The 57,671-nt window shown below is 58.6% G+C and carries 46 protein-coding genes and 1 tRNA gene; 12 read left to right on the top strand and 35 right to left on the bottom strand.

Features of this window, described 5'->3' with window-relative positions:
• Nucleotides 1-141: 141 nt before the first annotated feature.
• The 4 genes from GT003_RS27045 to GT003_RS27030 form a co-directional block, all read right to left on the bottom strand.
• Complete coding sequence (locus tag GT003_RS27045) at nucleotides 142-906, bottom strand: SDR family NAD(P)-dependent oxidoreductase (RefSeq protein WP_161703869.1); 765 nt, start codon at nucleotides 904-906, stop codon at nucleotides 142-144.
• Nucleotides 907-1,057: 151 nt separating this feature from the next.
• Nucleotides 1,058-1,417: a MerR family transcriptional regulator gene (locus tag GT003_RS27040; RefSeq protein WP_161703867.1), complete on the bottom strand. Its 360-nt coding sequence runs from the start codon at nucleotides 1,415-1,417 to the stop codon at nucleotides 1,058-1,060.
• Nucleotides 1,418-1,683: 266 nt separating this feature from the next.
• Nucleotides 1,684-1,758: transfer RNA gene (locus GT003_RS27035), tRNA-Thr, on the bottom strand.
• Nucleotides 1,759-1,852: 94 nt separating this feature from the next.
• Complete coding sequence (locus GT003_RS27030; RefSeq protein ID WP_161703865.1) at nucleotides 1,853-3,460, bottom strand: sensor histidine kinase; 1,608 nt, start codon at nucleotides 3,458-3,460, stop codon at nucleotides 1,853-1,855.
• A gap of 240 nt (nucleotides 3,461-3,700) precedes the next feature.
• On the opposite strand from GT003_RS27030, the gene GT003_RS27025 reads away from it, so the two are divergent.
• Complete coding sequence (locus GT003_RS27025; RefSeq protein WP_161703863.1) at nucleotides 3,701-3,919, top strand: hypothetical protein; 219 nt, start codon at nucleotides 3,701-3,703, stop codon at nucleotides 3,917-3,919.
• Nucleotides 3,920-4,092: 173 nt separating this feature from the next.
• Here GT003_RS27025 and GT003_RS27020 read toward each other — a convergent pair whose 3' ends face one another.
• The 3 genes from GT003_RS27020 to GT003_RS27010 all read right to left on the bottom strand — a co-directional run bounded on the left by GT003_RS27020 (nucleotide 4,093) and on the right by GT003_RS27010 (nucleotide 10,444).
• Nucleotides 4,093-5,433: a putative bifunctional diguanylate cyclase/phosphodiesterase gene (locus GT003_RS27020; RefSeq protein ID WP_161703862.1), complete on the bottom strand. Its 1,341-nt coding sequence runs from the start codon at nucleotides 5,431-5,433 to the stop codon at nucleotides 4,093-4,095.
• Between the two features lie 263 nt (nucleotides 5,434-5,696).
• Nucleotides 5,697-6,419 (bottom strand): response regulator transcription factor, encoded by a 723-nt coding sequence (locus GT003_RS27015; RefSeq protein ID WP_161703860.1) that lies wholly within the window; start codon nucleotides 6,417-6,419, stop codon nucleotides 5,697-5,699.
• A 128-nt stretch (nucleotides 6,420-6,547) separates the two neighbouring features.
• On the bottom strand, nucleotides 6,548-10,444 hold the full coding sequence (locus tag GT003_RS27010) for an ATP-binding protein (RefSeq protein WP_161703858.1): 3,897 nt from the start codon (nucleotides 10,442-10,444) through the stop codon (nucleotides 6,548-6,550).
• Nucleotides 10,445-10,585: 141 nt separating this feature from the next.
• On the opposite strand from GT003_RS27010, the gene GT003_RS27005 reads away from it, so the two are divergent.
• Nucleotides 10,586-11,479: a helix-turn-helix domain-containing protein gene (locus tag GT003_RS27005; RefSeq protein WP_161703856.1), complete on the top strand. Its 894-nt coding sequence runs from the start codon at nucleotides 10,586-10,588 to the stop codon at nucleotides 11,477-11,479.
• A gap of 366 nt (nucleotides 11,480-11,845) precedes the next feature.
• On the opposite strand, the gene GT003_RS27000 is transcribed toward GT003_RS27005, so the two are convergent.
• The 4 genes from GT003_RS27000 to GT003_RS26985 form a co-directional block, all read right to left on the bottom strand.
• Nucleotides 11,846-13,291 (bottom strand): HD-GYP domain-containing protein, encoded by a 1,446-nt coding sequence (locus GT003_RS27000; RefSeq protein ID WP_161703854.1) that lies wholly within the window; start codon nucleotides 13,289-13,291, stop codon nucleotides 11,846-11,848.
• 248 nt (nucleotides 13,292-13,539) lie between these two features.
• Entirely contained in the window at nucleotides 13,540-14,493 is a 954-nt protein-coding gene (locus tag GT003_RS26995; RefSeq protein WP_161703852.1) for a DUF4097 family beta strand repeat-containing protein, read from the bottom strand.
• Nucleotides 14,490-15,047, bottom strand: a complete 558-nt coding sequence (locus GT003_RS26990; RefSeq protein ID WP_161703850.1) for an HAAS signaling domain-containing protein — start codon at nucleotides 15,045-15,047, stop codon at nucleotides 14,490-14,492. Before GT003_RS26990 ends, GT003_RS26995 begins: the two co-directional genes overlap by 4 nt.
• A complete protein-coding gene (locus GT003_RS26985; RefSeq protein WP_161703848.1) occupies nucleotides 15,044-15,364 on the bottom strand; it encodes a PadR family transcriptional regulator in 321 nt (106 codons plus the stop codon). The genes GT003_RS26990 and GT003_RS26985 overlap by 4 nt, the downstream gene beginning before the upstream one ends.
• 221 nt (nucleotides 15,365-15,585) lie before the next feature.
• On the opposite strand from GT003_RS26985, the gene GT003_RS26980 reads away from it, so the two are divergent.
• The 3 genes from GT003_RS26980 (at nucleotide 15,586) to GT003_RS33075 (ending at nucleotide 17,665) form a co-directional block, all read left to right on the top strand.
• Nucleotides 15,586-16,458, top strand: coding sequence for an aldose epimerase family protein (locus GT003_RS26980; protein WP_161703846.1), 873 nt, complete (start codon nucleotides 15,586-15,588; stop codon nucleotides 16,456-16,458).
• 114 nt (nucleotides 16,459-16,572) lie between these two features.
• Nucleotides 16,573-17,358: an aldo/keto reductase gene (locus tag GT003_RS33080; RefSeq protein ID WP_338046031.1), complete on the top strand. Its 786-nt coding sequence runs from the start codon at nucleotides 16,573-16,575 to the stop codon at nucleotides 17,356-17,358.
• Nucleotides 17,246-17,665 (top strand): aldo/keto reductase, encoded by a 420-nt coding sequence (locus GT003_RS33075; RefSeq protein WP_428842606.1) that lies wholly within the window; start codon nucleotides 17,246-17,248, stop codon nucleotides 17,663-17,665. The genes GT003_RS33080 and GT003_RS33075 overlap by 113 nt, the downstream gene beginning before the upstream one ends.
• 274 nt (nucleotides 17,666-17,939) lie before the next feature.
• Here the strand turns inward: GT003_RS33075 and GT003_RS26970 are convergent, their stop codons facing one another.
• The 9 genes from GT003_RS26970 to GT003_RS26930 form a co-directional block, all read right to left on the bottom strand.
• Complete coding sequence (locus GT003_RS26970; RefSeq protein ID WP_161703844.1) at nucleotides 17,940-20,993, bottom strand: glycoside hydrolase family 2 TIM barrel-domain containing protein; 3,054 nt, start codon at nucleotides 20,991-20,993, stop codon at nucleotides 17,940-17,942.
• 212 nt (nucleotides 20,994-21,205) lie between these two features.
• The gene (locus tag GT003_RS32715) at nucleotides 21,206-22,039 is read right to left on the bottom strand and encodes an ABC transporter permease subunit (RefSeq protein WP_161703842.1); all 834 of its coding nucleotides are present in this window, start codon (nucleotides 22,037-22,039) and stop codon (nucleotides 21,206-21,208) included.
• A gap of 8 nt (nucleotides 22,040-22,047) precedes the next feature.
• A complete protein-coding gene (locus GT003_RS26960; RefSeq protein WP_161703840.1) occupies nucleotides 22,048-22,947 on the bottom strand; it encodes a carbohydrate ABC transporter permease in 900 nt (299 codons plus the stop codon).
• A gap of 81 nt (nucleotides 22,948-23,028) precedes the next feature.
• On the bottom strand, nucleotides 23,029-24,474 hold the full coding sequence (locus tag GT003_RS26955) for an ABC transporter substrate-binding protein (protein WP_161703838.1): 1,446 nt from the start codon (nucleotides 24,472-24,474) through the stop codon (nucleotides 23,029-23,031).
• A 203-nt stretch (nucleotides 24,475-24,677) separates the two neighbouring features.
• Entirely contained in the window at nucleotides 24,678-26,867 is a 2,190-nt protein-coding gene (locus GT003_RS26950) for an RICIN domain-containing protein (RefSeq protein ID WP_161703836.1), read from the bottom strand.
• Nucleotides 26,868-27,015: 148 nt separating this feature from the next.
• Nucleotides 27,016-29,760, bottom strand: a complete 2,745-nt coding sequence (locus tag GT003_RS26945) for a sensor histidine kinase (RefSeq protein WP_161703834.1) — start codon at nucleotides 29,758-29,760, stop codon at nucleotides 27,016-27,018.
• A 17-nt stretch (nucleotides 29,761-29,777) separates the two neighbouring features.
• On the bottom strand, nucleotides 29,778-31,109 hold the full coding sequence (locus GT003_RS26940) for a response regulator (protein WP_161703832.1): 1,332 nt from the start codon (nucleotides 31,107-31,109) through the stop codon (nucleotides 29,778-29,780).
• A gap of 249 nt (nucleotides 31,110-31,358) precedes the next feature.
• Nucleotides 31,359-32,312 (bottom strand): TRM11 family SAM-dependent methyltransferase, encoded by a 954-nt coding sequence (locus tag GT003_RS26935; RefSeq protein WP_161703830.1) that lies wholly within the window; start codon nucleotides 32,310-32,312, stop codon nucleotides 31,359-31,361.
• 11 nt (nucleotides 32,313-32,323) lie between these two features.
• Nucleotides 32,324-33,232 carry an ArsR/SmtB family transcription factor gene (locus GT003_RS26930; protein WP_161703828.1) on the bottom strand — a complete coding sequence of 303 codons (909 nt, stop codon included), beginning with the start codon at nucleotides 33,230-33,232 and terminating at the stop codon, nucleotides 32,324-32,326.
• 167 nt (nucleotides 33,233-33,399) lie between these two features.
• On the opposite strand from GT003_RS26930, the gene arfA reads away from it, so the two are divergent.
• Together arfA and GT003_RS26920 are read left to right on the top strand one after the other, a co-directional pair.
• Nucleotides 33,400-34,908: an arabinosylfuranosidase ArfA gene (gene arfA / locus GT003_RS26925; RefSeq protein WP_161703979.1), complete on the top strand. Its 1,509-nt coding sequence runs from the start codon at nucleotides 33,400-33,402 to the stop codon at nucleotides 34,906-34,908.
• 204 nt (nucleotides 34,909-35,112) lie between these two features.
• Nucleotides 35,113-35,481 carry a VOC family protein gene (locus tag GT003_RS26920; protein ID WP_161703826.1) on the top strand — a complete coding sequence of 123 codons (369 nt, stop codon included), beginning with the start codon at nucleotides 35,113-35,115 and terminating at the stop codon, nucleotides 35,479-35,481.
• A 250-nt stretch (nucleotides 35,482-35,731) separates the two neighbouring features.
• On the opposite strand, the gene GT003_RS26915 is transcribed toward GT003_RS26920, so the two are convergent.
• The 11 genes from GT003_RS26915 to GT003_RS26865 all read right to left on the bottom strand — a co-directional run bounded on the left by GT003_RS26915 (nucleotide 35,732) and on the right by GT003_RS26865 (nucleotide 47,070).
• Nucleotides 35,732-37,405, bottom strand: a complete 1,674-nt coding sequence (locus tag GT003_RS26915; RefSeq protein WP_161703824.1) for a sensor histidine kinase — start codon at nucleotides 37,403-37,405, stop codon at nucleotides 35,732-35,734.
• Nucleotides 37,402-38,085, bottom strand: a complete 684-nt coding sequence (locus tag GT003_RS26910; RefSeq protein WP_161703822.1) for a response regulator transcription factor — start codon at nucleotides 38,083-38,085, stop codon at nucleotides 37,402-37,404. The genes GT003_RS26915 and GT003_RS26910 overlap by 4 nt, the downstream gene beginning before the upstream one ends.
• A gap of 177 nt (nucleotides 38,086-38,262) precedes the next feature.
• Nucleotides 38,263-38,550, bottom strand: a complete 288-nt coding sequence (locus GT003_RS26905) for a small, acid-soluble spore protein, alpha/beta type (protein WP_161703820.1) — start codon at nucleotides 38,548-38,550, stop codon at nucleotides 38,263-38,265.
• Nucleotides 38,551-38,656: 106 nt separating this feature from the next.
• The gene (gene corA, locus GT003_RS26900; protein WP_161703818.1) at nucleotides 38,657-39,607 is read right to left on the bottom strand and encodes a magnesium/cobalt transporter CorA; all 951 of its coding nucleotides are present in this window, start codon (nucleotides 39,605-39,607) and stop codon (nucleotides 38,657-38,659) included.
• Nucleotides 39,608-39,710: 103 nt separating this feature from the next.
• Nucleotides 39,711-41,075, bottom strand: coding sequence for an S-layer homology domain-containing protein (locus GT003_RS26895; protein WP_161703816.1), 1,365 nt, complete (start codon nucleotides 41,073-41,075; stop codon nucleotides 39,711-39,713).
• Between the two features lie 396 nt (nucleotides 41,076-41,471).
• Complete coding sequence (locus GT003_RS26890; protein ID WP_161703977.1) at nucleotides 41,472-42,071, bottom strand: response regulator transcription factor; 600 nt, start codon at nucleotides 42,069-42,071, stop codon at nucleotides 41,472-41,474.
• A 54-nt stretch (nucleotides 42,072-42,125) separates the two neighbouring features.
• Nucleotides 42,126-43,262 (bottom strand): sensor histidine kinase, encoded by a 1,137-nt coding sequence (locus tag GT003_RS26885; RefSeq protein ID WP_161703814.1) that lies wholly within the window; start codon nucleotides 43,260-43,262, stop codon nucleotides 42,126-42,128.
• A gap of 4 nt (nucleotides 43,263-43,266) precedes the next feature.
• Nucleotides 43,267-44,019, bottom strand: coding sequence for an ABC transporter permease (locus GT003_RS26880; protein WP_161703812.1), 753 nt, complete (start codon nucleotides 44,017-44,019; stop codon nucleotides 43,267-43,269).
• A 52-nt stretch (nucleotides 44,020-44,071) separates the two neighbouring features.
• Nucleotides 44,072-44,962, bottom strand: coding sequence for an ABC transporter ATP-binding protein (locus GT003_RS26875; protein ID WP_161703810.1), 891 nt, complete (start codon nucleotides 44,960-44,962; stop codon nucleotides 44,072-44,074).
• A gap of 501 nt (nucleotides 44,963-45,463) precedes the next feature.
• Nucleotides 45,464-46,387: a DMT family transporter gene (locus GT003_RS26870; protein WP_161703808.1), complete on the bottom strand. Its 924-nt coding sequence runs from the start codon at nucleotides 46,385-46,387 to the stop codon at nucleotides 45,464-45,466.
• 119 nt (nucleotides 46,388-46,506) lie between these two features.
• The gene (locus GT003_RS26865; protein ID WP_161703806.1) at nucleotides 46,507-47,070 is read right to left on the bottom strand and encodes a PadR family transcriptional regulator; all 564 of its coding nucleotides are present in this window, start codon (nucleotides 47,068-47,070) and stop codon (nucleotides 46,507-46,509) included.
• A gap of 225 nt (nucleotides 47,071-47,295) precedes the next feature.
• Here GT003_RS26865 and GT003_RS26860 point away from each other — a divergent pair, with 225 nt between their 5' ends.
• The 3 genes from GT003_RS26860 to fdhD all read left to right on the top strand — a co-directional run bounded on the left by GT003_RS26860 (nucleotide 47,296) and on the right by fdhD (nucleotide 51,138).
• The gene (locus GT003_RS26860; protein ID WP_161703804.1) at nucleotides 47,296-47,661 is read left to right on the top strand and encodes a Na-translocating system protein MpsC family protein; all 366 of its coding nucleotides are present in this window, start codon (nucleotides 47,296-47,298) and stop codon (nucleotides 47,659-47,661) included.
• A 207-nt stretch (nucleotides 47,662-47,868) separates the two neighbouring features.
• Nucleotides 47,869-50,244: an FdhF/YdeP family oxidoreductase gene (locus GT003_RS26855; RefSeq protein WP_161703802.1), complete on the top strand. Its 2,376-nt coding sequence runs from the start codon at nucleotides 47,869-47,871 to the stop codon at nucleotides 50,242-50,244.
• A 78-nt stretch (nucleotides 50,245-50,322) separates the two neighbouring features.
• The gene (gene fdhD, locus GT003_RS26850; RefSeq protein WP_161703975.1) at nucleotides 50,323-51,138 is read left to right on the top strand and encodes a formate dehydrogenase accessory sulfurtransferase FdhD; all 816 of its coding nucleotides are present in this window, start codon (nucleotides 50,323-50,325) and stop codon (nucleotides 51,136-51,138) included.
• A gap of 205 nt (nucleotides 51,139-51,343) precedes the next feature.
• Here the strand turns inward: fdhD and GT003_RS26845 are convergent, their stop codons facing one another.
• Complete coding sequence (locus GT003_RS26845; RefSeq protein ID WP_161703800.1) at nucleotides 51,344-51,847, bottom strand: glutathione peroxidase; 504 nt, start codon at nucleotides 51,845-51,847, stop codon at nucleotides 51,344-51,346.
• Between the two features lie 185 nt (nucleotides 51,848-52,032).
• On the bottom strand, nucleotides 52,033-53,331 hold the full coding sequence (locus GT003_RS26840) for an outer membrane protein assembly factor BamB family protein (RefSeq protein WP_161703798.1): 1,299 nt from the start codon (nucleotides 53,329-53,331) through the stop codon (nucleotides 52,033-52,035).
• Nucleotides 53,332-53,521: 190 nt separating this feature from the next.
• Here GT003_RS26840 and GT003_RS26835 point away from each other — a divergent pair, with 190 nt between their 5' ends.
• Entirely contained in the window at nucleotides 53,522-53,809 is a 288-nt protein-coding gene (locus tag GT003_RS26835) for a hypothetical protein (RefSeq protein ID WP_161703796.1), read from the top strand.
• Nucleotides 53,806-54,606: a phytanoyl-CoA dioxygenase family protein gene (locus GT003_RS26830; protein WP_161703794.1), complete on the top strand. Its 801-nt coding sequence runs from the start codon at nucleotides 53,806-53,808 to the stop codon at nucleotides 54,604-54,606. The genes GT003_RS26835 and GT003_RS26830 overlap by 4 nt, the downstream gene beginning before the upstream one ends.
• 191 nt (nucleotides 54,607-54,797) lie before the next feature.
• Here GT003_RS26830 and GT003_RS26825 read toward each other — a convergent pair whose 3' ends face one another.
• Complete coding sequence (locus tag GT003_RS26825) at nucleotides 54,798-55,676, bottom strand: helix-turn-helix transcriptional regulator (protein WP_161703793.1); 879 nt, start codon at nucleotides 55,674-55,676, stop codon at nucleotides 54,798-54,800.
• A gap of 70 nt (nucleotides 55,677-55,746) precedes the next feature.
• Nucleotides 55,747-57,237 carry a stalk domain-containing protein gene (locus GT003_RS26820; protein WP_161703791.1) on the bottom strand — a complete coding sequence of 497 codons (1,491 nt, stop codon included), beginning with the start codon at nucleotides 57,235-57,237 and terminating at the stop codon, nucleotides 55,747-55,749.
• Nucleotides 57,238-57,671: the final 434 nt, after the last annotated feature.

Raw genomic sequence — 57,671 nt, 5'->3', positions numbered from 1 at the left:
GAGCTAAGATACTCTATGTGAGGAGAGACATCCTTGTATAAGACAGGATTCCAACATCAAATACCCAAGCTGTCGGCCAGGATTGGCGCGTAGGCAGCCGCCTCGCCCGGCAAGCGCCCGGCATGCGCAACATGCGTCTGCTTACAGGAACATGCCGCCCGAAGCCTCGATTCGCTGCGCGTTGACCCATCCCATCTCGTTCGCGCAGAGCGCCGCGATGACGCCGCCGATATCGTCGGCCTGGCCGGTTCTGCCGAGCGCGGTTTGACCGGAGATGAACGCTTGCATCTCTTCGCTGCTCTTCAGCCTGCCGCCGCCGAACTCGGTCGCAATGGCTCCCGGGGCAATCGTGTTGACGCGAATGCCTCTCGCGCCGAGTTCCTTGGCCATATATCTCGTCAGTACTTCTACGGCGCCCTTCATCGCGGCATAGGCAGCGCTGCCCGGGATCGTGAATCGCGTCAAGCCGGAGGAAACATTGATGATCGCGCCATGGTCCGCCAGGTGGGGCATCAGCTTCTGCGTCAGGAAGAAAACGCCCTTGACGTGCACGTTCATCAGTTCATCGAATTGCGCTTCCGTCGTCTCCGCGATCGAAGCGTAGAACCCGAAACCCGCATTGTTAATGAGATAATCGAAATTTTCCCGCTGCCAGTTATCCCGGAGTACCGTCAACAGCTCGTCCTTGAAAGCATCAAACGAAGCCGTTTGTCCGGCATCCAGCCGGATCGCGGCCGCTTTCCGCCCCAAGGCCCGTACCTCCTGCACGAGGGACTCTGCCTGAGCCTGCTGGCTATGGTAAGTGACGATGACGTCGTTGCCTCTATGGGCCAGGGCAAGGGCTGCATTTCTCCCCAATCCCCGGCTTCCTCCGGTAATCAACGCGATTTTCGGTTGTTGTTCCATGGTAACTCTCCTCTGTAAGTAGGATGCCACCGGCACTGCATCAGGTGGTACTAGTAATGTATCACTTCGAGAAGACTCCAAGTCAAACCGGTAATTCCATCGTCAAAAAACCAGGCCGGGGAGCGTCCGCTCCGCCTCGCCTGGTCTGGCATCAATGCGTATGTTTGCTGTCGTAATGACTGATTTTCAGATCGATCAGATTCAAATTCTTCTTCAGCTCGTTCATCTGCCGAAGCACTTCCTTGCGATGATCGACCATCACGCGCCTGCGCACGTCGGAGGTGTGCGTCCCCTCCATGAGCAGATCGATATACTGCTTGATATCTTTGATTGGCATGCCCGTATTCTTCAAGCAGCAGATGAGCCGGATCAGCTCCAAACTCTGTTCCGAGAACTCCCGGTTGCCGTTCTTGGTGCGCGTGATGAACGGAAGCAGGCCTTCCTTATCGTAATAACGAATCGTGTGCGCCGACAAATCGCATAGCTCCGCAACTTCGTTGATGGTATACACCGATATTCCTCCCCAAGCGATGTCGTAAACCGGTAAACCAACCTTCCTGACTTCGACCTGACTCTAACCGCTATGCCTAGCATATACCGCAAACGTTCCTGCATTCAAGTCAAGCATGCCGAATAACGGGCGCAACTCAACCGCGGGTCGAAAATGCTCATCTTTCGGGTGCGCCATACTTAACCAACGCAGTCCTGAACGGTGCCAAAAAAATCAAAAAGCGCGATTCCCGAAATCTCCGGAAACCGCGCGGTTATTGGTATAAATGGTGCTGGTGAAGGGAATTGAACCCCCGGCCTACGCATTACGAGTGCGTTGCTCTACCCCTGAGCTACACCAGCTTGTCTAGCTCCAATGTCGCCGAGGCGACTTTTATAATATACTGCATTGTGAGGTTGGAGTCAATGCCTTTTTTAAAATTCGGGCTAAACTCCCTCACGCATCCTTCCGCGGCGAACCTGATTCAACCGGAACAGCTCCAGCAGGAATGCTGCCGGCAGCGGCGCTTCCGCCGCCGTCGACGCCCCCTTCCGGCTCGCTGGCAGCTTGGGCCGTCACCGGAATCCGCAGCGTAAACTTGCTGCCCTCGCCCTTCTGGCTCTCCAGCGAGAGCGTCCCGCCGAGCAGGCGCGCAAGCTGAAGGCTGATCGAAAGACCCAGTCCGGTTCCGCCGTACTTGCGGTTGATCGAACCGTCCTCTTGGCGGAAGGCTTCGAAGATCAGCTGCTGCTTCTCCGGCTCGATCCCGATTCCCGTATCCACGATGGAGAACGATACCCGGATCGGCGTGATCATTCTTACGGCCGGCCGGCCCCATGCCGCGGGATTCCAGTTGCGCAGCCGGCGCTTCTTCAGCGCGGCGGGTTCGATCGGTACGCCGCCCTCTGCTTTGACCACGAGTCGGACTCCGCCGGTCTCCGTGAATTTGAATGCATTTGCGAGCAAATTGCGCAAAATCTGATTGATCCGCAGCGCATCGGTATAGATGGCCTCCGGCACCTGCGGCGCGATCTCCGTCTCGAACGTCAGGTTCTTCTGGGAAGCCACGGGAAGGAACTGTTGATACAGCGTTTGGACCAGCTCGGAGGTGGAGTGCTGCTCCACGAAGATATCCATCTTGCCGGCTTCTACCTTGGATAGATCCAGGATGTCGTTGATCAGTTGGAGCAGGTCGTTCCCCGCCCCGTTTATCAGCTCCGCATACTGGACTTCCTCCGGGAAGCCGCTTCGTTCTTCCTCGCTTTCCTTCATCAGCTGCGACAGCATGATGATGCTGTTGAGCGGCGTCTTCAGTTCATGCGACATATTCGCCAGAAACTCCGATTTGTATTTGTTGGCCAGCATGAGCTCGCGCGCCTTCTGCTCCACCTCGCGCTTGGCCGCACGCAGCTCGCGCGTCTGCCGCCGCAATAGCATGTTCATTTTGCGGAGTTCGTCCACGCGCTGCTGTTCCTTCTGAAAATCGCGAATGGTGAAAATCAGCAGACCGCTCAGCACCAGCCGCAGAGGGAAGGAGTAGATGCTGTAGTCCATCCAGAACGTTCGAACGGACATATGCCCTGCAATCGCCACGACGGCCGTCGCGTTCAACGCGAAGATCACGTTCACCGACGCGAGCGTCACCAGGCTCTTGTTCAGGAAGCTCCACGGCTTCTTGCGCATCCAAGCGCATAACCACGTACAAATAAGACCGAGTACGGTCATATTAACGCCGGCCAGCACCGCGGCGGCATCCATGCCCATGAACAATCGCCCGACTCCGATGCCGAAGCCGATCAGCGCAATGGCTGGGAGACTCGGAAAGACGAGCACGGCGATAATCAGCGGCATAAACCGCAAATCCAGCACGAGCAGGCCGTCCACGCGCAGTCCGAACGCCATGGCCAGCCATCCGCCGATGATGAAGAAAGCAACCGTAATCGCGTATTTGACGCGGCCCGGCGCATATTGAAACAGGTAACGGTACCCTAGATCGAACATATAAGCCAACGCAATCAGCAGACTGATGTTGGCGAATAAAGATTTTGCGAATTCAAATGTCAACTCGTAATCCTCCCGCCTTATATCTCCGGGACATTACCCGCTTTAAGCGAATTTGAAGCAGAGGCGGATAATTCCATTTGATTCTAGCGCATACTATCCTTAAATCCCTGCCTGGCCTTGCGGTTTTCGAACATGTTAGAAAAGGGTAAGCAAATCAAACAGACGGCTCACGTTCATTTTATAAGGGACTAAAATTCAACTGGTACACTGGCACTATCAAGAAATGGAGGTACTATTCGAATGACCAAAGTGATCACCTTCAAAAATCGGTCCGTCCCGGTCCATTACCCTTCCGAGCAGTTGTCCTACATGGAGCTGCTCCAAAATAAATTGCAGGAAATGGAATACAACTTTGATTTCCGCAAGAAGTGGAAGCGGATCAAGTCCGTCGAGATGATCCGCGACGTGGCTATTCTTCAGTACAGCGACGGCACGAAGCTGTACCTGGAGGTCTGCTGAAGCAGCGAGCGCAAGGCTTCTACGTCCTATTCTATCCCAATCTTGCCCGTTCAGGCAGCCTGCATATCGTTCCGGCCCGGCAGCTCCAGCCGAGGGTCGCGCGATATGCAGGCTGCCTTTCTTAAGCGGAGGGCAGGCTGATCAGCCTGGACCTCCCTCCCTCCCTCATCTCCCTACAACACGGCAGCCCTGTCCTCACGGGCTGCCTGGAACAGATCGCGCGCCGCGTACAACAGCGGAACCCCCACCGTTTGCTCTGCCATCGGCTGCGACAATAAATACCCCTGATAATAATCGCAGTCCCATTCGCGAAGAAGCCGAAGCTGCGCTTCCGTCTCCACGCCTTCGGCCACGACCTCAAGCCCGAGTTGATGGACAAGCGCGATCATGGACCGCACGATCGCCTGCTCCGCGCTCTTCTCGCCGATGCAGCGGATGAAGGAACGGTCCAGCTTAAGCGTATGCAGGGGCAGCTTCCGCAGATAGGTCAGCGACGCGTAGCCGACGCCGAAATCATCCAGCGCGATGCGCACGCCCATGCCCCGGAGTTGATGCATGATCGTATTTTCGCTGTCGACGTCGATCATTTTGCTTTCCGTAATCTCCAGCTCCAGGCACTCCGGCTTTGCCTCCGTCTGCCTAAGAATGCGCTGCAGCACGTCGGCGAACTCGGGCACGCGAAGCTGCAGCGGCGATATATTCACGGACATCGTGACCTGGCCCATTCCTTTGGCCTGCACGCGGCGAAGCATGCCGCAGGCTTCCTCAAGCACCCATTCGCCGATCTTCACGATCATGCCACTCTCCTCCGCAAGCGGAATAAATTCGGCAGGCGACACCTCTCCCAGCTCGGGATGCCGCCAGCGGAGCAGCGCCTCGAAGCCTCGGAGCGCCCCGGATGCTTCATATAAAGGCTGATAATACAGCGAAAGCGCATGGTCGGATAACACGGTCCGGAGCGAGCAGCGCAGCTTCTCCAGGCGGCTGATCCGCGCCGTGCCGTCCTCCGCGTAGACCATGATGCGGTTGCCGCCTGCCGTCTTCGCTTCCCGAAGCGCCGTGTCCGCATGCCGTACGAGCAGCTCCGCCGTCTCGCCATGCTCCGGAAAACGGCTGACGCCGATGCTGCAGCTGAGGTACTGGTTCTGGCCCCTTACGGGCAGCGCCTCTTCGATCGACTGTTTCAGCTCCTTGATCCACGTCTCGTTCTTATCCTTGCCGCTCCCGCCGTCCGCCAGTCCGAACAGCAGGAACGCATTCCCTCCGAACCGATGGGCCTGGCAGGACCACGGCTTCGGATCCCGGACTCTTGCCGCGAGCTGCCGAAGCGCTTCGTCGCCGAACGCCGTCCCCTTCGTCTCATTAACGAGATAGAAGCGATCGATGTCAACAAGCGCCGCAAGCACGGTCCGGCCCGTTCGTCTCGCCAGCGTCACCGTCCTCGCCAGCATCGCGAAGGCCGCTCTGCGTCCGGGCAGCCCCGTCAGGAAATCGTACACTTCTTCGCGGGGCATCGTTTCCTTCCGTGGGGAGCTTCCTGTCCGTGCTGCCGAACGGCATGCTGTTTTTTTCATTAACGATGCTGCACCGCCTTAAATCGATTGGATTCATACCTTTCAGTAGGTAAATTGTCCCATAAAACGATTAGGAAAGAAGCAGAGATCTGTAAGGTGCATGTTAGTTTCGAAGGAAGCGGTCGCAGCCGGCGCGGCGCCAAAAAAGCGCGCTCTCGCAAACGATGCGTTTGCCGGGAGCGCGCTGATCCGTATCCTATGAATTACTGCGGCGCGGGCACGTCCTCCGGCGCGTATTTGTAGCCAACGCCCCATACGGTACGGATGTGATGGGGTTCCTTCGGATTCTTCTCCACTTTGCGGCGCAGATTGACGATGTGCACATCGATGGCGCGGTCGGTGACGAACGAGTCATACCCGCGGATCGCGTTGATGAGGTCCTCGCGGCTGAATACTTTGCCGGGATGGCTCAGGAACAGCTTCATGATTTCGAATTCGGAGAACGTCGTCTCGACGAAAGCGCCGCGCACGAGCAGCAGCCTGCGCTCGGCATCCAGCTTGATTTCCTTCTGGGCCGCAATCCCGCCTTCCGGCTGAATGCTCTCGGCCGCGCTTGCCTGCATGATGCGGGATCTGCGAATGAGCGCTTCTACGCGCGCGCTGAGCTCGTGCATGCTGAACGGCTTGCATAAATAATCATCCGCTCCTGCGCGCAGCGCCTGCACGCGTTCCGAAACCTCCGATTTCGTGGAGACGATCATGATCGGCACGGAGGAATTCTCGCGAATCCGCGCGCAGAGCTCTATCCCGTCCCAATCGGGAAGCATAAGGTCGAGCAGCAAGACATCCGGAACGAACTGTTCTACTAATTGCAGGCCTTTCTCGCCATTCTCCGCCTGTTTGATTTCATATCCCTCGCCGGACATGTACATGGAAAGCATATCGCTCATCATTACATCGTCTTCGATAACTAAGAGCTTGTACATGACAGAACTTCACCTCTTGAAGGAATTCATCGGATTCAACGGAAACGCGGAGAACCCAGCCGTGCGCGTTCTTTTGACTTAAATATACAATAGGTGGAACTACCCAACAATAGAATGTTAGAAAAATGTTAGGAGATCATGTCAGAAACGGCCGGAATCGCCTTGATGGCTTCCAAGAGCAGCTGCAGCGCTTCCGCGGCCTCGGCCGCCGCAGCCGACGTGTCCGGCCCGGACCGATCCTCGCCCGCCGCCTTCAACAGTCGCTCCAGCTGCCAGGCGGCTGCGTACAACGCGTCCGCGGACAAATTGCCCGCAACGCCCTTCAACGTATGCGCCATCCGGCGGGCGGCCGCATAATCGCCAGCCTGCAGCGCTTCCTGCAAACGCTCCCCGAAGGTTCGGTAATCGTTGACGAAGAGCTTCAGCATATGGAGCAAAATATCCCTTTTGCCGTTCACCCGCTGCAGCGCTTCGTCCAGCCGCAAGCCAGGTATGCCCTGCTCAAGCCAATCCTCGCCTTCTTCGGGAACCGGCACGTAGACCGTGCCGGCCGCCTCCAGACCCTTCTGCCTGCCCTTGGTCGTCTCGCCGGGCTTGCTCTTCGCCGTATCGATGCGCGGCTCCTTGCCGTACCGGAGCCATTTGACTATCGCCCGCATCAGCATGGCGGGATCGACCGGCTTCGTCAAGACGTCGTTCATGCCCAGCTGCATGTAGCGGTCGTGGTCCTCCTGCATGATATTCGCCGTCAGCCCGACGATCGGAATGCGGTCGTACTTGGAATCCAGGCGGATGATGCGGGCCGCTTCGTCGCCGTCCATTTCCGGCATATGGATATCCATCAGGATCAGATCGTAGCGCTTGGCGGTCAGCATGCGAAGCACGTCGTTCCCGTTTTCCGCGACATCGACGCCGAGCCCCCATTCCCGCAGCTGTTCGACCGCCACGAGCTGATTGATGACGTTGTCCTCGGCAAGCAGAACCGTACCGTTCAGCCGTTCGGGCATGGCCGCCGCGGACACCGCCTCCTCCGATCCCGCCGCGGCCTCGGGGTCCGTCCGGTCAAACAAGGTCATTAGCGATCGATACAAACCGACGCGCGTGACGGGCTTGACGAGAATCGTATCCGGGCGGTTCTCCGCGGGAAGTTTCAGAAGTTCCTCGCGCCCATAGGCGGTCGTGAGAGCAACCGTCTTAACGCCTGCTTCCTTCGCCGTCTCGTGCATCGCATACCAGGTTTCTTCCGCGTACATATCCGGCATCTCGAAATCCAGCAGCATGGCGAACGGCCGCACGCCGATACCGGACCGGACAAGCCGCTCACGAGCGGACTTCCAGGACCGAAGCGTCATCGGCATCAGCCCGCTGTCCTCGAGGACGGAACAAAGATGCTCCCCCATAAGCGGATGGTTTTCCACGACCCACACGGAACATTCGCTGCCCGATTCAATGACGAACCGGTCCGGACGCGGCGGCTCGGCGACAGCCATATCGAGCGTAAAGGAGAACGTGCTTCCTTGGCCGATTGCGCTTCCCACATGAATGGTACCGCCCATTAATTCGACCAATCGCTTGACGATGACCAGGCCGAGGCCCGTGCCGCCGTATTTGCGGTTCGTTTCCGCATTCGCCTGCACGAACGGCTCGAACAGCCTGCTCTGCTGCTCCTCGGTCATGCCGATTCCCGTATCCTCGACGGTGAACGCAATTCGGGCCCGGCTTCCGTCTCCCTCCGTGCCTGGCAGCGCCTGCAGCCGCAGCCGGACATAACCGCTGTCCGTAAACTTAATGGCATTGATACAGAGATTGAGCAAAATCTGCTCGATGCGGAGCCAATCGCCAAGCAGCAATTCCGGCAGCAGCTTCGGCGTCTCGGCGATAAAATGGAATTGCTCCTTGCCGCCGACGAAGACGCCGAGCAGTTCCGTCAGCCGCTGAATGAGACCATAGGGATCGAACGGTACTTCATTGAGCTCGATCCGGCCTGCTTCGGCCTTCGAGAAGTCCAAAATATCGTTGATGATCGCAAGCAGCGCCTCGGACGAATCCCGCGTCTTGTGCAAATAGTCCGTCTGCAGCGGCGTCAGCTCCGTCTTCTGCATCAGCCCCGTCAGGCCGATGATGCCGGCAAGCGGCGTCCGGATCTCGTGACTGATCTGCGCCAGGAAGTGGCTCTTCGCGACATTCGCGCTTTCCGCTTCCCGCTTGGCCTGCTCCAGTTCGAGCTGCACCCGCTTCGCTTCGGAGATATCCCTGGCGATGCAGGAGTAGAACACTTCCCCGGAAAGATCGTCATGGTGAACGACCAAGATCTTGGACACGGGGATGAAGGCCCCCTGCAGACTGCGCAGCAGCGCTTCTTTCTCCTGATAGCCGAAGGCGCGCGCATCCTCGCTGCCGTCCAGCAGCTCGGCGATCGTACGCTTCGGGACCTCGTTCGTGTCTTTCGTCTTCATGCCGAGCAGCATCCTGCCCGCTTCGTTGATGTACAGCAGCCGGCCCTGCTCGTCGAACGTAGCGATCAAATCCTTGGCCGCGCCCATGACTTTCAACTGCCGGTTGCGGACATTCTCGGCTTGCTTCTGCTGCGTGATGTCGCGGGCAATGCCGGCAACGCCGATAAACCGCCCTTCCCGGTCCCGCATGCCATTCGAGCTGTGGGAGACGGGAAATCGCGTGCCGTCCTTGCGGATATAATTCCACTCGCGTTCATAGGTAAACTGCTCCTTGCGCAGCAGTTCGAACACCGTAATGTCCGCCGGAACCAGCCGGCCGTATTTGCCGCTGAGCCGCTTCGCTTCCGCGGCGATGTCCTGCGGGTCGATGAAGGTCAGCGCCGTCGCCTTATGCAGCATCTCCTCCGCCGTGTAGCCGAGCAGCCGTTCCGCCGTTTTGCTGAAGTAGGTGACGCGGTAATCGCTGTCCAGCACGATGAACATGAATTGATTTTGGTTGATCATGGCGTCCATCCGGCCGAACATCCCGCTCAGGTGGAGCTTCATCTGATTCACGGAGCTCGAGAGCTGGGACAGCTCGTCCCCGCCTTCGTCGGACACGTTGTTGACGTCGAAGCGCCCGGCCGCTGCCGCTTCCGTCACGCTGAGAATCCGCTTGATGCGCGAAATGATCGGCTGCGAGAACAGGAAGAACAGCAGGGTCAGAACCGCCTCCGCGACGGCGATAGACAGCATCGATTGCCGCTTGATTCCGGACAGCGGCGCTTCGATCTCGCGCAGCGGCACGTTCAGGGCGATATGCCAGTCCGTCCCTTCCACCGCCCCGTAGAAGAGGAAGGATTCGCCGGATGCCCCTTTTAATCTGGCAGAGCCGCTCAGCTTCGTATGCAATTGTTCCAGCGTCGACGGAGGCAAGTCCGGGGACAACACCGCATCCGATGCTTCCAGCAGGCCGTCCTTCACGATCGTCGACGACCCGTCGTTGTACAGGAACACGCCGTCGCTCTCCCCGATGCGGACATGCAATTGCTCCGTGAATATACGCTCCGCGGACATAACGGCATCCAGAACGCCGACGATCTCGTTGTCCTTTCCATAGACGGGTACCTGGATGACGATGATGCTGGGGCCGCCTTCCTCGCGAACGAACGGATCGGTCACCTCGACCTTGCCTTTCATCGCCGCGTCGAAGGACGGCTCGTCCGCGATATGAATGACGTCTCCGCTGCTCAGCTCCGCGCGGCCGGCCGGATCGGCGAACCCGATCGTGACGAACGGGGAGCCGGAACGTTCGAGCTCGTTGCGAAAATACGCGAGCCGCTCCGCTTCGGAGCCGAACCGCACCTGATCGGTGCGGCTCATGACCTCCGCCTCGGCACGGCGGGTAGCGATCCAAGACGCCAGCTTGTCGGCCGTATTCTGCACTTTCGTGCTGGCTTTATCGATCATCGTATCGATGATCGTGCTTTTGGCGGCGGAGTAGTTGCCGTAGCCGACAATGGACTGCGCGCCCGCGGTGACCAACAAAATCAGAACCAGCGCTTTCGTTCGAAGCGAGAATTTAACCAAAATTAACCCTCCTGCGGGTCTAAATATCCAAATTACCTTCGCTGCCGCGGCTTTTATTCGACGTTTCTGGTTGAAAAGTAGGAGTCCCGCTCTTATACTGTTCTATAAGCTACTAGCAATAGATTGCGAGGGGAACGCCGCATGACGCTTTCTACCGTTGTTTTTCAGAACTTAAAGACGCCGCTGGCCGTTGTCGTCGTCGGACAAGACGACGATTGCCGCTTTAATCTCGCGAATAAAGCTTTCTCCAGACTGGTCGGCTTCTCAGGCGACATGCTGGAAGGTTTACCGCCGGACCGGCTGTTCTCCGAGTGGGACCGAAGCACGCTCTTGTCGCTCCATCAGCACGAGACCTCCCTGCTGAAGCACTTGGCCGGCGACGATCCGCTGCGCCTTCGGCTGACCTGCGAGGCGCTGGGCGATGCCGGCGATGCCGCCTTCCTGCTGACGGTCGAGGACATCAGCGCCAAATGCTGGATCGACCGCATGAGCGAAACCCGCGAAGTGCTGATATCCGGCATCCTGAACGACAGGTTCATTATCGAACGTTACTTCAAATACTACCCGGCGCCCGTCTTCGATCCCCTGTTCCCCGTGGAAGCCTTCATTAACGACTACGTGCAGGAAGACGAACGGGAACGCATTTTCTCCCGGCTGAGGCAGACCGTTCAGAACCGCAGCACCGACCAGATCGTGGTCCGCACCAAGGATTTAACCGGCACCGGCCAATTGGAAGTGCATGTCACGTACCGGCCTTTCTACCACGGGGACGGCAGTCTGAAGAACATCGCCTTCGTCGTGTCGCATATTCAACCGGCCGTCGGCCCCGGGTCGGCCCCCGTCGATTCCTCCGTTACCTTGAAGGTGCTGATGGCGCGCCGTTATATGTCAGCCCAGCAGCTATCGTCCGAAACCGGCATATCGATGCAAACGATCTCCAAGCTCCGCAACGGCAAAATCAATCGCCCCCAACGTCAAACGGCACTGCTCATCGCAAATGCGTTACAGGTTTCGCCCCAGGATATTTGGCCCTGAAAAGCAAAATAATCGCTGAATCGGCAAAACCGCGGAAACTTGCGTCTCCGCGGTTTAGTGCGTTAAAGCGTTCCCCGGTTTATGGGATTCAGCATTACAGCGGTGCCCGATTTACGGGATTAAGCATTACAGCGTTGCACGATTCATGGGATTCAGCATTAAAGCGTTGATACGCAGGACGGCCGGCTGCCGGCATCGCAGTTGCGATACGTCCTTGTTTTTGCCCTGTCATCTTCTCGTTACTGCCTTGCCAGTGCCTAGTTACTGCCTTGCCAGTGCCTAGTTACTGTCTTGAATGCCTGATAATGCCTTGTTACGGTCTAGTTAGCGTCTTGAAACGAACTCGTTGTTACCGTTATTCCCTTGCTACTGCACCGCGCGATGCACCAATCGGAGCGAACGGCTGCTTGCGGCAATCTCGGCGAAGAACTCCGCATCCACGGCGGCAAGGCGCTGCCAGGCCTTCACGCATGCCGGACAGAAATGAACGCCGCTGCCTTCGACAATGATCGCCATCGCTTCCTCATGCGACATGGCTTGCCGGTAGGAACGCGAGGACGTGAGCGCATCATAGACGTCCGCGACCGCCGTCACGCGCGCGAGCAGCGGAATCGTCTCTCCGCTCAGGCGGTCGGGGTAGCCGGTGCCGTCCCATTTCTCGTGATGGGAACGGATGACGGACAGCTCATCGCCCAGAAATCCGAGCTGCTTGCACATGTCGTAGCCCGAGATGGGATGCCGTTCGATAATGAGCCGTTCTTCCTGCGTCAGTTTGCCGGCTTTGTTCAGAATCGCGTCCGGCACCTTCAGCTTGCCCACGTCGTGGACGACGCCGCCCTGGGCGATGGCGCGCAGCTCGTCCTTGGTCAGCTTCATCTCTTCGCCGAGGCGAAGCGCGTAGAGCGCCACCCGGTTGTTGTGTCCGGCGGTGTAGGCGTCCCGCGCCTCCGTCGCCATGATGAGCGCCTTCACGCTCGGCGTCTTGCACGCCTCCAGCCAAGCGCGGGGATCGGATTGAAACAACACGCGCAGCGACGAGCTGAAGGAACCCCGAGAAAAGTACTGCCGGATCAGTCCGACGAGCATGACCAGCATGGAGCCCAGCAGCAGCAGATGGTACAGCCACCAGCTCAGATGCCAGGAAGTGCCTTCAACAATAATATATTGAGCCGCAAGAATGAGACTCACGCTGTACACGATGGCGCGCTGCAGCGGGAATCCGGCATGCTGGTAAGACTGCCAATAACGGTACATCGTCCATAGGCAAGCCGTGCATGTAATGCCGACCGCTACCCATTTGTAAGGGTTGCTGTTTATCGGCAGCATGCCCATCTCATGCGGCATCCAGAACGTATACGCGCCAAGCAGCGCCAGCAGCAGCACCCAAGCCGGCAGCAGCCATTGTCGCCATTCGGATAAGCGCCTGATCAGCCAATAGTCCGAGGATACGGACGACAAGCACAGCCACAGGGAGGTCAACAGAATGCTGAGCTGAGCGAACATGGCCGGCATATTGCCGGAATGAATGACGAAGCCCGGCGTCGTCAAACCGTGCAGCAGGAAGACGCCCGCCAGGGACATATAAGCAAGCGACATGAAGCCGACCTTGATGTTCCGCAGCCGCTGCCCCGTGATGCCGACGGCGACCGCCACGACCGTAGCCAGCGCCGCCACCAAGGTAACGAAAATAAAATGGCCCTGCGGCGCTTTCAGCGTCATATCGGCAGCTTGGTCCGAACGAAACCATTCGAACAGGGCAATCGGAAGAACGACGGCCAATATCGGGCCCATGATGCTGCGTTGTACCTGCATAACCTGAATTCTCCCCCTCATCCATCATGTAATCGATCCTGCCTAGTTGACTTGATTCGTGGTGAACATGCCGCTTGCCGGCCGCGTAAAATGGTTGGCGTCATAATGCGGGAAATGGTTCCGCCATTCCGGCGAAGAATGCTTCTTCCTCTAAAAATATCGGCATTGCGGCAATTAAAATGTAGTGCTGAGGTCGCAAAAAAAGGCTTTGCAAGCCGGGGCGGCATTGCAAAGCCTTCCTGTTGAACTTACCGATTGCCGACGTCAAGATCTCCGGAGCCCGTATGGACGTCAATGTGCACCGAACCGCTGCCGAACAGGAGATGGCGGACATCGTCATCGTCCGTGGAGCTCTTGGCTCCGTCCCAATCGTTGTCGAGATTGCCGGATCCGCTGTCGTGCGTGATCTCGACGTCTTCCGGCTGCTCGTCTGTCATGATTTCCACGTCTCCGCTGCCGGTCTTGAGCGAGGCCGGATGATCCAGCTTCTTCCCTTCCACCGAGATATCGCCGCTGCCGGTCTTAACCGACAGCTCGGCCTCGGCGTCCGCAAGCTCTACGTCTCCGCTGCTTACGGCCACATCCAGGCGTTTCGCCGTGAGCCCTTGCGCCGACATGTCGCCCGATCCGGCTTTGAGCATTACATTGTCCTCGGCGGTTACGTCATGGAGGGCGATGTTGCCGCTGCCGATCGTTACGGTGATCGATCCGCTCCGCAGTCCATTGATGTCCACGTCTCCGGATCCGCCGTCCAGCTCCAAGGTATCCGTCTTGAGCGCCGCGATCGCATTGTCGCCGCTGCCGGAGTCCAGCTTCAGCTTGCCGTATTGCTGCTGCGGCACTTCCAGCTTCAGGTCGACGTTCATGATGTTAAGACCGAATTGAAAGCCGAAATGCTCCTTGAAGCTGACCTTGAGCGTGTCGCCGTCCTTCTTGAGTATAATGTCCAATTTGTTCAAATACTTCTTGCTCGCGCGGCCCGTCAGGCTCGCTTTCACTTCATTGCCCTCTCCGGGCACGATCGTCAAGTCGACGCTGCCGGTCTTGACGTCGATGTTGCGAATGCCGTCCGCCGCGATCGATTGCTGCTTCTCGACCTTCTCCGTGCCGAAGGAGAAATCCCCGTTATAAGCGAGCGTCCCCCCGGCGCCGATCAGTCCGATCACGAACAGAATGAGGCCGACGATAACCCAGTTTCTCATCCCTTTTTCACCCTTATCACTTTAGTATTGAATTTCAAGTACTGCAGCGTCAGCTTGGCGAAGGCCCGCGTCAGCCAGTGCACGCCCGCCCCCATCAGCATGCCGAGTCCGATCAGCGCCAGCGCGATGAACGACGCCTGCACGCCGGTGACGGCGGAACCGAATAGGCCTTCGTACATGACCATGAGCGACGAGAGCGCTACTGCGACTGCAGAAGCCCAGAGCGCGATCAGCACGCCAAGTATAGCGACGAACGGGCCAAGTACGAATATCAAATTGAAAAATCCGAGGCTGACGGCCGCGAACACCGCGCGGGACACGAGCGTAATGCTGCCGCTCTTGATGCCCGCCTGATCGACCCGGTAATTCAGCAGCAGCTCCTTCGCGATCAATCTCGGATCGCCAAGCTCGCTCGCCGCCTCCTCTTCGCTGCGTCCAAGCTCGGCCGCCACGCGAAAATGCTCTTCGTAATCGTACATCCATTCCCGGCGCAGCTTCTCCGGGACGGGCGCCAGCAGCTCCCACAGGTGACCCAAATACTGCTCTCTGATCATCGCTCTACACCTTCCTTAATGAGTTCGTCAACCGCGACGGAGAACGTCCGCCATTCGCGAATCAGCTCCATGAGATGGGCATGGCCTTGCGGCGTCAACTTGTAATATTTGCGCGGCGGCCCCCCGCTCGATTCCTGGAGGTACGTGGAGAAGTAGCCCTCCACCGTCAAACGGTTCAGCAGGGGATAGACACTGCCGACCGCCACTTCGAATTTCGACGACATCGTCACTGCGAGCTCGTAGCCGTACCGGTCCTCCCAAGCGGTCAGGGCAAGCACGCACAGGTCGAGCACGCCTTTCTTAAATTGCACATTCATTCGCAGCGCCCCTATTAGTTATCGTTGAGTATTCATCATAGTTGAATAGCTGGTTAAAAAATTTGGAGCTCTCCGCTCCGTTAGCTATACTATATCACCAGCTATTCATCATTGCAATATAGTGGATTAAAAAATCATCATGCTGCGCCGGCACTTTAGTCGGAACCGCACAATATGGTATGATTTTCTCATCTCAGTCGAATTAATGGAGGCGAATCGCAATGAATCACCAACGATATGAAGTCAAGCAGCATGAGGATGTTTTTCCTCTATATACCCTGAAGGATGCGGAGACAAGCTCCTCCGTCACGATCTGTCCGGAGCGCGGTGCCATTGCGATCAGCTGCAAGCTGCATGGCGAAGAGCTGTTCTACTTCGACCGGGCGACGTTCGTCGACCCGCAAACGAACATTCGGGGTGGCAATCCCGTCCTGTTTCCGATTTGCGGCCAGTTGGTCGACGGACAGTATGAATGGAAAGGCGAAACGTACGCGATGCGGAATCATGGCGTCGCGCGCAATCGTCCGTGGGAAGTCGTATCCGTCTCCGAGGACGGCGAAGCGTCGCTGACCGTTCGCCTGCGCAATACCGACAGCACTTTGGCGGAATATCCGTTTGCGTTCGAGCTGCTCTTCACCTACGCGCTGGTCGACGGCGAGCTGCGGATTCGCCAATCCTACCGCAACCTGTCGATTCGCAGCATGCCTTTCTACGCGGGCTTCCACCCGTACTTCCGCGCAGAGAGCAAGAACCTCGTCTATGACACCGATGCGACGAAATACCTCGACTACAACGACAATGCCGTCAAACCGATCGAAGGCAGCATCTCGCTTGAGGGTCTCAAGGAATCCGTTGCGCTTCTCGACGCATCGGCACGCCGCATTGCTTTCCCGGGACCGGAAGGCGGCACGATCACCTTGTCCTACAGCGACGCGTTCAGATACGTGGTGCTCTGGCAGGTGAACGGTTCGCCGTTCGTATGCGTGGAGCCATGGATGGCGTTGAACAGCGCGTTGAACACGCGGGACGAGCTGCCTGAACTGGAGGCCGGCGGACAGCTGGCGCTTGAGCTGGCCATCGGATTCTCGCGTTAAACGGCGGCCTCGCCGAATGGACGATTCGGATTCGCATGCCCGGCCGGAGATGAAGGCATTCAGCGCGCCGCGCGCGGCGGCAAGAAGCTATGGAGGAAAGAGGGAGATTCGGACATGGAGCACACGGAACAGTTCGAACCGGAGGATCAAACCGACGCGGCGCAGCAGGGGCGAACGGGCCAGACGGAGCTGACTTGGAATAAAGCGGATAATCCGCAGGCGAATGCCCCGGAACGAGCAGCATTAAGGCGAATGGGCGGCTCGGATCTGGAGCTGTCCCCCCTCGGTCTCGGCTGCTGGCAGTTCAGCAAGGGCAGCGGGCTCGTCGGCAAACTTTGGCCGGTCCTGAACGATGCCGATATCGTCTCGATCGTGCGCATCAGCCTGGCCGGCGGCATCAATTGGTTCGATACCGCGGAAGTATACGGCGGCGGCCGATCCGAGGAAGCGCTCGCCGACGCGCTGAACGAAGCCGGAGCTTCTCCCCGCAGCGTCCGCGTCGCGACCAAATGGTGGCCGGTCATGCGGACCGCGCGCAGCATTCCGCGGACGATCGATGAGCGTCTTCGCCGGCTGAAGGGCTGGCCGATCGATCTGTACCAGGTGCATCAGCCGTACTCCTTCTCCTCCGCGAGCGCCGAAATGAACGAGATGGCGAAGCTGGCGAAAGCCGGCCTCATCCGCAACGTCGGCGTCAGCAATTTCTCTGCCGCGAAGATGCGCGAAGCGGACAAGGCGCTGCGCGCGCGGTCTTCGGCTGACGTCCAACCAGGTCAAATACAGCCTGTTGGACCGGCGCATCGAGCGCAATGGCATTTTGGACACGGCCAAGGAGCTCGGCGTTGCCATCATCGCCTATTCGCCGCTCGAGCAGGGATTGCTGAGCGGCAAGTTCCATAAGAATCCGGAGCTGATTAAAGGCATTGCCGGACCGCGCAGGCTGTCCGGCAGCTTCAAGCCCGCGAGCCTCCAGCGGACGCAGCCTTTGATCGACCGCCTGGATGACCTGGCCGGCAAATACGGCGCATCGCCAAGCCAGGTCGCGCTGAACTGGCTGATCCATGCTAACGGCGAGACGGTCTTCGCCATCCCCGGCGCTTCCAAGCCGCATCACGCGGAAGAGAACGTGCGCGCGATGACCTTCGCGCTCCTCCCGGACGAGCTGCGCGAGCTTGCCGAGCTATCGGAGCTGTGCGGGCGGCGCTAGGCTGATCTCTTTGCCGAAAATAGTCATTTTGAGCAGATTAACGACTCGTATAACCGTTAGGCATTGAGGCGCCGATCGGAGCATTTAGTTGCTATATGCACACCCCCACGATTTGCATTCAAAACAGGGCCATCTCCGTGAAGCGGCAAACGCTTCGGAGATGGCCCTATTCAGACTATTCTGTCCGGCAATCTATTTGTCCTCTCTTGCCGGGATCTCTTGCCGTCGAAAGCTCGCTTCGAACTTTCTCGCCGAACACGCTTGTTCCCTGCTCTTATTCGTCCTCCGCGAACACCGGACGAACGGTCAGCTCGAACGCGAACGACTTCTCGTCGAAGCGGTAACGTTCATTCAGCTCCGGTCCGCATGAGTTCGAACCGATGCCGCCCATGCGGTAGTCCGCGTTCACGATCGTTTCCCGCCGCGGCCGAAGCTTATGCGTGTGAGTCGCTTCGGTCAAGTCCCGCGCCGTAAAGTGCGACGCTTGGAACGAGAACGTATCGGCCGCTTCCAGGCGCAGCCCCATGCCGAGGGCGTTGGTGACGGTCGCCCACTCCGTGCCGTAGCGCGAACCGTTCTCCTGGGGCTTCACGTACGACTCGAACATGCCGTCCACGGTCGTCCGATATTTGCCGCGACGGACGCTGCGGCGCTTGTCGATATAGTTTTCATGGGGCCCGTTGCCCAAGTATTCCACCGCCTCGCTGCCCGCGGGCATGACGAGTTCCAGCCCGAAGCGCGGCAGATGGGTCGCGCTTTCCTTCACTTGCATGTCGGCGCGCAGGCGAATGACGCCTTCCGGATCCACGGTCCATCGGGCTTCGCCCTGCAGAATCGGCGTCCGAATATAACCGCCCAGCGAGAAGCGGACGCGAATGACGGCGGTGCCGTCAGCCCCGCGCTCCCAGGCCGAATCGTACACCTTCATCTCCGCGCGCTGGAAGCCTTCGTTCTCCCAAGCCGTGCGGATGCCGCGATCGTTGTCCGTCGGCGCACGCCAGATTTGGAAACGAAGCGGCTCCGAGATCAGCTTTACGCCGTTCTTCGTAATCGCGGCGAACGTTCCTTGACGCAGATCGAAGACATGGTTGAAATCTAGGCCGCTCAGCTTCAGCAAGCTTCCTTCTTCCTCGACCATCAGCGCCGCCGCCCCGCTTGCGGCTGCCTGCGTTCCTGCAGGCGCAGCATCGGCGCCGGCAGCAGCGGGCTTCGTGCCGAGCCGGAATTGCTCGAACGTCACCTCATAACCGGCTTCCGCCCACGCCGTCTCGCGGTTCAATCGGCAGGAGAGCGTCAGATCGCATGGGCCGTCGGCCGACTCGTCCCAGCCGCAAGGCAGCTCGATTACTTGCGAGGCATGCGGCGCGGCTTCCAGCCCGTCGAACCAGCCTTGGCGCAGCAGCTCGCCGTCGCGCTCCAGCTTCCAATGCAGCGAGAACCGTGACAGGCCGATGAAGTCCTGCAGATTCGTCACTTTCACCAAGCCGCGCGCCGCATCCTCCGCCTCGAAGCGAACGGGAGCGATGACTTTCTTAAGCTCCAAGAGCCCGGTGTGCGGTTGGCGGTCCGGCGAGACAAGGCCGTCGATGCAGAAGTTGCCGTCGTTCGGCTTGTCTCCGAAATCGCCGCCATAGGCAAAATATGACTGCCCGTTCTCCGCGGTTTGCGGAATGCCGTGATCGCACCATTCCCAGACGCAGCCGCCCATCAGGTTCGGGTAGCGGTAGATGATAGCCCAGTAATCCTCCAGATCGCCAGGTCCATTCCCCATGGCATGGCTGTATTCGCACAGGAATACCGGCTTGATCTGGGCAGGATCCTGCCCGTACCGCTCCATGTCCTGCAGCGACGCGTACATCCGGCTCTCCACGTCGAGGCTGCCGGTGTCTTCGCTGCCCTTATACCCCGCGGTCGCCCCCTCATAATGAACCGGGCGCGAGCCGTCGCGATTCCGCGTCCATTCCGCCATCGCAATATGGTTAGGCCCGTATCCGGATTCGTTGCCCATCGACCACATGACGACGCATGGCTGGTTCTTGTCCCGCTCCACCATCCGCGAAGCGCGCTCCACGAACGCGGCCTTCCATGCCGGATCGTTGGATAAGCGATGGAACGCGCCGTCCTTCCAATCCTCCGCCATGCCGATGCCGTGGCATTCCAGGTCGGCTTCGTCGACGACATAGAAGCCGTATTCATTGCACAGCTCCAAGAAACGCGGATCGTTCGGATAATGGGAGGTGCGGATCGTATTCACGTTGTGCCGCTTCATCAAGTTCAGATCCTCGATCATGTGCGCGACCGGAATCGTTTGGCCGAGGCTCGGGTGAGAGTCGTGACGGTTGACGCCCTTCAGCTTCACCGCCTGCCCATTGATTCGGAATACGCCTCCATCCGTCGTGACCGTCTTGAAGCCGACCGGGAACAGCAGGATTTCCTCGCCGCAATGGAGCGTCAGATCGTAAAGGTACGGCGTCTCCGCGGTCCACAGCAGCGGCTTGTCCACGTGCAGCTTAATCGTGCCTTGACCCTCGATATCGGCCGACCCTTCGGCAATCAGGCTGCCGCCGGCATCGCGAAGCTCCGCTTTCGCGCGGATATCGCCCGCTGCCGCGATCTCGACCTCAAGCGAAGCGCGGCCAAAGCCGTCTTCGAACGATTGACGGTTGAATACGTCGCGGATATGCGCTTTGTCCCGGGCAAGCAGATATACATCCCGGAAAATACCGCTGTACCGCCATAAATCCTGGTCCTCGATATACGTGCCGTCGCACCACTTCAACACCATGACCGCCATCCGGTTGCGGCCGGGACGCACATGCGGCGTAATGAGAAACTCCGCCGGCACGCGGCTGCCTTGACTGTACCCGACGAATTCTCCGTTCACCCATACATAGAAGCAGGAGTTGACGCCTTCGAATACGGCATATTGCTCCTTGCCGTTCCAATCGTCTCCGAGCTGGAACTCGCGGACATACAGGCCCGCGGGGTTTTGGTCCGGCACATAGGGCGGATCGCACGGTATCGGATAGGCCACGTTCGTGTAATGCATCTGGTCGTAACCGTTCGTCTGCCAGCAGGAAGGGACGATGAGGTCGTCCCAGGCGGCGACGTCCGCGTTTTCTTCCCAGAAACGCTCCTCGACGTTCTGCACCGATGCCCGATATTGAAATTTCCAATTGCCGTTCAAGGTCCGATAGAAAGGGGATTGTCCCCGCTTGCGGCGCTTCGCCGAAGCAATGTCCCGATAGGGAACGTAATAAGCCCGAGGAGCTTCGCGATTGACGTTCAGCTTCTCCGGATTTTCCCAGTAACGCTCGATTGCGATCATGCCGTAATCATCCCTTCCGTATTCGCGGTTTTGACGAACCATTCGTTCTCAAGATCGATCAATACATGGTCATTATGGAAGCAAGATTCATGATTGACCAGAGTACATTTTCCCGATTTTCACTTTCGGACATGCGGCCGGCCGGCATCTCGCCGAACCGCAAGGCGTGCACCGGTTGCCCGGTGCACGCCTTGTACGGCCGTATGCCCGGCCTAGCCTTTCACGCCCGTCGTTACGATCCCTTCGACGATATAACGCTGTCCGAAGAAGAACGTGAGCAATACCGGAATCATGAGCAGAATCGCAGCCGCCGTAGCAACCGGTTGGATGATAAGCTTCGTGCCTTCGGCCGTATAGCTGATCGTGCTGAGCGCGGTGGCAAGCGGATAGTGGTCCTGCTTCAGGAACATGAACGGCCCCATGAAGTCGTTCCACGCGCCCGTGAACGTCATGATCGAGACGGTCGCGATAACCGGCGCCGACATCGGCAGGAAGATGTTCCAATACGTCCGGAAGATGGAGCAGCCATCGATCTTGGCCGCATCCTCCAGCTCCTTCGGAATCCCGGCGAAGAATTGGCGATAGAGGAAGATGAAGAACGCGTTGCCGCCGATTCCCCAGAACACCCATGGCCAGAAGGTATCCAGCAGGCCGTATTTATGAAACAAAATGTACTGCGGAATTTGCGTGACCATACCGGGCAGCATCATCGTCGACAGCACGATCATGAAGAGCACGTTGCGTCCCGGAACGCTGATCCGCGCGAAGGCGTACCCGACGAGACCGCTTGTCAACGTGGACGTGCAAAGCGGGATGAGGCATAGAATGACGGTGTTTTTGCCGAAGTGCCAGAAGTCGATCATCGTCGTCGCATACTTGAAGTTTTCCGGTTTGAAGCCCGAAGGCACCAAGCCCGGCGACGTATTCCAATTACTGAACGCGTTGGCCAGCGCCAGATACAACGGGAACATGAAGACGATGGAAAACAAGATCAGCGCCGCGTATAACGGAAAGCTTCCCTTTTGGGTTGGGTTTGAAGTATTCACGGCATTCATCACTCCTGATCCGTTTCGTAGTGAACCCAATATTTACTCGTCGTGAAGACGATAATAGACAAGATAAGAATAGCCAGGAACAGAATCCAGAGCAGCGCCATGCCGTAAGCAAACCGTTGGAACGCGAAAACTTGCTGGAAGGCGTGTACGGCGTACAAATAGTTCGGTTGAATCGGACGAGAGAGCAGCTCCGTGCCGTTCAGCAGGATCGGCTGCATCAAGATTTGCAAGGAACCGATGATACCGTTGATGACATTAAAGAAGATTACCGGCGTCATGAGCGGCATCGTTAAGTAGATCGTCCGCTTAAACGGCGTCGCGCCGTCGATGGAAGCGGCTTCATAAAGATCGCGCGGAATGCCTTTCAACCCTGCCAAATTAATGATGATGCCGCCGCCGGCTCCCCACAAAAGCATGATAAGCAAGGATGGCGTGGCATAGTCGTAACCGAGCCAGTTCACCGTCGGCAAACCGAGCCGATCCAAAATACCGTTGAAAATGCCGTTGTTGCTGGAGAAAATAAATTTCCACATGATGACGCTGGCCAATGGCGGCACGATGGACGGCAGATAGAAAAGCGTCCGATACACGCCTACGCCCTTCACCTGCTTGTTCAGCAGCATCGCAAGCCCGAGGCCGATCAACACGCTCAGCGGCACGTTGATAGCCGTTACGTACAGCGTTCTGCCCAGAGAATACATCGCATCCGAATCCGTGAAAACCTTGTGGTAATTATGAAACCCGGTCCACTTCAAATGCTTGATGTTGAATCCGTAGTAATTGGTGAAGCTCAGATAGAGCCCGTACAGCATCGGAAACAAACCGAACAGTATAAACACGACGAACCACGGCGATATCATCGAATAAAACGCAATTGTACGCTTCGTCTTCTCCTTCATTTTTCCACTCCTTTATGGACAAAGAAGGGGAGAGTTCTGCTGGGAACCCTCCCCGGTAGACTTGACTGGTTGTCGAAGACTTTATTGGCTGTCGACTGCGTCTTTCGCTTCTTGGATCGCGACGTTCGCGTCTTTGGTCATGCCGGCGACCGCTTCGTCGATATTCGATTTGCCGAAGTAGAGCGGTTGGACGTATTTATCGAAGATTGCCCAGCCGCCGCCCGCGAGGTACGGGTTCACGTTCAGGTATTGGCCCGTGTAGTTTTGCTCGTCTTGGAGCACCGTGTTCACTTGCTTGTCGAAGTCGGATTCCTTTGGCAGCAGTTCCATTTTGCTCTTGAACGCCGGCAGGCCCCAGCCTGTCGAAGCGCGATCGTCGGCAGGCTTGCCGCCGAAGAACCATTCATAGAACGTCCATGCTTCGTCCGGATGTTTGCTGGCTTTGTTGATGATCGCGCCTGTCGCGCCGCCCGTAGGCGCTACGCGCGCTCCGTTCGGAGCGATCGGCGTCGGCAGCATGCCGTAGTCGGCCAAATGCGTTTTCGCGCCTTCGTTGCTGCGGATCGCGCCGCTGTACCAGTAGCCGTCGATGATCATGGCCACTTGATCCTTGAAGAAGAGGTCGCCGCCGGATGTTTGGTCATTGTTGACCGAGTTCGGTCCGACGTTGCTCTTCACGGCGTCTACCCACATGTTGATGTAATCTTTGACTTCCGGTTTGTTGAAGTCGACGGAGCTGTTGTCGTCCGAGCTGATGTTCACGCCCGCGCTAAGCAGGTATTGGAGCAGGTTGTTGAAGTTCGGCTCCGTCTTGCCCCATTCGTTGGCGGCCAGACCGTATTGCTTGATTTTGTCGCCGTCCTTGATCGTCAGCTTCTTGGCCAAGTCCATGACTTCAGGCCACGTCAGAGGCTTGGAGGCATCCGGTACCGGTACGCCGGCAGCGTCGAACAATTTCTTGTTATAGAAGATGGCATAGTCGTTGGACCAGTCTTTCGGCAAACCGTATACCGGGCCCGTGCCGACCGTCTTGCCGTCGAAACGGTAGACGTTCGAGATCGGAAGCAGGTCGTCCTGTTTGATGACGGTGCTCGTGTTCATGCGGTCGGTCAGGTCAAGCGCGATGCCTTTGATGACGTAGCCCGGAAGATCGAATACGCCGGACAGGCGGATAACGTCGGGCGCGTCGCCCGTAGCGAGCTGCGCAGCCAATTTCGTCGCGTCGACCGCATCGATTTGGATCTTGATGTTCGGATGCTCTTTCTCGAACTCGGCGATTTGCTCTTTGGACAGCTCGCCGTCGGAGATGCTCGTTCGAATGGTGACGACTTCCCCGCTCGCCGGCTTGTCTCCGCCATTGTCCGTTCCTGCATCGTTGGCGGGCGCGTTCGCGCCGTTATTCGCTGCCGGTGCATTGGCGCCATTGTTCTCGGCGGTATTCCCGCCTCCGTTGTTGTTGTTTCCGCAGCCTGATAGCACTACCGCAGCGGCCGTAACCGCCGTCAGCATAATAGACCATTTTCTCAACTTCTTATCCCCCTTGGAGAAGCTCTTGATAATTTGTTGCTGAACTAAGGATACCATGCAAAATGTAAGCGTTTGTATACGATGATCCTCCAATTTTACGGGGTAATCGTATGGTGTTCCGGACGACGATCGCCGGTAGAATCGCCCGGAATCGGCCAAAAAAAGCTGCCGGCAGATCTTGCTAGCCTGCCGGCAGCTTAGCGCTATTGCTTGTAAACCCTGACGTAGTCGACGTACATATCGATCGTGCCGTTGTAGCGGGACAGGTCCATCGGCCAGCCGTTGCCGCCGGCAGCCAGGTTCAACATGAAGAACATAGGCTGCGTCTTGGAGAGATCCGTCGTCGGATGGCGGCCCACCTCGATGCCGTCCAGATAATAGATCGTATCGGTCAGCGTGATCTTCGTTCCGTACACATGCGGCGTCATGGCCCAGCCGCCGCCTCCGCCGATCGTGTTCATCGGCTGCTGCTGATAGATGCCGCCCGTAACCGTGCTGGTGTAATTCCACGTATGCGAGGACGTCCAGTAGCCGTAATCCTGGTTCGGATTGCCCGCTCCCCCGCCGCCGTAAGCTTCGATCGTGTCCAGCTCATCCGCCGGCACGGACAGCCCTTGGTACGTGTTCTTCGTCATGAGCCAGAACGCCGGCCAGCTGCCCGGCGCGGAAGGACCGATCAGGCGCGCTTCGAAGTAAGCCGGCGCTTGGGCGGTGATGCCCGTGCCGTCGAGCTTGAGCGAGGAGATCAAGCCTGCCGTGTTCTTGTTCGCGTCCGCTCGGATACGCAGGTACGTCCCGACTTGCGAGAACGGATTGCCCGTGCCCGTCGGGTCGGCGAACGGAATGAGTCCGAAGTCGCCTCCGCCCGGCTTATGCGCGGCATACGTCGCGCCGCTGCCGTTGCTCGAGATCGAAGGCATCGCGTTGAAGTCGTCCGAGAACACGAGCGACATGCCGCTCGCTTGCGCCGGCGCCGTCGACGGCATGCCTTCGTTCCAGGTCACGCCGCCCATATTGTACAGCTGCAGATAGCTCGTATCCGACACGCTGCCGTTCGTGCCCGTGATGCGCACCGATATCGGACCGTGCGGATAGCTGTTCGCCGGGAAGACGAACGAGCCGCGGCCCGAAGCGTCCAGCGTCACCGTCGCGACCGTGCTGTCGGAGCCGTACGTGCCGCCGGGAAGCCAGCTCTTCGCGGTCGCGGTCGTAAGTCCCGGCGCCACGATGTTGACCGTGGTATTGCCGCTGACGTTGGCGCCGTAAGCCGGCGAAGAGACGGAGACCAGATTCTGCGGATAGAACGCCGGAGGCGTCGGGCCGCTGTCATATTGGAGCTTCCACTGCTCCGACCACCAATTGTTGTTGTCCGGCGCCGTCGTGCGGTTGGCCGTCGGATAGCCGAACTGATCCTCGACGTTGAGATACCCGTTGTTGGAGCGGTTCTTGATCGATACGAACGACCCGGAGATTACGTTGATCGCCCAATGGCTCGTCGTATTGGTCGACGCGATGTCGGAGCAGACGACCTGCGCCGCGCCGCCGCTGATCTCCATGTATTTGCCGGTCGACTTGTTCTTGATCCGGTAGTAGCCGCCGGACGCGTCCTCGAGGCTCCAGAGGTACGCATCGCCGCTGCCCGTCCCGTAATTCACCCGCGTGCCGCCGTCGTAGAGATATTGGGTCGACAGCCAGCGGCTCGGAAGCTTGTAATACGTCGTACCCGTCGGCGGAGGCGTCGTCGTCGTGCCGTCAACGTCCGTAAAGGTGGACGTGTTCAGCTGCGTCGTATCCGTCGAGGTTACGGCCAGCCCTTTGAGCGTACTGGTGCCCATCGCGATCGTCTGCGGGGTGCCGATCTGCGTCCAACTCGTGCCGTTCGTCGAATAGAAACCCGTGAACACGTTGCCCGCGCGCGTGATCTTCAGCCAGACCGGCGAGAATACGCCGCCTACCTGCACGCCTTGGGCATCCGTGCCCGCCGCGTTCCGGTACACCATGAGCAGCCCGTTCATCGTCGAGAATAGCGAGAACTGGACGGAGCCCGTGGTGTTGTTATTCCGAATCATGATGCCGGTCTTGGCCCACGCTTGCGTATACTGCATCGTTGCGACCTTGGCAACGATGCTGCCGTCGCCGCTCATCGCCGTGGAGGCGAATTGGAACGAATCGTTCTTGCCCCACACGTCGCTGCCGGCGCCTTTCACCGTAAACGTTCCGTTCGTCGTGTTGTAATCCGAGCTTCCCGCTACCCCCGTCGTGCCGATGTCGGCGTTCGACCAGCCGGTCGGCAGCGGCGATGCCTCCGCTACGCCGTAAGCAATCGGCAGCACGGACAAGAGCAGCGCAATCAACAGCAATTTCACCATCGCTTTCTTTCCGCTTAATCGCATTGCAATTTCCATCTCCTCTTCGCAAGAATGGGTTTACAATGGTACCTCGATTCGCGGACACCCCCTCCCGGATACCGAACTCGCATTCAGGATAGCACAGGGGCTTGAAGCGTATAATACGGCGATCTTCCGATTTGTATGGTATTTCCTAAGGACTTTGCGAAGGTACGGTCAGCGTAATCGTCGTCCCTCTCATCTCGCTGCTCTCGATCGTCATGGCCATCTGTTCCTTGTAAATCAGCCTGAGCCGCTGATAGACGTTGCGCAGCCCGATCCCGTTCTCGTCGCTCTGCTCTTTGCCGTATTCCCGCTGCAGGTCGGTTCTCAGATGCTCCAGCGTTTCTCGGTCCATGCCGATCCCGTTATCGGCGATTCTCACCTTCAGATAACCGTTCTCTTCCGATGCCGAGACGACGATGAGACCGCCCTCTTCCCACCCTTGGAAGCCATGCTTGATCGCATTCTCGATGATCGGCTGGAGCACGAACCGCACGATCGGCTTGCCACGCAGCTCGTCCGGCACCTCGTAATTCACCTCGAAGCTGTGGCCGAAGCGAATCTGCTGAATGGTCACGTAATTGGCGACATGCGCCAGCTCTTTCTCCAGCTCCACGATATCCGAACCTTTGGCGATGCTGTAGCGGAACAAGTCCGCCAGCGCGCCGACGATGGCGCTCACCTCGAGATTGCCGCTCTTCATGCTGCGCATGTTGATGACTTCCAGCGTGTTGTACAGAAAATGCGGATTGATCTGCGCCTGCAGCATATCGAGCTCCGCCCTCGTCTTCATGGCGATCAGCTCGTTCTCTTCCCGCATGACCCGGTCCAGCTGATCGATCATCCGGTTGTAGCTGCGCACGATACCGCCGATCTCGGTATGGTCGAAGTCATCCAAGCGCAAGGACAGATCGCCTTCGCCGACCCGAAGCATCGTCTCCTTCAGCCGGTGAATCGGCTTGACCAGTTGTATCGCGATCGCGACCGCCACCACGACGGACAGCAGCAGCACGATGGACGTGAAGAGCAGGAATTGCTCCTGATATTCGCGGTTCTTCTCGAGCACGTCATTGAAGACGAAGCCGATCGTCAGTTTCCAGTCCGTGTTCGGAATGCTGCTGGCGAAATAGTGCTGGCCGGGGGCCTCGCTGATGGTGCGCAGGCGCGACTCGTAGATCGGATGACCCTTGGCGTCGGAGATGACGTACGACGTATTAATCAATCCCGAATCGATATTTTCGAAGATCGACTGCTTCGGAACCATGAGGAGAAACGTGGCCTCCCCGTTAATTCCCGGTCCATCCAGCCGCTTCACGAGCGCCATCGACAACGGATTAAAGACGTTATTGTAATTCGTAATCCAGTACGGCTCGGAACGATCCGTCAAGAAGGCCTTGTCGGTATTGAACGCGCTCTTGTTATTGGAGAAGATGGACGAATAGATACAGTTCCCGTTCTCGTCGAGCAGGACGAAATACGAGATATCGTTAAGCCCCGGAAACATGAGCAGATTCGTCGTAAGCCCGCCCATCAGCAGCGGCGTCGTGTAATTGTTCGTGACGTAATCCTGCAGCTGCCGGCTCGCGGATATTTCCTTCAGGATCGTTTCCGTAAACTGCAGCCGGTTGCGGATGCTGACCTCGGAGAAACTCCCCGTCACGTCGACGGACGCCTTCACCTCGCGCTGAATGTCGTGCTTCGATATCCAGCTGTACAGGATCCCGTCCGCCACGGCCGGGATGCCGACGGCCAAAATCAAGACAAGAATGATCTTGTTGCGCATGGACACGGCGTGAAAGCCCTTCTTGATCAGCCCTTCCGGAAGGGAGTTCAGCAGCCACTCGCTGCTGAGGGTGAAGTTCTTGATCTGTTTGGAAATCATGCGGAACGGCTTGAACACCTGCTTCAAATAGAAATAGCTGAACAGCACGGTGAAGAGCAGCGTGAGAAGCGACAGGACCGCCATCTGGTAGATGCGCTCGTCGCGGAGCATGCTGGCCCCGGCCGCCTTATCCGTGTACACGATGCTCAGCTTGAACGGGAGCAGCTCCTTGATCGCATTGTTGTACGAGGCGGACGGCTTCCGTTCCTTGTCGCCGGGAGAATCGTTCTGTTCGGTCAGCTTGAGCGGATTCGAAGGCGCCGTCGTCCACAGCAGGCGATTGTCCTTGCCGATGACGGAATAATAGGTGCCGTCCGGCGACTTGTCGGGGATGGCCTGCTGAAAGAAACGGTCGCTCAGCACGATCATCGTAAGCACGCCGTTCTCGTTGCCGTTCGAGAAGACGAGCCGGTCCTGGATTTCCGCCATGAACGCCTTCAGCTGCTTGATGTCCGCTTTCTCCAGCATCGGGTTGTCGGTCTTGAAGTACTTGGCAAAGTCCGCCTTCGAATACTTCGTCAGCTGCTCGCGGTCGGGCAATATCAGCTTGTCCAGCCTGGAATAATGCAGCCGGTCTTGATCCAGCAGCGGCAGGTCCGTGAACGAAGCGGATTGGATTTTCTGCACCAGGGAGCGCTGAACGGAGTTTTTCGACAAAAAATAAACCGCCTGCACCGATTCGGTCGAGAGAGCCAGCGTATTGAATTTCTCTTGCAGCTGCCGCATGCCCAAAGCCGCGACGTCCTCGTCGCGAAGCCGCATGAGATTCTTGTAGTAGTCGCTGAACTCCGGCGTTTGGAGGAGCAGCATCAAATTATCGATATCGTTCAATTGAACGAGCACGTTTTGCTGGAATTGGTACAGAATATCCTGCGAGCGTTTCTCGTGCAGCGACTTGTCGATGGTGTTCATGTAGGTCAACCCGATATAGGCCAGCGCAAGCTGCGTAATCAGGGTAAGCGCCGCCGAGAGAATAACAATCCGCCTCGGCGTCGGTCCGAACCGTCTAAGCATGCCGTCTCCCTCCGGGGTTACCTCGTTTTGCTGCGATATTCATGCGGGGTCTTGCCGGTGTATTTCTTGAACACTTCCGTAAAGTACGCCGGATCGGAATAACCGACCTGTTCGACGATTTCATAGATTTTGAGATTCGTGCCGCCGAGCAGCTCCATGGCCCGCTGCAGACGGATGGAAGTGAGATAGCTGAGGAAGGTCTGTCCCGAATTCTTGAACAGCGCGAATAGATGGCTCCCGGAGATATGCACTTGGTCCGCGACCTCTTTCAAGGTCAAACTGCGGTCGAAATGCTCGCGAATATACTGCTTAGCCTGCACTAAGAGCATGCTGACCGGCTCCTCGGCCGATTCGCGGACGCTCTCGGCAACAGCCGCAGCAGCGTTCTGTTCCTTGCTCGCGAGAACGGCCGGGATCGCGCGGCTCGGCAAGGCGTCATGCCGACCGATCGCAAGCGTGCCCGCTTCCGTGCCGGCGGCCAGCGCGCCTAATGCCGTCTGGGCGGATAAGAAAATATCGCCAGGCGATCCTACCGGATGGCCGATGCCTCCGGAGAAAGCCGACTTGAATAACCCTCTATATTTGCGCCACTGCGGCAGCAGCTCGGCAAAATGCGCTTCCGCATCCGGCTTCATGGACAGCACGTACGCATCGCCCGTCTGCCCGTTCACCCAATGGTAGCCAAGCTCCTTGCCTTCCCAGAGGTCGGTCAGAATATTGTCGATCGAGAAGACGAGCAGCTTCCTCTCCCTGTCTCCGATGGCGACTCCCGGCGCGGCCAAACGCTCCGGCCGGAACACGGCGACCGAGTAGCGCTCTCCCTCCAGCAGCACCTCGCCGTCCGAACAGCCCTGCTCCAGGTCAACCTCCGAGAGGCGCTCCTGAAATAAGCGGCGCAGAAAATCGACGCGCAGCACCCGCGTGAGCATTTCCGCCTTGCGCTTCAGAACCGACACGCGGAATTCCGCCTGTTTCTCTTCGCGGAGTCGTCCCACTGCCCGGGTAAACGTATCGTGCAGCATTTGGAATTGAAGCGGCTTGAGCAAATAATCGATCGCGCCGAACTGCAGCGCTTTCTGCGCATATTCAAAATCGCTATAGCCGGAAAGAATAACGACGCGGATGAACGGATAGCGTACATTCAATGCATTCATCAGCTCGATGCCGTCCATGAACGGCATGCGAATATCCGTGACGACGAGGTCCACAGGATGCTCCTCAACGAATTGAAGCGCTTCCAATCCATGCGAGCACATGCCTGCCACCTCGATATCGACATTATTCCAGGCCCACGAGGCAAGGCCTTCGCGAATCTCTTTCTCGTCATCTACGATCAGCAATTTGTACACGTTGTGATCCTCCTGCCCGTTATGGTGCCAGTAAGTAACAGCAATGATGGTCTAGTTCCAGTTTACTGCTGTCCCAAGAAATCGACAAGGCATTGCTTGGAAATGGCCCGGGTTTTCGCAGGATATCGCGTAATTCTACATTTCTCGTTAAGCATCGCTCACCGGAAAAGCCAAATTGGGCGTTCGCGGCGCCGATTTTCGGCTTTCATTGCCATGCGCGGCCGGGACGGCGCTGCTTCACATCCAGGCTCACAGCCCCTCGCAGCAAAGAATGTGCCGCTCGAACTTCCCTTTGCGCACGACGCACCGGTCCGCGATGCGCAGGCCGGCCTCCGCGATGGCCTCGTCGATCGTCTCCGTCGTGACAATGACGATTCTGCGCGCCAAGCGGCGGGCGCTGCGAAGCATCGCGAGGCGTTCCTCGTCCGGCAGCACGGAGCACAGATTATACGGCAAGTCGAGAATCGCCGCGTCGTAAGGCCCTTCTTCCCCGGGCTCAAGCGTCGTCATGTCCGCGCGCCGCACGACGTCCGGCATGCCGAAATGCGCTAGATTGACGCGCGCTCCCTTCAAGGCAAGCGGGTTCAGATCATACCCGACGATATCGATGCCCATCGACATCGCCTCGATCAGCACCGTGCCGATACCGCAGCAGGGGTCGATGACGCGCATGCCTTCATCGATAACGGGTACCGCAATGTTCGTCGCCGCCCGCGCGAGCCGCGTGCCAAGCGCCGTGGAATACGGCTGCGGCTTGGCGTTATGCTTCAGCCAGAGCGGCTCGCTGGCCGTATATTCGCCGAACCAATACCGCCCCCGTACGTAGGCGGCGCCGAACAGACGGTCAGGCCTGCGCATCTCCGCTTTCCCTTGGATCGCCCAGCCGATCTCTTTCTCGACGGCCAGCTGCCGCTCGTAATCCAGATCGCCGCAGACGAACGTTATTTTGAAGGTTGCGCCGTCCAGTCGGACGGCGTTTCCCGCTTGGCCGGCGATGTCCGCGGGCGTGTCCCCCGTCAACAGCACCTTCAGCCTGCCGCGAAGGAACGGGCTTCGGCTGGGATCGACGTTTTTACCGATAATCACACAACCGGAATCTGCTTCCAGGCCGAATAAGGCACGCATCTCCATGCCGAATAACTGCTGTTCGTCTTCATGCGAGGCTGCCGGATAGAGATAGCGTTCGTTTTCTATCATTTTCATATTCCCACCCGCTAGTTTCCCGTGTTTCGATAGGTTCGAAAGAGGATGGATTGGTTGTAATTGCCGAAGCCTTCGCCATAGATGGTCAAGCCGCCGACATGTTCGGCATGCTCGGGCACGGCAAGACGGAGCGTCCAGTCGTTGCGGGACATGACGATATCCTGCAGCGTCACGCCGGACAAGCGCTGGCCGTCGATAAAGGTACCCGCGCCCGTGATGCGGATGACCTTCAGCCAGCCGTATTGATTGACGGTCCACCAGGACGGCGTAAGCCTTCCCCGGCCTTCGCCGGAATCGCCGGGACTCGTCCATACGCCGAGCAGCGTGTCATTCAGATAGAAATGGATATCCGATGGCCAGTCCGCCCGAACGCCGGGCGCTTCCGAGCCGATCTCGAGCGAGATCTCGATCTCCTCCAGCGTCTGGCCGGCAAGCACGTAATTGGGGATCCGATACTCCACGTATCCTTTGCCGAACCAGAGGATCTGCGCATGCATGCGTTCCGGCTCCATGAAATACCGGGGGTCGTCGAACTGCCCGATGATCCGCTCCGTCGAAGCGAGCCCGCAGGTCGGAAATACCTCGAAATCCGTATAGTGGCCGACAGGCAAGGAAACCTCCTGGTACTCCCGCCTCTCTATCGCCACCTGCGGGATGGTAAGCTCCACTCCGCTGACGGCCAGCGAACAGATCTTGTGCGTGCCGCCGCCGCGGCGGACAAGCTTCGTCTGAATCAAGCCGCCCTTCTCCAGCTTCTTCGTATGCATCGTCACGATCGCGCTGCTGAGACCGAGCGCCGCCGCAAGCTCCTTCACGTTCATCGGCTGCCCGGACAGCAGCTCCAGGATGCGCAGGCGCACGTCGCTCGCGAGCGCTTCGTAAAGCGGAAGCCATTGCCGATCCAAATTCGCGCGTATCATCCTCTTCACTCCGTTTTCCGTTCAAGTTGGTTAACCATTATATTAATTCAATCCCATCAGAAAGAAAAGCTTGCACGCGGCCGCGGAGATACGGTTTAATAGGGTTGTAATCGCTGTTATGTTAATTAATTAATAACAATGTTAATTTAACTACGAGGTGAACGATGATGTCAATGAAAGCGAAAATGATCGTGGATAAGGATTTTACGATCGGCGAGGTCGATAAGCGGATATACGGCTCGTTCATCGAGCATCTGGGACGCGCGGTTTACGGCGGCATCTATGAGCCGGAGCATCCTTCGGCCGACGAGCAGGGCTTCCGGGGCGACGTGCTGGAGCTGGTCAAGGGCATCGACGTGCCGATCGTTCGGTATCCCGGCGGCAACTTCGTCTCCGGCTACAATTGGGAGGACGGCGTCGGACCGGTCGAGCTGCGTCCGAAGCGGCTCGATCTGGCATGGCGCACCGTGGAGCCGAACTTAATCGGCCTGAACGAGTTCGTCGACTGGTGCCGCAAAGCGAATACGGCGCCGATGATGGCGGTCAACCTGGGAACGCGCGGACCCGAAGAAGCCCGCCAGCTCGTGGAATACAGCAATCATCCGTCCGGCTCCTACTGGAGCGATCTCCGTGCGCAGCATGGGTATACGCAGCCCCACGGCATCAAAACCTGGTGCCTCGGCAACGAAATGGACGGCCCTTGGCAAATCGGCGCCAAAACCGCCGCGGAGTACGGCCGGATCGCCGCCGAGACCGCCAAGGTCATGCGCTGGGTCGACCCTTCCATCGAGCTGGTCGCCTGCGGCAGCTCCAGCCTCCATATGTCCACGTTCCCGGAATGGGAGCGCACGGTGCTCGACCATTGCTACGACGAGGTCGATTTCTTGTCGCTGCACCAGTATTATGGCAACCGCGATAAAGATACGGCGAACTTCCTGGCCCAGTCCATGGGCATGGACAGCTTCATCCATACCGTCATCGCGACCTGCGATTATATGCAGGCGAAGAAACGGAGCAAGAAACGGATTCACCTCTCCTTCGACGAGTGGAACGTCTGGTACCATTCCAACGACGCCGATTCCCGCATCGAGCCATGGTCGATCGCCCCTCCGCAGCTCGAGGACGTCTACAACCACGAGGACGCGCTGCTCGTCGGAAGCATGCTGATCAGCCTCTTGAAACGCGCGGACCGGGTGCGGATGGCCTGCATGGCGCAGCTCGTGAACGTCATTGCGCCGATCATGACGTCCAATGGCGGCGGTGCGTGGAAGCAGACGATCTATTATCCGTATATGCATGCCAGCATCTTCGGCCGCGGAACGGTACTGGTGCCGCTCGTGACCTCGCCGAAATACGACGCAAAGGACTACACCGACGTTCCGTATCTCGACGCCGTCGCGGTGCATCATGAAGCAGCCGGCGAGGTGGTCGTCTTTGCCGTCAACCGCCATCTCGGCGAATCGCTGCCGCTGGATATCGACCTCCGGAGCTTCGGCGAGTTCCGCGTGCTGGAGCACATCGTACTGGAAAGCGACGATCTCAAAGCGGCCAACACCGAGGATGCGCCGAATCGCGTCGCCCCGCATGCCGGCGGCAATGCCGCAGCGGACGGCAGCACCGTTCAAGCCATGCTCGGCAAGGCTTCTTGGAACGTGATTCGCTTGAAGCTGGCTTGACGATGGTTGGGTGATGGCGGCTTTGGCTTGATGCTGGTTGAAGTGATTCGTCGAAGAGCCCGGTGCAGAAGCACCGGGCTTTGAGCATTTTCACTATAAAAGTCGGAGTAGATTAGCGAACATGGAGAGGCGTATAATTAATTTTAGTGAAACCTAGTTTCGTATAATGAAACTAGAATGCAATTTAACAGGGAGGTAACGCCAATGAGCTTCTCATTCATCGGAATCGACCATGTGCAGCTTGCCGCTCCGGAGGGCTGCGAGCCGGCAGCCCGGGAATTCTTCGGCACCATGCTGGGTTGGCCGGAAATTCCGAAGCCGGAGCCGCTTCTGCAGCGAGGCGGAGCGTGGTTCCAATGCGGCGCGCAGCAGGTCCACGTCGGCGTGCAGCGGGACTTCGTTCCGGCGACGAAGGCGCATCCGGCTTTTATCGTAAGCAGCCTCGACGGGCTCATCCGGCATCTCGAAGGACGCGGCATCGCCATAACGCTGGACGATGCCAGGGATACCGAAGGCGTCCGCCGTTTCTTCCTGAATGATCCCTTCGGCAATCGGCTGGAATTCATGGAGTAAAACTCCCTCTTATTCCAATTTACGCTAGAATGTTTCTTGTCGTAAACCATTCTACTACAAGGGGCATTCCTATGAGCGAATTCAGCGAAAGCTAAAGGCAGCTTTTCCAACCCTGCAAACCTCTACAGCGCGGAATTCGTGCCTGCTAGGCAGCTTTAGAGAGGCCAGTCCGCCCTCAGGCGGAGCTTTCCTTTTGCGGGAATTCTCTAGCTCGGCACTCACGCCGTGCGCAATTCTCTCCCCCCGGCACTCACGCCGCTCCCCGCAGCAGCACGCTGAACCGCACGCCCTCCGGCGTGTTCCCGATCCGGTACTTGGCGCCATGGGCATCCAGCACCTTGCTCACGATATACAGCCCGAGCCCGCTGCCGCCCGTCGAACGGCTGCGCGACTGCTCCTCGCGGAAGAACGGTTCGAACAAGCGGGGCAGCTTCGACTCATCCAGCTGCACGCCGGTGTTCAGCACCTCGAGCCTATACCGCAGCAGCGGTTCTTCCATCCCCTCGTCCGCCGCCAACCCGCCGTCACGGCCAGCCGGCTTCACGCCAGTATACGTTACGCCATCCGGCTCCGAGCCGTCGAATGCGGCGCCTGTACCCACGGACGCCCGCTCCGGCACAAGCCCGATCCGCTCCGCGCCCTCGTTGCCCAGGCGTTCTTCCGCAAGACGTACGTACACCCGCTCGCCGTCGCCCGAGTACTGCACCGCATTCGTAATAATATTCGATACGGCCTTCGCGATCAGCCGCTCGTCGGCGACGATCATCGCCTCTTCGGGCAGCTCGCAGGCGAGCTCCATATGTTTGACGCCGGCGAGATAGCTCATGTTGTTCATGGCTTCCCGAACGAGCTCCGTCAGATCCACCTTCCGCATGAGCGGCCGGAAGTCGCGGCTCTCCAGCTTCGACAGCTCCAAAATCTCGTGCACCAGCTTGTCCATATCCTGCATGATCGTATAGGACTTGCGCAGATACGTGTCGCGGTCGCGGAACGGACCGACATTGCCGATCATCGCCTCGAGCTGGCCGCTGACCGCCGTAATCGGCGTCTTCAGCTCATGCGAGATCGTCGCCACGAACTCGCGCCGCTTGGCCTCCTGCTCGCGCTCCCGCTCGATGTCGCTCTTCAGCTGCGCGTTGGCGCCCTGCAGCTCGCCCATCGTCGACTGCAAATTAACCGCCAGCTTGCTCAAGCTGAGCGACAGCTCGCCGAGCTCGTCGCGCGACTTCAGCGCGGGCTCCGTCGCCGTGAAGTCCAGCCGCGCCAGCCGATGCGCTACGCCATTCAGCGACAACAGCGGCCGGGCGATCAACCGGGCGTAGATAAACGCGCCGCCGATCGCGATCAACAGAATCGGAATGAGCATATACGGCAGGAAGAGCAGGATGACGCCCGCCGCTTCCCCGATCGGCTGCAGCGGCGCATCCACGTACAGCGTGAACGATTCATCGCTCTCGGCGAACGAGATCTTCCGCTCCGAGCTCAGAATATCCCGCTGATTGCCGCCTGCCTTCGACATGCCGCGGACCAACGCGCCGTCACGCCCGTCCACGAACCGGCCGGTTTCCATTTGCTTGCGCAGCAGCGGATAATCGCCCGCTGCCGCGCCTTCGGATAACCAACCCTTGAAGGAACGAAAATTCGGCGGGATGTAATAGCCGCCCCCGTCCTTATCGCGCAGCATCATGGCGGCGTTATGCTCCTGCCCGAACTGGGCGATCAGCGGCAGCGCCTGTTCCGCCGGCAGCCCGTCTACGCCGTGCACCAGCTCGCTCATCCCGCTCTCCAGCCGGGACTGCTTGATCGTCTTATAATAGCCCGGAAGCATGAAATAGAGCGTCAGATAGATGAGTAGGGACGAGACGACGAGCAGCGCCGTCGTAACGAGAAAGATCTTGAAGCGAATGCCCCTGCGCCGGATCATCCGCCTACCCCCGCGAGCTCCGACTCGAGCGAGTAGCCGACCCCTTTAACCGTGCGGATAATGGAAATGCCGAGCTTCTTGCGAATGTTCTTGATATGCGCGTCCACGATCCGGGAATCCCCGTAATAATCGTAGCCCCAGACCTTGTCCAGCAGCATGTCGCGCGTCATGATCCGGCCGGCGTTATGAATGAGCGTGTGCAGAATGTCGAACTCCTTCGTCGTCGTCTCCACGATCTTGCCGTCGACGAAAACCTTGTACGCATCCGCATCCAACCGCAGCCGGCCGCCCCACAGCTGCTCCCCGGCAAGCGCGCCGCGCGAGCGCCGCAGTACCGCTTCCACGCGCTTCATCAGCACGTGAAACGAAAACGGCTTCGTAATATAATCGTCCGCCTCTTCCTCGAACGCCCTCAGCTGGTCCTTCTCCTCGGCGAGCGCGGTCAGTACGATAACCGGCGTGTTCCCTTTCTCGCGAATCCGCCTGCACACCGAATAGCCGTCCATCGTAGGCAGCATTAAATCGAGAATGACGAGATCGTATGTACCGGCCTGGAACTTCTGCCAGCCTTCCAGCCCGTCCCCCGCTACGTCGACTTCATACGGCTGGGCTCGCAGAAACTCCGCGATAAGCTCCTGAATGTAGTGATCGTCCTCGATGACAAGAATAGCCGCGGGCATAGGCAAACAACCCCCATTGAATTAGATAGGCTAAGTGTAACCCGCGATTCTGAAACCGAACTGAAACGAATCTGAAAATCAGATGAAAACGCAAAAAACCACCTGCGAGGGCCGCAGATGGTCAACGTTCATTTTAAGCGAAACACAGCGCCGCTTCCCGCGAGCGCACGGCTATTCCTAGCGGCCGCTGCCGTTCGCCAGCTTCTCCTGCGCCATCCGCACGAGTTCCTTGACCATTGCGCCGCCGATCTGCCCTCCGATCTGACCCATCGACTCCGTGGAAGCATTGCCGTTATAGCCGTGTTCCAGCGGAATGCCGAGCGACTGCGCCACTTCGAATTTCACGTCGTCCGGCCGGCCGGGATTGACGACGAATCCTTCCCGCCGCATCACTTCCGCCTTGAACGCGCTCATCGCGGCACCCGCGCCTGCAACGAGATGTTTCCTCCGACTGCGTCTTGCCATCTGCCATCGCCTCCTCAAGACTATCTAGGAGTACGTTCCCCGAACGGAGGCGATGTTATGCAGCGGTCAATTCGCCAATCCGAACTCGGATCGGCAGCGGCAGCCGTTAATCGAACCAGCCTTTCACTTTAAACCAGGCATACATCAAGACGGCCAGCGCCGCCATGACGAACAGCACGCCGAAGTACCCGCCGTGCCACGTCAGCTCGGGCATATAACTGAAATTCATGCCGTAGATGCCAGCGATAAACGTCAGCGGCATGAAAATGACCGTAATGACAGTCAGCGTCTTCATAATCGTATTCATTCGATTGCCGCTGAGCGACATGTAATGATCGCGAAGATCGGAGGTCATCTCCCGGTTGGAATCGATGATTTCGGACAGCTTCAGCAGATGATCGTAGATATCGGTAAAAAAGAGATGAAAATGGCGCAGGTCCTCGATCCGCTGCGTATTGAGCACGCGATAAAGCAGTTCCCGCATCGGAACGACCGTCTTGCGCAGCTTCAGCAGCTTGTTGCGGATCTCGAACACTTGGGCGAGCTTCTGCTGGATGCCCTGCTCCTGCGGACCGGTCTCGAATTCCAAGATCTGATCCTCGATCGCCTGGGCGGCAGGAAAATATTCATCGACCAGCTCGTCGATGACCGTGTAGGCGGCATGCAGGCAGCCATGCGCCTCCTTGTGCGGCTTGTGAAGAACCTTCTCCCAGGCACGATCCAGCTCATGGCGCGGGTGCAGATGATAACTGACCAGATAGTTCGGTCCGATGAACAAGTCGACCTCCTGCGCCTGCAGCGTGTCTTGGGACATGGCATGCACGACGAGGAAATGCACGTCGTCGTAATGATCCATCTTAGGACGCTGCAAATAAAACAGGCAATCCTCGATCGCAAGCGGATGAAAATGAAAATAACTGTCCAGCAGCTTCGCTTCCTCGGACGAGGGCGAGCTGAAATCCGCCCAGTACCATCTGACCTTATGGCCGGCCAATTCGCCCAGCGAAGACAATTGCAGAACTTGATGGTCGTCCGTTACGGCTAAAATTCGTATCATAATCCAGGCACTCCGTCTTTTCGATTCATTTTGGCATGATTATTGTAGATAGTTTAGCATGTTGGAATTCGCCGACGCAAAGTAGGACGGAAGGGCAAAGGACTCAGATACCCGGTTGGACCGCATCGGCCGGCGCCGGCTCCTCTTCGCTTAGATACGTGAACGCGAAATTCAAGACCTGGCTGCTGTCCGTCGAAATGACGATGCGCGTGTTCGGATAGTGCGCGATCAAATCGTCCCATGCGTCCTTCCCCGCAGCGTCCTTATAGGTACGCTTCAGCGAAAGCGAGGTCACGCCGGCTCTGATCGCAGCGTCGACCATGGCTTCCAATGCGGCGGGGCTGTCCACGGTCAAGCCGTTAACCGTATGGTAATTGAACGTGCGCGCGGTCGCCTGCGGCAGCTTGTCGGTCCATATATGATCGCGCCGAAGCTCCTCGTCCGTAACGTTGAAATACCCGTAAGCGAGCCTGCCCTCTTGGTCCGGCACGGGATCATCCCACGTCACGTCCAAGTTGTAATAGGCGTCCCCGATCTTCACTTTGTTCCATGCATGCGGTCCGTCATTGGCCGAGCCTCTGACGTAATAGGCTTCGATGCCGGCCATCCGCAGCAGCAGCTGCGCCGTATACGCATAGCCCTGGCACACCGCGATACCGTTCGTAAGGAGGCCGTACATCGTATAAGAATCGGCCGGAACCGTCCCCCGCTGGAAATTGGCGTAATCATAGGCGGTGTGGAGCACGATGTAATCATGAATGGCCAGCTCGCGCTCGAAATCCGTCATGCTGGGCTGAATGATCGCCGCCAATATGGCGCGCGCCTGCTCGTCCACCTTCCTCGCCCGCTCATCCTTGATGACGACCGGTTTGGCCTGGAGCGCAGCGCTGATCAGATCCGATTCGTTCCGGACGAAGTAGCGGCCGAACTGTTCGAAAATCCGATAGACGAGCACGATCGACTGCTCCCGCGTCGTCGTCGCCTTCGGCAGAAATCTTGCGTATGTACCCGTTCCGTCGCCCTTCATCAAACCGTTCGCGGTCAGCAAACCGACGGCCTCGGCCGACCAAGCGGCCAGCTTATTCGCGTCGGCGAAGACGGGAATCTTGCCTCTGCCGGCGGAGAGCTCGTCTCCGAAGCCGGACGCCGCAAGCGTGTTATAAAGCATGACCGCCAGCTGCTCCCGGGTGATCGTCGCTTTGGGAGAGAAGGTGCCTGCCCCGGTTCCTTTCACGATGCCGAGCGCGTAAGCCTTCAGTACGGCCGGGCTGCTCGTATCCTTGAACGGATCGTTGGCCGGCAGCCCTGCCTTCTCGTCGGTCAGCACTTCGTACAGCTGCACCGCCATATCGCTGAATTCCTGCCGCGTCAGCGCTAATTGATAGCTGTTCGTCAATCCGTGGGGAATCAATCCGCTCGAGATCGCCGCATCGATCTCCTGTTTGGCCCACGCGCTGGGCGCCCCCATCGCCGCCGCCTCGGCCGGCCTCGTTATCCAACTTATCTGACCTGCCAGCAACGCCATAACTACGACTAGTGCAATCCTTGATTTCCGCATCTTGTTCCGTGACCCTCCCGACTGGCGCTCGTTAATGCAGCCTTAATCCTATGATTCTTCAAATTAAGCTTGATTCTAGGAAGCTATTTCAAAATAGTAGTTTAACATATTCATGTACACTTTTTACAAGAACTTGAACCATTTGCCATCCCCGTATATGACGCTCCGCGCAGTCGAAAGTTGCTTGGCTGCATGCAAAAAAACCTCGAAACGACCGGAAATCCGGATGTTTCGAGGTTGGGCCATAGGAGACTGCATGCCTAGTATTTTAGAATGTTCAGAACGCCCGCCACTGTTCCTCTCTCCTTAAAGCCAGCCGCTCTTCTCCGCAATGCTGATCGCATCGATCCGGTTCTTGGCCTCCAGTTTCTGAATCGCCTCGGACAAGTAGTTGCGCACCGTGCCCGCCGACAAGTAGAGCCTGCCGGCGATGTCGCCCGCGGAGAGTCCTTCGGCCGCCAGCCGCAGCACCTCGCGTTCCCGCTCGGACAGCGGATTCTCGCTGTCGAAGAGCGACAGCGCCAGCTCCGGACTGACGGCCCTGCCGCCTTTGTAAACGGTCCGCAATGCGGCGCCCAGCTCATCGATCGGCGAATCCTTGAGCAGGAAGCCGCGTGCGCCGGCCTTGAGCGCGCGTTGAAAATACCCCGAGCGCGAGAAGGTCGTCAGAATAACGACCTTGCATGCATGATTCATCTCTTTGAGCTTCTCCGCGACGTCCAGTCCGCTCATATGAGGCATTTCGATATCCATCACGCAAATATCCGGCTGTAATCGTTGAATGCAGTCCAGCGCCTGAAGCCCGTCGGCCGCCTGAGCCACGACTTCGATATCGTCTTCCAAATCGAGCAATGCGCTCAGCGCGCCCCGCAGCATCCCCTGATCTTCCGCCACGACGACTTTCATCGCTCCCCCTCCTTCTCCGCTCCGTCCCCAATTCATATTCACAAGGGTATACTCCTACTCGGTTTTCCCTGCTTTGTGCACGATCGGCACCGTAAATACGATCCGCGTTCCTTGCCCGGACTCCGCCGTCTCGGCCTTCATCTCGCCTTCGATTAACTTCAGCCGGTCGCGCATGCCCTTCATGCCGTTGCAGCTCCCTGCCGCGGCCTGTTCCGACTTCGCGAGGCCGATGCCGTTATCCTCGACCGTGAGCCGAAGGCTGCCCGGATCGCGCCGCAGCCCCACCGTACACGATCGAGCCTGACTGTGCTTCACGACGTTCGTGACCGACTCCCGCAGGCACATGCCGAGTATATTATCGATCAGCGGCGAAGGGATCGCGCCGTCAAGATCGCCCCGCTGCTCCAGCACGATGCCGGCAGCGGCCAGAATCTGCTTGGCGTGGTCGACCTCCAGACGAACCGTGACCGCGTTCATGCCCGACACGAGCTCCCGCACCTGCTTAAGCGCGGCGCGCGACGTCGCCTGGATATCCTTGACCTCCTGCACGGCGCGCTCCGGATGCTTGGCGATCAGCTTCTCGGCCAATTCGCTCTTCAGCGTAATGAGCGACAGCGTATGGCCCAGCGTGTCATGCAGATCCCGCGAGATGCGCTGCCGCTCCTCGTTCTTGGACAGCCGCGCGATCTCTTCGTTCGCCAGCGTCAGCTTCTTCCGGATTTCTTTCGACCGCTGGCCCAGCTGCATGCCGACCGGGATGATCAGCATGACGACCATGGCGGGGAATAGCTGCACGAGCAGCTCGTGGTCGTCATATATACGATAATATACGACGTCGAAAACCATCAGCCCCAACATCGCGCCGTAGCCGGCATACATCTCCCAGCGTCGCTTCAGCAGGCCGATAAGCGGCGCCGCATAGAAGGTCATATAGATCCCGCTGGCGTCGAAGGTGAGGCAGAACGCAAGCACGATGACCAGCAGTCCGATTACCGCGGCCAGCCGCGCACGCTGCAGCACGTACCCGCTCACGTAGAGCACGATGAACACGACCATGACGAGCAGCCCCTCGATCAGCTGAAGCGTCGGAAGCTCCAATAAAGCCGTGAGCGGAAAGGCAAGATAAACCAGCCAAACCAACGAAAAAACGAGAGGCGGTCCCTGAGCGGACCGCCTGTTCCATTTGCGCATGGAGTTACACCGCTTCCTGCTTTTTCATGATATAGGATGATAATACCATGAACACGATCACGTAAGCAGCCAGGATTCCGACGCCGGTCCAATCGAGCGCGCCTCCCCCGAGCATATTCCAGGCGCCTTGGCCAAGCCGGTACGTCGGCAGCGCTTTGGCGATATCCTGCATCGTCGACGACATCGTCGAGATCGGCATCCACAAGCCGCCGAGGACGGACATCCCCATGTACACGATCATGCCGATGACCTGCACCGCATCCGCATTGCGCATCGAGCCGAACAACGTGCCGAGCGCCATGAAGGACATGCCGCCGACCCAGATCCATGCGCCGCACGACAACCAAGTGGAGACGGGCAGATCGATATGTTTGCCGATGCCGCCGATCAGGAACATCATGACGACGATGAAGAGGTTAATGACCGCCTGCGCGCCGATCTTGGATACGATGTACGCCCAGGAAGGGAGCGGCGTAATCTTGAGCAGCCGGATCCAGCCTTGGGAACGCTCTCGGGACAGCCGCTGGCTGAAGGTCGTGAAGCTTGCGCCGATAATGCCGTAACAGGTCATGGACATCAAATAGTAGGACGTGAAATCCACGCCTTCGACCTTCTCGCCGCCGACCGCGCTGGAGAACAGGAAGAAAAAGAGTACCGGCATGATGACCGAAAATATGACAAACCGCCGATTGCGGATCGTCCGCAGCAATTCCGCTTTGCATTGGGCGATCGTTGCCCGAAGCATCGTTTGATTCATTTGTGTATTCATCCCCTAATTCATAATGGTATATGCGGTTTATCCGCCTTGCTTAATTCGCTTGCTGAACGAGCGCTTGGAACGCGTCTTCCAGGCCGCCGGTCGAGATTTCGATATCGCGCATGTCGAAGTTTTCTAGTACGAGCGCCTTGATGAGCGCATCGGTATCGTTGCTGAACACTTTCACCTGGCGTCCGCTCCACTCCACGTCGGTGACGCCCGGCAGCCTGTGCAGCGCGTCCGTCGTCACCGTCGGCCCCGCCACGAACGTGACCATGCGTCCCGTCGTCTCGGACTTGATCTCGCCCGGCGTGCCGTCGGCGATGATCTTGCCGTTGTTGATGACGACGATGCGATCGGCCACGCTGTCCGCTTCGTCCAGGTAGTGGGTCGTCAGCACGATCGTCCTTCCCTTGCCGGCCATCGCGCGCACCGTTTCCCAGAACAGCTGGCGGGACGTGACGTCCATGCCGACCGTCGGCTCGTCGAGGAAGATGACTTCGGGATCGCCCGCAAGCGCCAGCGCGAAGTTGAGGCGGCGCTGCTGCCCGCCGGAAAGCGACGATGCCATTTTGTTCTTCTCGGACTCCAGATTGGATACCTTCAATAAGTAATCCAGGTCCAGCGGACGCTCATAATAGCTGCGGAACAGGTTGATGCTCTCGCCGACCTTCAATCCTTCGATGACGCTCACGTCCTGCAGCATCGCGCCGATGCGGTCGCGGACGCGGGCATCGCCGGGGTCGCCGCCGAGCAGCTTCACGGTTCCTTTCGTCGGCTTGTGCAGGCCGAGAATCATGGATACCGTCGTCGTCTTGCCCGCTCCGTTCGGGCCGAGCAGCGCGACTACCGTGCCTTCCGCGATGGACAACGTCAAGTTGTCGACGGCCTTCTTATCCTTATAGATCTTGCTTACACCGTTTAACTGAATCGCCGCTTTCATGCCGTTCACTCCTGTCGTCTGACTTCTATTTACATTTTACTTGGCAGGGCCGCGGGTCGGTATGCATGAATGTAATGCGTTTCGTATGACAAATGTCATTTTGACGTCGCGCCGCGTTAAAGGAACTGTAACTTGACAGGTTACAATTAAACGTGTATACTCTGTAGTTATATCGAGTGTAACCTCTAGTTTTTTCCTCAGATTGATTGTGATTTACCCTCCATGAATCACCACAGTTATTCCTTTTAAACACGGCTGCTTGAAGGAACACGGATTCACACTGGCGCGGTCGAGGAACCGCAAGGACGATAGAGAGGTTAGGGCTTTCGTTGCTTTCGTGCATGATGTAACATGAACGCAGGAAGACATTGGCGGTTACGCTTATTATACAGGGCAGTGCTGCAAGAATACCGGCGCTAGGCCCCGCTTACACAAATAGACCCCCGCTTCGGGATGAAGCGGGGGTCGTCCAATTTCTGCGGTCTTTTTCTATATAAGGCTTTACACGGGCTTCTGCAAAATCGTCGTCCCGTCTCCCCGTTCCATGCTGATCCACGCCAGGCCCGCCGCCATGAATACGCCGCCGGCCAGTTGCCAGGCGCTGATCGATTCATCGAAGAACAAGTAACCCGCCGCTACGGCGAACGCCGGCACGAGATACCGGAAGAAGTTCGCGCGCGTCGCCCCGATCCGAAGCATGCTCGCGTTCCACGCGGTAATGGCAAAGACGGTGCAGACGAGCACGTTGAATGCAATGGCCGTATATTCGTCTCCGCCGAGCGCGCTCCAATCCACTTTGCCCCAGGACGGAATCGTGAGCGGCAGCATGAACGCCACCCCGAAGACGGTGTACCACGTACTGACGAACAAGGGGGAGTATTGCCGCATGAGCGGCATGCAGGCCAGATTGAACAAAGCTCCGATGATGCTCACGGCAAACGCCAGCACGTTCCCGACCATATTGTCCGAAGAGACGTCCAAGCCTGCCCCTCCGCCCAAGATAATGAAGCATACGCCGACCATGGCGGCGATCCCGCCGATCGCCAGACGGGACGTGATCCGCTCGCGCAGGAAGAACGGACCGAACAGCGCGGCGAAGATCGGCCAAGGCGCGACGTTGAGCAGCGACGCATTCGCAAGCGTCGTATATTTAATGGAATACATGACCATGATTTCAAGCCCGGTTATGCCGAACAATCCCATCAGGGCGAGCCGCGGCACCATCTTGAACGGGAGCCCGATCCGGCCCTCCTTCAGCTTCAATATCAGGAAGAAGAACGGCAGCGCCAGCGAGAAGCGCAAAAAAGCGAATAACTCGGGATCGAACGTCTCCATTCCTTTGCGCGATACGCCGAAATTCGCTCCCCAGATCGCGGCGCAGACCGCCAATCCGATATAGTACATCCATTTGCGTTCCTGCTTCATTGATTATCGGTTCCCCATTCCAATCATGGTCTCTTCTGTCGTTCGACCTCAGTGTGCAGGATTCCAGGCGGAAATACAATATAAAAAAATCGGCGTCCTCCTAGGGCAGCCCGGGCGATTCAATCTATGGTTACGGAAGATTTGAACAAGGGCAGCGACCAGTCGACCCACTCCATCTCTTCCTTGATGATGCGCACCTTGCGCTGGTAGAGCAGGTAGCGCCCGAACTGCCTGGAAGCCAGATCGGTTACGGGGATGCCTTCCTCTTCGTCCATCAGCTTGATTTGAGCCTCCAGGCGGGTAAGCCGCGCGAGCAGCGCATCCCGCCTCTCCAGGAAGAGCCTTCTCGCCGTCTCCGGCTCCATGACGCCGATGGCGTACACTTTAATAAGAAACTCATCGCGCTCCTGATATTCCATCGGGGGCTGCTCTCGAATCCACTGCTGCAGCTTGGCCGTGCCTGCGTCCGTGATGCTGTACACCTTCTTGTCCGGCTTCCCGGTTTGGCAGATCAGCTCGAACGTGACCAGGCCCCCTTGCTCCAGCTTTCCGAGCAGCGGATAGATCTGGCTGTGCTGCGCCTGCCAGAATAACTGCAGCAGCTTCGTCAGCTCGTAGCCCGTGCAGGGCTTGCGCGTCAGCATGCTGAGCAAGGCGTTGGATAGTGAGTTCAGTGCGTGCATGTTGCGTAATCCCCCTAGACATCTCTCTTTTGCCCAAATCGTATCATAAATCAACCGCAGCGCCTATCCTTGCCGTATACTTGGCGCCTCCTCATTGCCATGGTTGCGCTTTCTTGCTAAGATGAAATGAAGAAGGCCATGAGATGTGCTAGGCTTGCAGGCAATCCCGCACGATACGGAACAGCGCTCCTGTCACCGGTTCTGCGGTCAAACGAGGTGTAGGGCATGAACAAGGTCGAGGCGGAATTCAGCAATTTGGTCAAAGCTTACCGCAAGCGGCATATGGGCAAAGGGCCCGGCCGCATTACGACGACGTTCTGCAGGAACTGGGCGATCTGCGAGATGGAAGGCAATCTGTCGCCGGTGGAGAAATTTATCGCGACGGCGAACGACGGCAAGCAGATGCTGCGCGAAGCGCGCACGCAATGGGTAAAGGAAATTTACCGCAGCCACCCTCCGCTCGAGATGGAAGCACTGGTCGGCGCGCAGTATGTCGAGCTGTTCGTGGATATTGATATCGATAAAGATTTCGGCATGTCGATCTTCGTGTTCGATCAAGATATCGAGCGCAAATTCGGCAGCAGCCGCTGATGGTTTGAACGTGTTGGCGCTTGGCAGCGAACCTGCGAGAGACTAACCGCGTACGAGACGACTTTTTCTTGGCTTATGAAATGCCGGCTTCCCTAAACAGGGGCCGCATCCGATTTCATGGGGAAGAAAAATCCGCCTCGGCGCGGTTTTTTGTTTCTCTCGGTCCGCCAGCCGCAGGCGTCCCGCGAATCGGAGGAGGTACGTTCCATGGGGAAAACGAAGCATACGGGGCCGATCAAGCTGCCCTCCCGTCCGGATCCCAAGCTTTGGGTGAGCAAGATGCCGTTCGGACTCGGCAAAGTAAAGCCGCACCATATCCGCGACACGCTGAAGGTGATGGCGGAGAATCGCGATAATCTGCCTTACGCCTACCGCATCCTGACGCAGGGCGTATGCGACGGCTGCGCGCTCGGCGTATCCGGGCTCTACGACCAGACGCTCGCCGGACCGCATGTGTGCACGACGCGCCTGAACCTGCTGCGCCTGAACACGATGCCGGCCATCAAGCCCGCGGTGCTGCACGCGGATATCGACGAGCTGCGCCGGATGGACAGCGCGGCGCTGCGGAAGCTCGGCCGCCTGCCGTACCCGCTCATTCGTCGCAAGGGCGAGCGCTCGTTCAGCCGGCTGTCCTGGGACGAGGCGCTGGATATGATCGCGGCGCGCATCCGGGCCATCGATCCGAAGCAGCTGGCCTTTTACCTGACGGCGCGGGGCATCACGAACGAATCGTATTATGCCGCGGCCAAGGTTGCCCGCTTCCTGGGCACGAACAATATCGACAACGCGTCCCGCATTTGCCATTCCCCGTCCAAGACGGCGCTGAAGCAGTCCGTCGGCATCGGCGCCTCGAGCTGCAGCTACAAGGATTGGATCGGCACGGACGTGCTCGTCTTCTGGGGCAGCGTCGCCGCGAACAACCAGCCGGTCTCGACCAAATACATGTATGCCGCCAAGCGCAAGGGAACGCGCATCATCGTCATCAACCCGTACCGCGAGCCGGCGATGGACGGCTACTGGGTACCTTCCATTGCGGAGTCGGCCTTGTTCGGCACGCGGATCGCCGACGATTTCTACCAGGTCAACATCGGCGGCGATATCGCCTTCATGCACGGCGTCATGAAGCACTGGTTCGACATGGAAGCGGCACAGCCGGGCTCCGCGATCGATCATGCCTTCGTGCGCGAGCATGCCGGCGGCTACGAAGCGCTCCGCGCGCATGTGCTGCGGCAGGATTGGGCGCAGCTGGAGCGCTCCTCCGGCTTATCCCGCGCGCGGATGACCGAATTCGCCGAGCTGCTCGCCGCCTCGAAGTCGGGCGTCTTCGTCTGGAGCATGGGCTTGACGCAGCACCGCTTCGGCACGGACAACATCTCGCAGGTCGCGAACCTGGCCCTGCTGCGCGGCTTCCTCGGCCGCGAGCACTGCGGCCTCATGCCGATTCGCGGACACAGCGGCGTGCAGGGCTCCGGCGAGATGGGCGCCGATCCGTTCAGCCTGCCGGGCGGAGAGTTCAAAGGGATGGACATTCCTCGCATCGAGGGCATCTGGGGCTTCCGGCTGCCGAAGTGGCAGGGCGACATCGTGGGCGTCACGCTGGAGAATGCGGTGCTGCCGGATGACCATGAGCGGAAGCTGAAGCTGTTCTACACCTCCGGCGGCAATTTCCTGGAGACGATGCCGGATCCGGACTTCGTCCGTACCTGCTTGGAATCCGTCGACGTTCGCGTCCACCAGGACATCGTCTTGAACACGTCGACGCTCGCCGACGCCCGGGAAGCCGTCATCGTGCTTCCCGCCATGACGCGCTATGAACAGCCCGGCGGCGGTACGTCCACCTCGACCGAGCGAATGGTCTATTTCTCGCCGGAGATCGAGGGGCCGCGCATCGGGGAAGCCCGCGCGGAATGGCAGATCTACTGCGACCTGGCCATGCGGGTTTACCCGGACCGCGCCAAGGCGGTTACGTTCAAGAGCGCCTATGCGCTGCGCGCGGAGATTGCCCTAGCCGCGCCGAATTACGACGGCATCCAGCATTTGAAGAGCAAGGGGGACGTGTTCCAATGGGGCGGCGCCTGGCTCTGCGAGGGCGGCGTCTGTCCGACGAAGGACGGACGCGGCCGCCTGCTGCCGATCGAGCTGCCGGAGCTGCGCAAGCCGGAAGGCCATTTCTATATCACCTCCCGGCGCGGGAAACAGTTCAACTCCATGATCTACAGCGACAAGGATCCGTTCAATGCGGCCGACCGCTACGACGTGCTGATGCATCCGAACGACGGCGCGAAGCACGACATCAAGGAAGGCGACGCGGTCGTGCTCTACAATAGCTGCGGCACGTTCCACGGCAGGGCGCGGTTCGCTTCCATCGCCACCGGCAACTTGGAGCTGTACTGGCCGGAATGCAACGCGCTGCTGCCGAAGAAGGTCTACGAACCCCATGCCGGCATTCCGGAATACAATACGGCAGTCGTGATGGAGCGCGCGGACACGTTCCATGCGCTGAAGGATTCCCGTTACGTGGAGAAGCGGATCGCGGAGCTGGACCTCGAGTCGGAAGACGAGGACCATTCCATCGTGAAATGAGTGAGAGGCAGACTGGAAGAGCAGCCTTCCGGTATGCGCCAGAGCGAAACGAAGACGTTCATCAAGGAGGAGATCAGCATGCTGCCCCACGTGACGACAACCTGGCCGATTCGTAAATATACGGACGGCGCCGCTTCCCTGCGCGAGGACGACATCGCGTCCGAATATCCGCTGACCGTGGAGCTCGACGGCGAGGAATTCGCGACCATCGTCTGCTCGCCGACGGATCTGACGGAGCTGGCGGTCGGTTTCCTGGCTTCGGAGGGCGTCATCCGGGAAGCCCGCGACTTGAAGGAGCTGCGGATCGACGAGGAGCGCGGCTACATCTACGCGGAGCTGCATCGGCCGCAGTCGACCGGGAAGGACGATTACGCGAAGCGGTTCATCGGCTCGTGCTGCGGGAAGAGCCGGCAGTTTTATTTTCGCAGCGATGCCCGCACGGCCCGGACGTCGATGAGCCGCATGACGGTGACGCCGTCGCAGTGCATGGCGCTCATGCGTCTACTGCAGCGCAGCTCCGGCGACTTCCGGCTGACGGGCGGCGTGCACAACGCCGCGCTCTGCACCGCGACGGAGCTGATCGCCGTGCGTACGGACATCGGCCGGCACAACGCGCTCGACAAGCTGTTCGGCTTTGCCCTCGGCCAGCGCCTGGCCGTGACGGACAAAATCATCGCCTTCAGCGGCCGCCTGTCCTCCGAGGTCGTGCTGAAAGCCGCCAAAATCGGCGTCGGCATCCTCCTCTCCAAGTCCGCGCCGACGGATCTCGCCCTGAAGCTCGCGGACGATCTCGGCATCACCTGCGTCGGCTTCATTCGGGGACATGAGATGAATGTCTACACGCACGGGGAGCGAATTGTGGAGGAGGAACCACGCGGGCAACTTGATGAGTGAGGACGTTTCGAGAACGCAGCGCCCCATCCCCCTCGAACAACCCAAAAAGAACCCTGGAGACTGCTTCGAAAAAGCAGTCTCCAGGGTTCTTCGCTTTGCTTTATTCCCTGTAACCTCGATTAACGGCGTTATTCCCTGTAACTCGATCCGCTGCTTGCATGCGATTATCCGCTGACGCCTAGCTTCTTGCTCGGTTGGTCCCGCCTTATCCAACCGGCGTTTCGGTCTTCGCGCCTTCGAGCAGTTTCCGGATCTGCCCTTCGATCTTGTTCGGCTTGGTCGTCGGCGAGAACCGCTTCACGACGCGGCCTTCCGCATCCACGAGAAACTTGGTGAAGTTCCACTTGATGGAGGAGCTCAGGAAGCCCGATGCTTCCTTCTTCAAATACTTGTACAGCGGGTCGGCATCCGGCCCGTTAACGTCGATTTTGCCCAGCAAAGGAAAGGTGACGCCGAAATTAATTTGGCAGGTTTCCTGCATCTCGCTGTCCTTGACCGGCTCCTGCTCCCGGAATTGATTGCATGGGAAGCCAAGCACGGCAAGGCCTTCATCCTTGTATTTCTGATGCAGCTGCTCGAGCCCCTTGAACTGCGGAGCGAGACCGCACTTCGTCGCGGTGTTCACGATCAGCAGCACCTTGCCTCGGTAATCGGACAGCGGCTTCTGCTCGCCTCGGGACGTGTGGACAGTGAAATCATAAACACTCATCACGAATCACCTCATTTTAATTTTACACAATATTATTTTAAACAATTAACCGCCATTTGAAAAGAGCGCAATCGTTTATTCCAGGCATTCGGCCACGGCCTCGGAAGCATCCGGATAGAATGACGAATGCGCCGCCCAAGGTTGGACGACGCACCCTCTGTACCGCTTATTTCATCCTGTACCGCTTATTTCAACGCCAGCCGCGCCGGCTCCTTGAACGCGATCAGCTTGCCTTGGGCCTGCACGACGATCATGGCGCCTATCTTCAACGTCGGTCCGAATACGCGCGCGCCCGTATTCAGCCGCACGACCGGCTCTGCCGTAATCAAATCCATCGCGATCAGCCTGCCGTCGGTTTGGGCGACGTACATCCCGTGTCCGATCAGATCGAAGCGGGCCACGGGGTTGGACATGCCGCCATTGTAAAAGACGGGGGACTTGTTTACCATCTTCACGCCGTAGACGCCGTCTCCGTTCGAATAGAACACCCGTCCGTCATAGGGGCCAGCCGCATAGCGCAGATCGACGCCTTGCTGCGCCGTATAGCTGTCGCGCTTGGCCGTGGCCGGGTCTTCCAAGAGGGAATAACGATAAACGGTATTCCCGTAAGCGATAAAGACGTCGTCCCCCTGAACCCAAGCCTGCCCCGGGCCGTAGAAGTCGATCTTCGCGACGTCCACGCGTTCCGGATTGTACACGCGCGTCTTGACGATTTTGCCCGTTGCGAGATCGATGGAATCCAGCGTCGTCAGCAGCACATGATTGAATATCGTCCCTTGCCGCTCAGAGAGGAGGATGCCGCCGCGAATGTCGATGGGCAGGCTTTCGTTCGCCAGCTCCCACGCCTGCTTGCCTGTCCGGCAGTCGACGGCATGAAGCACGTCGTAGCTGTACGCGCCCGACACGACACTCGCCGCCAGCATGTAGTTCCCTTTGAACACCAGGTCGCCGTAATAGTCTCCCTGCTTCCACGAGTAGTTGCCGTCCGAGATCCGGAAGGCCGTTACGCCGGCGCTCTGCACGTACAACCGTCCGCCGTCCGAATACAGCTTGCGCGCATCCTTCACCGTCGTCTTGGACGCCCACAGCTTGCTGCCTGTCTTGGCGTTCACCGACACCGGCCTGCCGTCATCGGACATCGCATACACCCGTCCGCCGTCCGCCAGCAGCGGAGCCTTCAGATTCCCTCCGTACGCCCACAGCTTCTTGCCCGTGCTCGCCTGGACCGCGGCCAGTTTGCCGTTCTGCAGGAAGAAGACCCGCTCCCCGTCCGTCACGGCCGTCCCCTCGCCCATCATGTAGTCGGCAGCGGGCTTATCCATCGCCTGCGACCACGCCGCTTGCGCATCCGGCACGTGAACGGGATTGTCCAGATTGTTCCCGATATAAGAGGTATGCCCGCCCATGCTGTCCGCCAATACCGTCGTCGCACCTCCCAGCATAGTCAGTGCAATCACCATCGCAGCCTTTTGAAAAAAACGCATGCCGGCACCCCTCTCCGTTGTTTGTTGCTATGTAGACGACAACGAAGCGTAAAAGGTTACACCCTACGATAATAACCTTAATTTTACACAAATCGTTCTTAATTCGGCATATCCCAAGCGACGGCGCTTCCCGATAAAATGAGGGCATGCACGCGGTGCCAACGCCGCTTAACAGAGGAGGCTCCTTCGCTTGAACGAAACCAGACAGCAAATCCTGTTCCTGAATCTAACGACGCCGGATCTCAAGTCGCCGGTCATTGCCTGGTCGCTGTACGACGGCGCCGCGCCGGCGGACGCCCTGCAGATGAATACCGGAGACGCCTCGGTGCCTCCGTACGCTTCGGTGCTGCATGCCATGCGCGACGGATGGAACGTCCTGCAGGTCCCCGTGCTGCCCCACTATCCAGCCGGACAAGAACACGACACCGGTCATTTGCCTTATGAATACGTGCTCGAGAGAAAGGTGGCGATCGCATGAGTAATTTGAACATGACCCCTGCCGATACCCGGCATCTGCTGAGCGCGGAACAGATGGCCCGGTTCGTGACGGACGGTTTCCTGCTGCTCGACGCGTTCGTGCCTCGGCATCTGAACGAGAAAGTCCACGAGGAACAACGTACCAACGGCCAAGGCCATACGTTCTGGGAGACGTCGGCGGCGATCCGCGACGTATTCGAGCTGCCGGAGGTGCAGGGCATCATCCAAAGCCTCGTCGGCCTTCGGCCGGTTTACGACCATTCGTTCCTCCACATCGTGCCGGACCGCTATCCCGTGGCCCAGGACTGGCATGGAGACTCCATCATCGACGTCCGGCCGCATGCCTTCGACATCCAGCTCTTCTATTTCTCCCATGACGCGCCGCCGGAGATGGGCCCGACCCTCATCCTTCCCGGCTCGCATTTGCGTAAAATCAACACGTTCAGCCTCGCCCGCTACAAAAACATCATCGGACAGCGGCAGCTTGCCGGCAAAGCGGGCACGCTCGCCATTCTCCATCATGGCATCTGGCACTGCGCGCAGCCGAACGCCACGGACCGCACGCGGTACGTCTTCAAGCTTCGTCTCCGTCCGGGGCAGGAGCAGCGCGGCCTCTTTAATCTGGAAGGCTACGACAGCCCCGAGGTTCGCCGCATTATCGGACAGGGCTACCAGCGCTGGCAGGGCAACGAGGACCGGCTCGATCATATGCAGCGCGCCAAGCTGTGGCGCTACGTGACCGGCGACGACAACGTCGACGTCTCGTTCGAGGGAGCATTGACGCGCATGGGGATCTAAGGCGCATTCCCCCCGCAGTGAAGAACAAAGGGAACTGCCCCGAAGCAATTGCTTCCGGGACAGCTCCCTTTTGTGCTGTTTTTTATGTAGTAAATAAGCCGAGCTTAGCGCTCTACTCCGTGAAGTTGTTCCCGTCAGATTATGTACTGCAGCTGCGCAGCGCATTTCTCTCCACCCATGCCAGCCATCGGCTAACCCTTCAGCCCCCGCTCCTCCTGCAGCTCCCGCGTCTGCTGCATTCGCATCATTTTACGGTATTCGCTGGGACTGGCGCCCGTGTACTGTTTGAACATTTTGGAGAATTGATAGAGCGAGCTGCCGACCCGCTCGGCTGCTTCCGAGACGGATATATCGGTCGCGGCCATCCAGGACTTCGCCTTCTCCATCCGCCGCTGGTTCATGTACTGCACGGGCGAACGGCCCGTCGCCGACTTGAAGAAACGGATAAAATAGTTCGGATGAAAATGCGCCAGCTCCGCCAGCTGCTCCAGCGTGACGCCATCCGCCAAATGGTGGTCGATATACGCAAGCACCCGGCTGACCTTATCGACATGCCCGCCCACCGGCTGCCGCAGCTTCGTCTGTCCGCCCCGCTCGATGAACTGGCACAACAGCTCTTGGAGCAGCAGCTTCGCGCGCAGCATCGACGTCAGCTCGCCGCCGCGGTAGTGGCGAATCAGTTCGCCGAACGTCCGCGCCGTCGCCTCCGGATCCGCCGCATCCACGCAGCTCGGCGTATCCAGCAGCTGGAACAGCTCCTGGTCGCCGCTTTTGGCTTGAAAATGGCAGAAATACTTGGCGAACTCCCTGCCCTCCATCGTCTGCACCGACAGCATCGTGCCGGCCGGCAGCACGACCAGCTGACCGCGTTTCGGGTACAGCTCTTCCTGGCCGATACGGAGATAGCCGCCCTCGCCCAGAAAATAATAGAGCCGATTGAAATCCGACAATACGTCCATGTGGTGCCAGCTCGCCGTGCAATGAAAATACGCCGCTTCCGACAGCTGCAGCTGCATATTGGCTATATAATTGCTTAACGCTTCTCTTGGCATGCTAACCGTCCCGTTCATGTATGAGATCCGCCCAGTGCGTTCATTGCGTTCTTTGCCATCATTGCTGCGTTTATTGCCATCATCGCGTTCATGGGTTCCCGTCCAGCCGCAGTTCCCCGAGCTTCGCGTCCCATGTCGCTTGAACGCCGAGGAGCTTCAGCAGAAAGGCGGGAATCATGGTCACGCCGGAGAATCCGCGCTTAATGGCGGGAAGCGAGACCTCCTGCGTGTCGTTCACCCTGACCCCGCTGCCGTCCGGGTGCAGCACGGCCGTCTTTTGTTTATACGCAAACTTCGTCGTGTTATCCGCCGGATTGCTGGCAAAGGTGCCGCCCAGCGCCTGCAGCGCCGCCTTCATGGGCACCGAGACGCTGCCGTTGTCGATCCTGGCCGGAAACGGCGATACGAGCAGCCGGCCGTTCACGTAGACGCTGATCGCCGGCTGGATCGGCGTCGGCGCATACAGCATGCCGTCCCGGGACGACGTCAGGCTGCCGCTCTCGTACCATTTGTCGCCTCCCCAGCCCCATATCCGCCCCTTGTCGTCCAACGCTAGATTATGATGGTAACCGGCCGCGATCGAGACGATACCGGAGAGCGTGCCAACCGTCCCGGACTTGCCGGTCGTGCCTTTGTCGAGCGCGCAAACTTCTCCGTTCTCGGTCAGCAGGATCCCGTAGAAGCCTCCCTGAATTTCTTTCACCCTCAGCTCTTGATGCATTTGCACCGCTTTGACCGGCAGGGTCGCTGGCGCAGTTCCGGCACCGGCGGTTAACGACTTCGGATTCAACTCCCAGCTCCACGCGCTCCCCTTACGATCGACGCCGTACAGCTTGCCATATTGGAGGGAACCTCCGCCCGATACTTGCTTCATCGCCGGCAAACCCGTCATGCGAAATGGCGTCGGAACGGACGTGCCGCCGTCCGCATCCTGATTGGCCCGAATTCCCCAGACGCTGCCCTGCGCATCCAACGCGGTGACGATATTCCCTCCGGATGTCATATCCGTCCAATCGTATGCGCCGGGCACTTGTCTTAGCTGAAGCCCGCCGGCAGCGGCGTCATGCGTCCACGCGAACAGCTTGCCGTCCCCTTGCAGCGCGATGCCGCCTCCGGCGCCGAATGCCGCCGCGGCCTTCACGTTCGCAAGCCCTGCCACTTGTTTCGGCAGCTCCGAGTCTCGAGGCGATGACTTCGAGCCCGCGATCGACCCCCATTCCCAGACGGTGCCGTCCTTCTTGAGCCCGACCTGCATGCCGGTACCGTTCGTCGAAATCGCGGTCATTCCCGACAAATTCGGCAGACGGACAGGCGCCGCGATAGCGGTGACGGCATTCTCCTTCAGCACGCCGAGCTCGCCCCATAAATTCCGACCCCAGGTCCATACCGTGCCGTCGGCGCGCAGGGCGACGGAATAATAAGTGCCGGCCAGGATTTGCTTGAACGCCGTGCCGCTGGCAGCCGGCGCGCTCGCCTCTTTGCTCGTCTCCGCACTCGCGGCTGCTCCGCTCGCCGCCGAGAACAACAGGAGACAGGCTGCCACGGCTACGACGAGCGAACGTTTGCGTAGTTGTATCATCTATGAATGCTCCTCTCGAATGCGTGATCGTGTGACCGCAGTCCCCGCTCATCCGCTTTTGCGGGCAGAAGGCGTTTACCGAAGTTCGACATCTGCCTGGATTTACCTTATGCAAGCATTGACGCACCCAATCGCAAAAGGTTGCACTGATCTGCGGCTCGAAGCCTACCGGGGAACAAACAGCCGGCCCGGCGTTCGAAAAAGATAGCTGTCTCGCCAGCGGCGACCCGATTGCTACCGTGATGTGCCGACCGCTCGAAAAGAAACAGCAGCAGCCCAAGGAAGTCTGATATGCTCCCCATACGGTAGACAGGTGAAATAATAAAACCTGTTATCGTTAGGGGAGTTTTTTATGTCTCTAGGAAAGTATAGTGCTTTGGAGAAACTTGCTATTCTCGAAGAAGTATCAAATGGGGAAATTGGTTTTCTGGCAG

Source organism: Paenibacillus sacheonensis, assembly GCF_009909195.1.
GTDB classification, from domain to species: Bacteria; Bacillota; Bacilli; order Paenibacillales; family Paenibacillaceae; genus Paenibacillus_Z; species Paenibacillus_Z sacheonensis.
The sequence above is the reverse complement of the archived record's forward strand: the minus strand, read 5'-3'. Positions and strand labels throughout refer to the sequence as shown.

What these genes read in the sequence shown, in the direction of transcription:
- GT003_RS27045 (WP_161703869.1), bottom strand. Translation starts at nt 906, where the DNA reads ATGGAACAACAACCGAAAATCGCGTTGATTACCGGAGGAAGCCGGGGA.
- GT003_RS27025 (WP_161703863.1), top strand. Translation starts at nt 3,701, where the DNA reads ATGACCAAAGTGATCACCTTCAAAAATCGGTCCGTCCCGGTCCATTAC.
- GT003_RS27020 (WP_161703862.1), bottom strand. Translation starts at nt 5,433, where the DNA reads ATGCCCCGCGAAGAAGTGTACGATTTCCTGACGGGGCTGCCCGGACGC.
- GT003_RS27015 (WP_161703860.1), bottom strand. Translation starts at nt 6,419, where the DNA reads ATGTACAAGCTCTTAGTTATCGAAGACGATGTAATGATGAGCGATATG.
- GT003_RS27005 (WP_161703856.1), top strand. Translation starts at nt 10,586, where the DNA reads ATGACGCTTTCTACCGTTGTTTTTCAGAACTTAAAGACGCCGCTGGCC.
- GT003_RS27000 (WP_161703854.1), bottom strand. Translation starts at nt 13,291, where the DNA reads ATGCAGGTACAACGCAGCATCATGGGCCCGATATTGGCCGTCGTTCTT.
- GT003_RS26995 (WP_161703852.1), bottom strand. Translation starts at nt 14,493, where the DNA reads ATGAGAAACTGGGTTATCGTCGGCCTCATTCTGTTCGTGATCGGACTG.
- GT003_RS26990 (WP_161703850.1), bottom strand. Translation starts at nt 15,047, where the DNA reads ATGATCAGAGAGCAGTATTTGGGTCACCTGTGGGAGCTGCTGGCGCCC.
- GT003_RS26985 (WP_161703848.1), bottom strand. Translation starts at nt 15,364, where the DNA reads ATGAATGTGCAATTTAAGAAAGGCGTGCTCGACCTGTGCGTGCTTGCC.
- GT003_RS26980 (WP_161703846.1), top strand. Translation starts at nt 15,586, where the DNA reads ATGAATCACCAACGATATGAAGTCAAGCAGCATGAGGATGTTTTTCCT.
- GT003_RS33080 (WP_338046031.1), top strand. Translation starts at nt 16,573, where the DNA reads ATGGAGCACACGGAACAGTTCGAACCGGAGGATCAAACCGACGCGGCG.
- GT003_RS26970 (WP_161703844.1), bottom strand. Translation starts at nt 20,993, where the DNA reads ATGATCGCAATCGAGCGTTACTGGGAAAATCCGGAGAAGCTGAACGTC.
- GT003_RS26960 (WP_161703840.1), bottom strand. Translation starts at nt 22,947, where the DNA reads ATGAAGGAGAAGACGAAGCGTACAATTGCGTTTTATTCGATGATATCG.
- GT003_RS26950 (WP_161703836.1), bottom strand. Translation starts at nt 26,867, where the DNA reads ATGCGATTAAGCGGAAAGAAAGCGATGGTGAAATTGCTGTTGATTGCG.
- GT003_RS26945 (WP_161703834.1), bottom strand. Translation starts at nt 29,760, where the DNA reads ATGCTTAGACGGTTCGGACCGACGCCGAGGCGGATTGTTATTCTCTCG.
- GT003_RS26935 (WP_161703830.1), bottom strand. Translation starts at nt 32,312, where the DNA reads ATGAAAATGATAGAAAACGAACGCTATCTCTATCCGGCAGCCTCGCAT.
- GT003_RS26930 (WP_161703828.1), bottom strand. Translation starts at nt 33,232, where the DNA reads ATGATACGCGCGAATTTGGATCGGCAATGGCTTCCGCTTTACGAAGCG.
- arfA (WP_161703979.1), top strand. Translation starts at nt 33,400, where the DNA reads ATGTCAATGAAAGCGAAAATGATCGTGGATAAGGATTTTACGATCGGC.
- GT003_RS26920 (WP_161703826.1), top strand. Translation starts at nt 35,113, where the DNA reads ATGAGCTTCTCATTCATCGGAATCGACCATGTGCAGCTTGCCGCTCCG.
- GT003_RS26915 (WP_161703824.1), bottom strand. Translation starts at nt 37,405, where the DNA reads ATGATCCGGCGCAGGGGCATTCGCTTCAAGATCTTTCTCGTTACGACG.
- GT003_RS26910 (WP_161703822.1), bottom strand. Translation starts at nt 38,085, where the DNA reads ATGCCCGCGGCTATTCTTGTCATCGAGGACGATCACTACATTCAGGAG.
- GT003_RS26905 (WP_161703820.1), bottom strand. Translation starts at nt 38,550, where the DNA reads ATGGCAAGACGCAGTCGGAGGAAACATCTCGTTGCAGGCGCGGGTGCC.
- corA (WP_161703818.1), bottom strand. Translation starts at nt 39,607, where the DNA reads ATGATACGAATTTTAGCCGTAACGGACGACCATCAAGTTCTGCAATTG.
- GT003_RS26895 (WP_161703816.1), bottom strand. Translation starts at nt 41,075, where the DNA reads ATGGGGGCGCCCAGCGCGTGGGCCAAACAGGAGATCGATGCGGCGATC.
- GT003_RS26890 (WP_161703977.1), bottom strand. Translation starts at nt 42,071, where the DNA reads ATGAAAGTCGTCGTGGCGGAAGATCAGGGGATGCTGCGGGGCGCGCTG.
- GT003_RS26885 (WP_161703814.1), bottom strand. Translation starts at nt 43,262, where the DNA reads ATGCGCAAATGGAACAGGCGGTCCGCTCAGGGACCGCCTCTCGTTTTT.
- GT003_RS26880 (WP_161703812.1), bottom strand. Translation starts at nt 44,019, where the DNA reads ATGAATCAAACGATGCTTCGGGCAACGATCGCCCAATGCAAAGCGGAA.
- GT003_RS26875 (WP_161703810.1), bottom strand. Translation starts at nt 44,962, where the DNA reads ATGAAAGCGGCGATTCAGTTAAACGGTGTAAGCAAGATCTATAAGGAT.
- GT003_RS26870 (WP_161703808.1), bottom strand. Translation starts at nt 46,387, where the DNA reads ATGAAGCAGGAACGCAAATGGATGTACTATATCGGATTGGCGGTCTGC.
- GT003_RS26865 (WP_161703806.1), bottom strand. Translation starts at nt 47,070, where the DNA reads ATGCACGCACTGAACTCACTATCCAACGCCTTGCTCAGCATGCTGACG.
- GT003_RS26860 (WP_161703804.1), top strand. Translation starts at nt 47,296, where the DNA reads ATGAACAAGGTCGAGGCGGAATTCAGCAATTTGGTCAAAGCTTACCGC.
- GT003_RS26855 (WP_161703802.1), top strand. Translation starts at nt 47,869, where the DNA reads ATGGGGAAAACGAAGCATACGGGGCCGATCAAGCTGCCCTCCCGTCCG.
- fdhD (WP_161703975.1), top strand. Translation starts at nt 50,323, where the DNA reads ATGCTGCCCCACGTGACGACAACCTGGCCGATTCGTAAATATACGGAC.
- GT003_RS26845 (WP_161703800.1), bottom strand. Translation starts at nt 51,847, where the DNA reads ATGAGTGTTTATGATTTCACTGTCCACACGTCCCGAGGCGAGCAGAAG.
- GT003_RS26840 (WP_161703798.1), bottom strand. Translation starts at nt 53,331, where the DNA reads ATGCGTTTTTTTCAAAAGGCTGCGATGGTGATTGCACTGACTATGCTG.
- GT003_RS26830 (WP_161703794.1), top strand. Translation starts at nt 53,806, where the DNA reads ATGAGTAATTTGAACATGACCCCTGCCGATACCCGGCATCTGCTGAGC.
- GT003_RS26825 (WP_161703793.1), bottom strand. Translation starts at nt 55,676, where the DNA reads ATGAACGGGACGGTTAGCATGCCAAGAGAAGCGTTAAGCAATTATATA.
- GT003_RS26820 (WP_161703791.1), bottom strand. Translation starts at nt 57,237, where the DNA reads ATGATACAACTACGCAAACGTTCGCTCGTCGTAGCCGTGGCAGCCTGT.